The sequence below is a fragment of the Mesorhizobium sp. M0244 genome, assembly GCF_040321795.1.
Lineage (GTDB): Bacteria > Pseudomonadota > Alphaproteobacteria > Rhizobiales > Rhizobiaceae > Mesorhizobium.
The window spans coordinates 1-45,503 of record NZ_JAMYSE010000053.1 but is presented as its reverse complement, the minus strand read 5'-3'; the positions used below and the strand labels follow the sequence as shown (position 1 = coordinate 45,503).

Here is a 45,503-nt window from a genome sequence, read left to right as displayed (position 1 = left end):
CGCACAACTCGCCGGCGACCACCGCTATGCCGGACAAGGCGGCGGTAGCGGCTTGGGCAAGGACGCGCTGTAGCGCGGCGTCGCCGGCGCCGACATCGGCGGCGGCCGCGCGGTGGTGGTACGGGCGATCGACGCCGAGGCAGAGCGCTACTGGCAGAGCTGGGGCTTCATTCCCGTGCGGGACAATCCGTCGGTGCTCATGCGCTCGATCCAGGACGTGAGCCTCTGGCTGGCCGACAAAGGCCACTAGCTCCGCGCGCGTAGCGCCTCCGGAAGCGGCAGGTCTGCGCGCCGGCCTGCCGCCGACCGGGCTCTAGTTGCGGCGTCCCGCCGCTCCCCGAGCCGGCTTCGCCGTCTCGGCGTTCGGGTGACCCCTCACGCAGGGCCAGAGGGAGACGGCGGTCAGAGCGAGGGAGCCCTGGAGAGAAGGGAAAGTCATGATGTCGATGATATTCATAGGGGGTTCACGCGAGACATTTGAGCTGCCGGAACCTGCCATCGCTCGGATCCGCCCAATCGTTGTTGCCGTGCACGGCGTGCTGATTGGCGACGCGTCTGGAGCCGATGCCGAGGCGCAGGGCCTGCTCGCGGGCTACGGCTACAAACATGTCGGGGTCTTCCATGCGGCCAAGGAACCCCGCAATGATCTGGGCGACTGGGCTGCCTACCGGGTCCCGTCTCCTGAAGGCGCTAGAGGATACTGGATCTACGCCGCCAAAGACCGGGAGATGGCGCGCGCCGATTTTGGGATGATAGTCTGGGACGGCGCATCACCCGGCACGGCCGTCAACGTGCTTCGGCTCGCCATGGCAAACAAGCCGAGGTCATCTACGATCTGGCCAGGGGCAGCATGGCGACTACGCACCGTGTCGTAGACTGGTGCGCCATTGCTCCGCGATGCCGGTCCAGACATTCGGCGCGCCAAGCCGAAGCCCGCATGACGCCAGGCGAGCGCCTGGCGTTGCCGGGATGATGTACGCGCGGTCCCGGCGGGTCCAACGCGATAGGCTTGATCCGGCCCCGCGCCCCCAACTCCACTTGTATGAACGGCCGGGGCCGGCCCTTTTCGAAACCGGCTCACCGCCGCGTGGCGTTGTGCAGGATGATTGTCTTGACCCGTCTCGCATCTGAAGCGGGTGCAAGCCTGCCACACATGCCGCTGCTTGATCATCCAACCTGGCTGCGAGGCATCGCTACCGTGGGGCGTGGCGTTCGCTGCCAGTCGGCTCCGATCTCCAAACCGCTGTGCCGCCATACCGAACACGCAAGGCGGTTTAACCGCCAGGCTGCTGTTCAAGGTATTAACGACGCAGGCGGCATGACCGGAGAGGCTGGCGGGGTAAGCAGCTTCCATCGATCCGGCGGCATTGCGGATGTGGCTGGCGATGGCGGCCTGAGTTCTTGTCCATCTGCCGCATAGCGGGTGGTCAGATGCTGGTCGCGTTTCCGGCGAGCCGAAGCATTTGTCTCTCAAGGTCACCCGTTGGAAATCCAGCACCAGCGGCTTGTCGGGACAAGATAGTTGCTATTGGGATTTGGCCGCCGCAGCCGCGAGCATCGCTTCTCCCATCCCATTGACGCCTCGGGCATTCAGCATTTCACCAGCGTTCTAAATGTCGCGCACCTCTTTGTTCTGGCTGAGTTTTGATTTACCAACCAGGCTGGTGATCTCGATTTCCAGGGCGACGATCGCCTTCACCATCGTGTCAATGAAGTCCTTCGGCGCGTCGCCCATCTTCCACGGGGCAGGCTGCGAGGCTTCATGCATGTGAGTGAGCTTCGCCACGTTACGGCGCACATAGCGCTCATCATCCCGGACAGTGATGCGTCCGTGGGCTTGGACGACGAGATAGTTCCACGTCGGCACCTGGTTATGGAATTCATGCTTGCTTGGATACCAGTTCGGCGAGATGTAAGCGTCAGACCGTCGAGCTCGTCCCGGACCGCGTGGCGCTACGGCGTCACCTCCAGCCCGGCGAGAAAGTCGTCATTGTCCGTGAGGGTGACCGCCGCCTCTATGGTGAGAATATTGATCGCCGGCAACTTATGGCGCCTGCCGACCTCGAAGTCGTTGAAGTCGTGCGCCGGCGTGATCTTGACCGCGCCGCTGCCTTTCTCCGGATCAGAATACTCGTCCGCCACCACCGCGATCCTGCGGCCGACGATCGGCAGAGGATGAGGTTCTTGCCGACAAGATGCCTGAAACGCTCGTCGTCCGGATGCACCGCCGACCGCCATATCGCCCAGCATCGTCTCCGGGCGGGTCGTCGCCACGGTGATGAAGGTTTTAGGATTTTCCGGATCCAAAACCTCGCCCTCGACGGGGTAGCGGAAATGCCAGAGATTACCGTTGACCTCCTGCTGTTCGACCTCAAGGTCGGAAATCGCAGTCAAGAGCTTCCGTCCCAGTTCACAACGCGCTTGTCCTTGTAGATCAGGCCTTCCTTGTAGAGGGTGACAAACACTTCGAGCACCGCCCTGGACAGGCCCTCGTCCATGGTGAAACGCTCCCGGCTCCAGTCGGCGGAGGCGCCCAGCCGCTTCAACTGGTTGAGGATCGCGCCGCCGGTCTCGATGAGCTCATCGCGCGTCAGGTCGCGGCGGTGGATCTGCTTCTCCATCAGCTGGCGCTCGACCACCATCTGTGTGGCGATCCCGGCATGATCCATGCCCGGCTGCCAAAAGACATTCTTGCCGCGCATGCGCTCGAAGCGCACCAGAATGTCCTGCAGCGTGTTGTTGAGCGCATGGCCCATATGCAGCGAGCCGGTGACGTTCGGTGGCGGGATGACGATGGTGAAGGCTTCCGCGCCCTCCTCGGCGCCTGCGCCGGCACGAAACGCTTTTACAAGCGTATTATGTTTTTTTGCGCATAGACCAACGAGTTGAACGGCGGCCCCATGAATCGCCGATGTGTAGGTCGGGCAAAGGCGCCCACCAGCTCGTACTTGTCAAGACGATGCCACCCTTGATCTTGCACCCGCCTCCGATACCAGCGATGCACTGCGTCGTATGCTCATGCCTGTCAGGATGGGATGGGCGCTGCTAGCACCGTGGCAGTTTGACAACCCGGCCATCGGGGCGGTAGCACCGTCCAAGGCCAAGAGTCGCAGGGCAGACCGCACCCCATCGGGCTGCGCGACCCAGACCAGCTGACGCCCAACTGGCACACTCATCGCGCATCAGCACCGTGGATGCGACATCTACTTTGTTGCGAGCGCGATGTCGGAACTTGGTTGTGACGCAGCTGTGCGTAAGCGCACCGCTGTCAGCAAGTAAGTGAGTGAAAGAACTACGTGGTGGAGGTGAGAAGTCATGCGGCGTCAAGATTCCCCGCCCTTTGCGGCAAACACACTGATCCCTCTTCAGAATCCGGTCTTTCGTTCGATCTGGACAGCCACGCAGATATCCAGCCTTGGCTGGCTGGTGCAGAGCGTGGCTATAAGCTGGCTTATGGCAACGATTTCAGCCTCCGATCTGATGGTTGCGCTCGTGCAGGCTGCATCGACACTGCCCGCCTTCTTCTTGTCGATCCTTGCTGGAGCGATTGCAGACAGCTTCAGCCGCCGCGGCGTGATGCTTGCCGGACAGTGCCTGATCGCACTGGCATCCACGGCGCTGGCTCTCTCTGTTGGACTGGGCTTTGTCAGTCCATGGCTGATCTTGGGACTGTGTTTCTTGGCGGGATGCGGCTTTGCCTTGAATGATCCAGCCTGGCACGCCTCGGTCGGCGACATCCTGGAAAAGCGCGACATACCCGCTGCAGTGACGCTGATGTCGGTGGGGTACAACGTGGTTCGGAGCATAGGACCGGCGCTGGGCGGTGTAATTTTGGCTTTGCTGGGCCCCCTTACGGCTTTCGCCTTCGCTGCGCTGACCGACCTGGTCCCGTTGAGCGCTGTGCTGCGCTCCAAGTGGCAAGTTCGCTCTTCGCCTCTTCCGCGCGAGCGGATGACGACGTCCATTCATGATGGCATGCGCTTCACGGCAATCTCCTCTGAGATCAGAGTGGCGATCGTGCGCGCAACCCTGTTCGGGCTGTCAAGCATCTCGATCCTTGCTCTGCTCCCCCTCGTGGTTCGCGACCAACTGGCGGGCGGGCCAATTGTTTACGGCGTCCTGTTAGCCGGCTTCGGCACAGGCGCCTTCATCGCGGGCATTGGCAATAGCTACTTGCGACGCATCACGTCCCAAAATCGATTGATCACGCTCGCGTCCGTTGCTTGCGCAACGTGTTGCCTTTTACTGGCTCTCACATCATCGGTGGCCGTAGCAGCGATCGCGCTTGCAATCGCTGGCGCAGGCTGGGTTGTCACCTGGACCGGAACCGACGTGTGTGTGCAGTTGGCAAGCCCAAGGTGGGTCGTTGGTCGCACCCTGTCGATCTATTACGCCCTGACCTACGGCGGCATGGCAGCGGGCAGCTGGATCTGGGGTGCTGTCGCGCAGTACTATTCCCTGACGTGGGCTTTGGAAGGTGCTGCAGCGGCGCTGTTGCTGGTTGCAGCTGTGGGAAAGCTATTGCCGGTACGGCTATGGGAGGAATCGGATCAAGGGGCCTTCGACTTCAGGCCACCAGAACTGGCCCTCGATTTGAAGCCCAGGAGCGGCCCGATCGTGATCAAGGTGGAGTACTCGATACCCGAGGAGAATATCGAGGAATTTCTGAGCTGCATGCGCGAAAGGCGGCGCGTTCAGAGCCGTGCCGGTGCGCGGGACTGGACCCTCCAGCGCGATCTTCAGAACTCGACTCTTTGGACCGAGACATTCCGCACGCCGACATGGACGGACTATCTTCGTCTAAACCATCGGCTAACGGTGACTGACAGGGAGGTAGGCGAGCGCCTTGCCGCTCTGCAGGTCGGTGATTCTCCTCCTCGTCTCTCACTTTCGATCGAGCGGTCGACAAGCCCCGCCCCCGGCAGCCAAGTCCAGCCCGTGCCCTTTGTATCGCGCCCGTAAGGAAACCAGTAACTTTTCTGGGTTGGGACACGGGAATGGCCGAGACCTACTCCATCTTTCATCGGGACTGCCCGGATTGCCATACGTTGCGGCCGGTTAGGCGAGCATGAGGATTTGTGTGGCAGGTACGTCCACCACGGGCCCATGTCCAGCCCCACCTCTGACATCAGATCGGCTTGGGCACGGGTTCAGGTCGCCTGTCCCCCTGCATCGTGGCGAGCAGCGGGGAGCAAGGGGGCGGAGGGGTCGTAGGAGCACCAGCATAGCGCCGCCGTCAGGCGCGATGCGGACCGACAGCCTCGAGAAGGGCGCTGATTGATCGATCGAAACTGAATCGGCTCATTTTATCAGCTGAAATATTGCATGAATTTTTCACGATGCTTCAGCGCGCGCTTGGATTTTCTGCATTTAGCTGCAGCGAAGGTCCCGGTGATGCGGTGGAAGCACACCCGGGGTATCTTGGACTTATTTGATGCGGCCATCCAGGACTGCTGCATTGCCACAGCAGTGGTCACAACCTGCTAGGCGGGCTTCTGGAGATGAACGCGACGATCGGTCAGAAGCGCTTCTATTGGCTGCGGTCGGCGCCAGACGGTCGCGGAGCTTCAAATCTGATCGGGCTCCCGAGCAAATTGCCGTCCTACGAGCATTCGGGACCGATCCCGGCCTACAGGCACGCCTTACTTCGGGCGGCGGATCAAGTGATCCGCGAGGGGAATGCCACGCCGGCATGGCTCGCCAATGACTTCGATGCCAACTGTCGGCAGTCACATCATAAATTTAAGCATAGCTCCGCGACACATATCCAAGCTCGCGCACAATCCTGCGAATTGTCATCGCTGTGACAACAATCGCCGCACCAAGCAAAGTGGCGACCCCAATTCTGCTCGTGAGATCCCAAAGTTCTCCGAACCGTATTAGATCCATGAAGCGAAACACGGCACCCTGAAGCAGGTAAAGCAGCAGTGTGCTCTGACCAAGCTCCACCGCGACAAAGTGAGCTACGCGAGTTGAATAGCCAACTCTCCAGCATAGGAATATAAGCTGCATCGCCACTGCAGAACTTGCTACCGAGCCATCGAACATCAGCAACACTTGTTTGGCCGACTGTGCATCGTAGATCAAAACGAGATTGTTGTAGACGTACGTCTCCTTTCCCCAAACAAGAAAGCACATGAACGCAGCCATCGAAAGTAACACCACAAAAATAGCCTTATGGCGCCTGATGCTAGCTGCCTGCCATCCGATTGGCTGCGCAAACAAGAACCCCAAACAAAAGAACGGGTATGTGTATCGTACCAACGGGGTTATTGACCACGGGACGGGCGCGAATGCGATCCCAATTGCAGATGCGCCTATGAGCCACACCGACGAGCCATTGAAAGTCGTGAGCAACTTAATAAGGACGAAGGACGCGAAAGCTGCCCAGATGAACCAGTATGTGCCAATGAACTCCCTAAGGAAATCCAACATTCCGCCGCTTAAACTGGTCGTTGAAGACATCAAGGCGGCCTTCGAAAGCCAAATCAAAGCACACCAAAAAAACATGGGCAACACAAGCTGCCTTGCTCGATCAATGACACCTTGAGGGAACGATTTGCGCAGAATCGCTCCCGAAGAAAGATATCCACTTATTGCCATAAACAGAGGCATGTGAAACATGTATATCGACTTAAAATAGGGGGAAAGCCAAAAGTCGTCAGTACCTCGATAAATAACATATTGTAACAAATGCCCAATTATCACCAAGATAATTAGTACGCCTTTGGCGAAATTGAAGCCTAGATCTCTGACCTTTGTCCCGTCTTGGCGCGAGTCGCGCCCCTTCGAACCGACTGTTATGTGATGATCCATCAGACCTCCAGCCGATAGCTTGTTATTGATCCCGCTTGGTTCTGGAGTGGTTCACGCATGGCATCTTTGGATTCCCATTCTGGATTCTCGCACCTCAATGCAGCCGGTATGGAGAGGATGCAGGGCCGCAGCACGACAGAAGCGGACCAGGCCTGTTCTGGGCTAGAAGGCCGGAAAATTGTCATTGAACTTCGTCCCATCACCTCAACCGCGGCCGTGCCGCCGGCTGGAATGTAGATCAACCGGAACTCAGGACTGGCACCGGCCAACTTCGATTGGTTTCGAATGGTCATGCGGCGCCGGTCGGTCCATAAGCCTCCCTCAAGAAAAGCGAGAGGCAGCTCGCTCGGTAGGCCTGTTCCTCGGGCTGACTTTTCCTATCTGCTATTCTCGGTAATCGGTAAAATCGATTGTGTTTATGGAACGCATTCGCACGATGGATACATGGGCATCAGGCGCCTGCGGCTGCCACAAAGACATGCTTCGGCCGGTCACCGTCCCTTTCGCGACTCTTGCAGTGTATGGATGAGGCGGCAATTCCCGCGGTGCAGCACTTTTCGAGACAAAGTCGCTGGGGTTCGACCTGCGCGGCGACTGGGTGGAGATCCGCCGGACTTAAAAGTGTCATCCGTCCGAGGCGCAACATCTCACGACGTGCTGCGCAGCTTGGAGGATCCGCACTGGCCGATCTTGCGGCGTTCGATCACCTCCGGACAGCTTAAGCGGCCTGCGCAATTTCGTTGTAAACTGCCGGCTCCAGGCGCGCAGGACAGCCGGCCGAATCGCGCATCTTCGCCATTCGGGCCGTCGTTCTTCTTACTCCAAGTGACATCGTAGTCAGGCCCGGCCGGTCACGGAGTGAGTGTTCTCCCTTCGAGCAGCCACGTCGGCGCCGCCCAGAATCTTCGATGAGCGCGTCAGGACAACATCGATCTGGCCAAATTCTTCCTAGGAGATCGTCTCACATCATCATGGCCTCGGCCTCAACCGGGCCGGTGCCCTCCGCCTTTGCGGTTTTTTGTCCCGACGCTCGGGTCGCGCCGCCCGGCCCGGTCAAGGCCAAAAAATCGTCGCGGCTGAGCGCCCACTCCGGCTTCTGCCAAATATTCGTCGGCGGGTTCGCAGCACCGCGGGCGCGCGGGTGAGCTCGTGGGTGGAGTGCGGATGGAAGTAGGCGATGCACATCGTCACCAGCACCTCAGATTGTGTGAGGTCCACGGTTCGCTCGCCGACGGGGGCGTGTACGGCGTCGGTATACGCAGGGCGGGTCCGTCGCCTTGCCTCAGTCTCGGGGCAATGGCAAGCCCCGGTCCGCGCGGCGCCGAGTTGGGCGGAAAGATCGACGGCGCGCAACGCAGGGCTCCTACGCAACGAGCAGGTTTTCCCCCGGTCTGACCCGGCCTCGACTCCAGATGCCGCAATGACCGTCGCGGCCCGGCGCGATTGATCGGGTCTCATGCCCAAAGCTGCCTCGGTGCCCAGTAGCGGCACCGCATGGCCCCAACCCAGGCGCTGCGCCAGTAAAGCGTCGGCGAGCCAGCATCCGACGGTGCGTTCGAAGCGATCTCATTCGGCGGCCATGATCGCGCCGGTCACCATGCCGCAGCGGAAAGCTGCCGAAGCTCGTCTGGCCAGGTCGCTGACCGCCTCGTCGTCGCGGGCGACGACCGAAATCTTCCCCACCGCAGCGAGGTTGAGCTCGGCCGCCCGTTCACGGATTCCAGACGAGATGTTGTCTCGCGCGATGACAAGATTCTTCTGTGAGACGTGCAGTACCTTCTTCCACGCCGTGACCGCCATTACGAAACGCTCGGGCGGCTCCTTGTCGACAGATGTTCCAGGATACCCTCTTACTGCACAACGCCCGGGACTTGCTTGCACATGGTGGCGATCAAGCGCCGCCGCGAGCTGATCTACCTCCAGCGGTCCTGAAGATAACTTGCAGACGATCACAGGTTCAGCCTTGGCAAGCTGACGATCGAGGGTCCGCCACGCTGCTGAGATGATCCAATAAGTCCGACTCTCACTCTAGGCCGCCGGTCGCGCGGCTGATTACCAATGCCTGTTCCTGGCCCGTGAGGTTTGGACGCTATCACTCGCCAGGCGGAAGCTGGACCGCTCGGCGCCGGTTCCTTCGACAGCGATCCCCGAGTTGACCAATGACCGGCATGCGTCGAGAACCGACCAAGGCACTTCATCCACCGCTGCTGCAATATCAACGAAGCTCGCCAGCTCGTCAGTGAGTCGACCTTCGACAGCACGTTCGAGTGATGAATTGCGCCGCAGGATCCAGGCATCGTTGGTCCATTGGATGACGTTGTCCCAGACGATGAAGTGTGCCCCGCATCCAGTGTCTCGCCACACAGAAGGGAAAAGGGTCAACCCGCCCTCGCGTTGATAAAGGCGCCAGGCCGGCCCGGCACGACGGTCGAGGTTAACCGTCAGTATGTCTCCGCATCCATCGGGGCATCTCATGACAAGGGACCGCGGAGCTCCGCGCTCCACAAGTGAAACGTCTCCCGGGTTATCCACCTGCTCGATGGCTTCGGACTGACGTTCAACCGTGCCCTTGAACTGTACCGCGTGCGTTTTCTTGAGCACCCAACCGAACTCCCGACCTACCAGAGCGAAGGATTTGTCACGCGATCCAGAAGGTCCACCGCGCACTTGTAAGCAATGGCCGCATCCGAGCTTTTGCCTTTGGCATAATAGAGCAGCCCGACGCAGATCGCGATTGTATACTCGCGCCTCAGATCGAACGAATGGGACTGACCTTCTTCGAGGATGGTCGTACGCAACGCCACGATCGCGTTGAGCCGATACTGGGCCTTTTTGCCTTGCAGGAGATGTTTAAGCGACATGGCGAAGAGATCTCCGGAGTAAAAATCGTCGAGCACTTGTTCGGGCAGCGGTTGATCAGCCTGCAACTCCGCGTCGAACGCAAGCCCGATTTCCAAGCGGGCGACGTCGTGGGACAAAGGACGTCGAGCTGCCCGCGTGAAGTCGATCAGAACCGCTTCCGCATCGCCGCCGCAGACGAACACGTTGCGCAAATTGAGGTCGTCGTGAGCTCGACACACCGGATGCTGCTCAGCCTGCAGTCCAGCGAGACGAACAAAAAAGCTTCGTGGCGAAGCGCCAGCGTAACTGTCCTTGGTCAATTTGTCGTAGGTGCGCTCAAGGCCTTTTAGATATGCATCATGCCGTGCCGCAGGTAGAAACTCCTGCAGAAGGTCTAGTCTCTTTCTTTCGGGGTCTTTTCGCCAACGACCCAACACAGTTCGATAGATCGCCTGGATGACCTCTTTCACATCGCGGTTGATCACAACCTTGTCCAGGCGGATGGCATTCTCGACGAAGCGGGAGACCGCAAGCTGGTGCTCAGATCCCACAACGCAACGATCCAGGCACAAAGGGGCGCATCCGCGATATGGCACGCGGTCAGCGACCACGTCCCTGTACGTGTTAATGTGTTCTTCCATCACCGCCGCGGGGCCTGACTTGACGATGAAAGGTGTGTGCTGCTCCAGGCCTTCCGTCTCGACCTTCCAGACGGACGAAGAAGATTTGCCACCATTCTCCTCGGAAATAAGGATGCCCGAGTAGTCGTGAAACGCGCGACGGAACAGAAGCTCCAGTTCGGGTAGCAGAGGCGTCGGCAGCTCATTCCCATTTTTGTCGCGGATCGCCAGGCTGCTGTTCAGGGAAGGGCCGCACCGGCATCGTGCGCAGGTCTCGGCAATGTTATCCCAGTCAGAGTCTGGAAGCACTGCGAGCTGCCGCAGCACGACACCGGTATGCTCTTGCCACTGCGCCAACACGCCTGCGCCTGAACGCGCCACCGCCTGTCCAATCGCTTCCTCGCCCCGTTTCGTAACGACAATGACGAGTATGCCGCGCTGTGCGGACGAAGCAGCGAGGCGTCGAAGACGCTTGACCAAATCCAATCGGCCCTCGTCCGACGGCAGGGCACCGGCGAGCACGATCAACGCCCGGGCGCCTCCGTCATCAAGATCAGAAAGCGACACGAGCGGCTTCACGGCAAGTCGCCGGGCGGAGAAAGGCGTCGGGTTCACGGAACCTCCGTCAACCAAAACGGTCGTGCGCTCTTCAGCTTTCATGTTGGCGCCAAATCATGGGCCAACTGTCTCCTTTGGCCAAGGCATTGTCCTGAGCACATACAACGCAGGTCGGATCTGACCTTGAACTGACAGGCCGCACCGATCCTTCAATGGGCCGCCCAACAAGATGCCGCGCCTCCCCAGGGAACCCGGTCACTGCCGAAAGGAACATCGAGACGGCCATGGAAGAGGTTGCTGCGTTAAGGGAGATCACGGCCGGCTGCGGCTCGAAATGGCCGACGAAATACGGATCGGAGCGTGAATCGGCGAGAAGATCGCGTCTCACTGAGGCGGGATCGAGAAGGGAATGGCAGTTAAGGCAGGCCAGCGACTCGGCAAGCATTTGGACCCTAGTCGACATCGCGGCGACGACACCCTCCCGGGCGTCGATGCGCACTCCAACGTCGATCGTTGGCAAACGATATTGATAGGCGATCTGATTGAGGACGGCGCGGCTGCCGTGCGAATCCGTGCAACACATGACAAAATCGCCGTCGAGCAACGTCCTGGCCACGGGCTCGTCAATAACGGATTCCGGTAAGGTCATAACCTCGATGTCGCGTTTCGCGCGTTGCGACGCTTCGGAGGCCACTGCGACCTTTGGTCGGTCAACGTCCTTCTGCTCGGCCCCCATCAATCGGTTGAGGTTGGTTCGCTCGACCTGTTCAGGATCAATCAAGTGCAGCCGACCAACGCCCAGCCGGGCGAGTTCCTCAACGACCACTGAACCGGTGCCGCCTACGCCGACGACCGCCACGGTGAGATCGTTGAGAATTCGCTGCCCTGCGGCGCCGAATGCTCGCACATTGCGGTCGAACACTTCCGGCAATGGGACCGGATCTTCCGCGTCAGTCTCAGTTGGATAAGATCGAACACTGCGCCCGATTTCCTGTATCCGATCGATGGTGAATGTGGTCTCGCCTTTGATATCGAAGAGGCGGCCACGAAATCCCGTCGGCCCGGCGATCAAGAATCCATGCGGCCCTTGCGGGCACCGAAAATGCAGCACCGGAGCCAAGAGTTGCTGCGCTGCGTCGTCGACTGATGAGAACGCCAGTCTGCGTTGCACAGGATGCGAATGCGCAAGAATTACGCCCGCTCGCTTCAGACGCGCGCGTTTGAGCACGCGCGACAGGAACATGGGAGTCAATGAGACTTCTATCGGGCTGCGGGCGATATAGTCGTCCGGAGCCGGGCGAATGATCTCTCTAACGATCAACCTCATCCCGCCTTCGAAATGACCACCGCCAACGATCAACGCAGCAGCAGATTCAAGGGGGGCAGGCGCGATAAGGTCATCGCGAAGAGCCGTCCATTCTCCACCTCGGAACATCAGACGGTTCATCGCGCCTCGCCCAGCCGCCGCCGGATCACATTCAAATAGGTAAGCAGATTGTCGCTGTTGGGCTTCCAGGTAGACGGATGCCAGGAAAACCACAGCCACTCCGAGGGAACTCCCGGGGTGGCCTGTTGCCCTGTGTTTTGTGGGGTTCCACCGTGTTCGAGGGCGAGCGCCGGCTCGGCCCAGAAGCAATCGGGCGCAGCTTGCGGATAGCCCGCAGGCACCACAAACTTTATGCCAACCTCGGCGCGGTTCCAGCCCTTTGGAAGTTGCACAGCCGGCATGCTGACCACTGCCGTACCTCCGGACTGGAGCTCAAGGGTCGCGTTAGGGTGCTTTTTGCTGATATCCTGGAAGTGACGTTCGAGGATCGACATTAGCCAAACGTCGCCGGAGGAACAGTGTAGAAGTGCATTCCGTTCTTGAGCGTAACGGCCTCATTGTCCCCAATCTGCCGATCGGCATCATGGCCGTGCCCCTCGAGGAACAACTGATATTGCTGGTCCTTGCCGGCGAGCTGCTTCAGCTCCGCACCGGTCATGCTTTCGCTTGTCGCTTCGATATGGACCCCATCAATATTGATGGAAAATTTCGGATGATCTTCTTTGGCCATTGTTCCCTCTGCAAAATGAACCCGAAAAAGAGCAGCCTCGGCATTCAAAGAGAATCAGAGCCGCTGCCTCGCTTTTATCGTGAAAGGAGTGATCGCAGAAGGCGGAATCAAGTTCCCCCACCGCCGACGAGCACCCCGCATTGACACCTCCTATGTAGGAACAGCCTCACATTTTTTCACCCCCATTTCGTTGATAATGATGCTGCCACGGCATTCAAATCCGGTCCGGCATTTCGCACGCCTGCGAGGCTTCCTTGCGCCCGGTCCTCTCGAGTTCAACAAGGAACCGCGATCGTATCACACGCGATGGGCGATCGTGCGTCTGCGGGCGGTCGCCTTAGTTATGTTTGAACAGCGTATTTGGTGCCGCTGCGGCCTTCACGAAATGCTTGGTCCGCTTCTCTGCCGGCCGATGGTCCATGAAATCCCCTCCGCACGCACCACGCCGGAAACCTCCTTGCCGATATGATGCTCAAGCACCGGCCGCCATAGCACCAGCGTGAACTCGCGCGATTTCTCGATGACAGCGTATTTTCCGCCGGCGAGCTCGACGGAGCGGCGGAGCGTGCCGTCTATTCGATCTCCACTCTGGGCTTCAGAATAGGACAGACCGAGTTCGTTCGACAACTGGCCGGCCACGCGGTTCAACTCGCGTTGGCGCAGCATCGAAAGCATGTTCGCGCGATAGATGACCCGATCCTGCGCTTCATGCGCGAGACCTTGCGCGATCAGCCACTGCTGTCGACGGGCCTGGACCTGACGTACTTCGCGACCGAAGCCAGAGTCACGCAAGGGCTCAGGATGAGCTGATACGAGCTCCTGGTCGATCCAGGTGGCGCCGTCGAAGCTGACTTGGCTCTCCAGCAGCATTGACGAGAGCTTGTCGACGACAACAGGCTCGGCCCTCGCTCGCTGACGCTCGTAGCCCGCTACGCGGTCGAGATGGTCCGGCGCGATAGTCCATGTACCGTCCGGCTCGCGCTCGACACGACCGGTCGCCCGGCGGATCGCCTCCAGTCGCCGCACGTGCGTTTCGGCAAAGCGTTCGGTGGCCGACGGGTCATGCTTGAGATGGATATCGATGCTGTAGCGCCCGTCATGGGCTGTGGCGATCTCGGCAATTGTGCGGTCGACTCGCCTTGGCCCGGTGTCGCTCGGCGTGACCCGCACTATGCAGCCCTCTGGCGTCGGTTGGGTGGCCTCGCCTTTGCCGATATCAACATAGTGGCTTTTGCCGTCCACGCCGTCGACGACGAGGTAATGGCGGTCAGTGATTTCGTCGGCCAGGCCGCGCGCAATGATGCGGCCGACGACAGGCTGCATCTGCTCTGCAGATCGATCATGGACAACATAGTCGGCGGCACTGCGGGCGAGCCCCTTGCCGGTCAGTTCGCGGTGCATGGTCTTGATGATGTCGCCCCGCTCGCCGATGCGGCGCAGTGTCGCTTCAAGCTCGCCATCAAGGCGCCAGCGGCCCGAGCCGACTTCCTCAGCCAGACCCATCCGCTCGAGCTTACGCAGGCGCCCCTGGTGCAGCGTCTGGCGAAACGTGTCTCGGCTGGCCGGTGAGACATGCCCGTCATCGTCGCGCAGGCGGAGCAGCTGCCGATCGATGCTGGTGAAGCGTTCCCGCTCCATTTCCTGGCGCAGGCGTTGCTCGATCTCGCGGTCCGTTCTCGGGCCAAGGTCGAGGCTGACCAGCTCGGCCGCCCGTTCACGGATTCCAGACGAGATGTAGTCTCGCGCGATGACAAGATTTTCGCCGCGGTCGTCCCTGCCGCGGACGATAATATGGGTATGCGGATGACCAGTGTTGAAATGATCGACGGCCACCCAGTCGAGCCTGGTGCCGAGGTCTTCTTCCATCTGCGCCATGAGACGCCGCGTGAGCGGCTTCAGGTCATCATACTCGATGCCGTCTTCAGGGGCGACGATGAAGCGGAACTGATGCCGGTCGCCATCGGCACGATCGATAAAGGCCTTGCCATCGACGCGGTCGCTGTCGGCGCTATAGAGCTCGCCATGCTCCCCTTCCCGGGTGACGCCGTCGCGCTGGAGGTAGCGAAGGTGTGCACGTGCCCCGTCAACACCCTTGCCGGCCAGCTTGACGATACGCGCCTTGACGACGGCGCGCCGCTGCCGAAACGCCGCGTGGCGGTCGCGCGCTCTGAGAACGGCGGCAGCAGCCCCGCCGCGCCCCGCCCGGCTTCCGATGAAGCGGCCACGGCGACCGCTGCCGCCGCCGGCTCGGTTGATCGCGGCGCGGATCTGGCCGGCGAAACGCTTGCCTGCCTTCGAGCCGCGCCATCCGATTTTGCCCAGGCTCGGCTTGAACTCTTCATCCTGCATTGAGCCCCCTTGTAATATTGAGCAAAATCAAAGCCTTGTCAGCAGAAGCTCTCCTGACGCTGAAGGCAGCCTCCATGAAAAACGATGTGCAGACAAAGACTTCGCCGCCTCCAGGAGGCGATGCCTTTATCTTGCCTTCCCGGACCTGCCTCCCTGCCCCGCCCGACCCACGGTACCCCTGCCCTCACCTGCGATCCGGCCGGCCTGACCTTGCTCGCTCCGATCCGAGCGGCACCACAATTTGGCCATTCGGATCGGTCGCGGAAACACCGTTTCGCAGGAAAAACAGCGACTGCCCGGACGGGATTTCCGGCGCTTTTCCGGAACGGGATTTACCGGTGAACGCGTCCATGTCGGCGGCCGAGATCCCCGCCGCCTTGAGCTGTTCCAAATACGAAACCGTCTCGCTGGGCAGCGGTCGCCCACGCTGCAAATGCTGTTCGTAGCGGTCCGGCCCAGCGTTATAGGCGGCAAACAGGCCGGGAAAGCCGAAGCGGTCATACATGGCGCGCAGATAGGCAGTGCCTGCCAGAATGTTGTCGCGAGGGTCGTGCGGACTGGCTCCCAGGCCAAGCTCTGCGCGAATCTCCTCGTAGGTGCCGGGCATCACCTGCATGAGGCCAATGGCGCCGGCGTGTGAGGCGATCGGCCGTCCGTCCAGCATTGTCTGCCCCCGGCTTTCGGCATCCATGACGGCATAAATCCAGGGCTGTGGAATGCTGAAACGCCGGCTTGCTTCGGCTACCAAGGGCTGCCATCTTGCCAGCTGCGGACCACGGGAGATGGCGGCCGGCTGAGCGTCGGTCGCGGCGGAACAGGCGCATGGCGCTATCGCGACCATGCCCAGCATCAGGAGGGTTACTCGGTCCATAGCGGCACGAGCCTCCCGGCAATATTTTCGGCCGGCACCGGCCCGAAATAGCGGCTGTCGAAGGAGCGGTTTCTATCGTTGCCGAGCAGGAAAAACTCGTCGGCGGCGAGGCTGCGGCAGGCATTCCACCAAGGCAGCGGACGGTGCTGCGTGTCAGTTGCCAGCCGGCGCGCGACAATCTCGCCGCCGATGATGATGGCGTCGCCGAAGGCGCAGACATGCTCGCCAGGCAGCGCGGCAAGGCGCTTGACCAGCGGCACATTGCTGGGCAGATAGAAGCGTTCGGCGGCGAGAGCGGCGACCGGTTTTGGCGGGCGGACGAGCACCAGATCGCCACGAGCCGGCGATCCGGACGCGACGCGATAGAGGCCGACCGGCGCACTGGCCGAGGCGTTCCACACCAGCCAGGGCGATGGGTTGTCGAAAGCGGCGAAGCCGATCAGGCCGAGGCCTATTGTGGCCACGGCGATCGTCTTGCGCGCCCGAATGCGCCGCAGATGGCTGCCGATCAGACGGATGGTGGGACGCCGGCTCATGAGCGGCCTCCCTCACCGGCCGAGCCGGAATCGTGCCCGCCATCCTCGGGCCTGGTCGCCTGCGCGCGTCCCTTCGACCAGTCGTCGAGCTCGTCGATGTGATAGCGGACATAGCGGCCGTGCTTACGGAATTGCGGGCCACCGCCCTTGAGCCGCATCTTCTCCAGCGTGCGCTGGGACAGCCCGATATAGAAGGCGGCCTGCGCGGTGTTGAGAAACGGACTGCCCTTCTTCGCGCGGGCCGCGCGTTCGTTTTCGTCGTCCATGATGGTCCTCGTTTCGTTACGGACAAGCGAAGGCGAGGATCGGCGAGCGAGATCGTTTTGGGGACGGGCGAAGAGTGGGGGGCGAGTTTTCGCCGCCCCTTCTTGAGAAGAGCCCCGCGCCGGTGGCGGCGCGAGGCTCGAGGCAGGCGGTTCAGTCGACGGGGTTCCAGATGATGGCGTATGTGTCGTCGTCATCCTGGCCGGCGGCGCGGCCGAGATTGGCGTAGAGCTTGCGCGGACCGAACTCCGGGGCGGCAATCGACAGGCTCACATAGTCCTTGCCGGAGGTCTCGCCGGTGCGGATCCAGCCGGCCCCTACTTCGACCCCTTGCGTCAGCACCCGGAAGTCGGGATGGGTGTCGGCGCTCTTTGCCTGATTGGGCACGATGTCGATGTCGGCGCGGACGCTGAGCGTCTTGAGCTGGCCCTTGTAGCCGCCGTTTTCCTGTTTGGTGACGTATCCGATCGCGGTCATTTTCAGTCTCCTTTTGGTGCTCGCCGGGGACCATTCCCCTGCGATGGCGGGCCGTGATGGGCGCGTCCGGACCGCCGGAACCGGGACGGCCGCAGCGATAGCGGAGGACCCGAGCGGACAGCTTTTTTGAAGCGAAGCGGCGCGAGGAAGCCGCCGCAGGCGGCGGGGAAAAAAGCTGCTGGCGAGGGTTTCGGGCGGGCCGGATCCGCCCATAGGTCGTCAAGCCAGCCGCAGGGGAATGGTCCCTGAGACGCATGGAGACAGGTGGCGCGATCCGATGACACAAACGAGCAGGCGGCATTACAGGGCGCTGGCTGCGGGGGCTCTGTCGCCAACCGGATCGGTAATTGGCCCATGCGCGGAGCGCCTCGGCAAGCAACCCGGCGCGGTGCAGGGCTGCCGAAATGGGGGCGAGTTGGCGTCGGGATTTCTCGCGCAAGGCACTGGCTCGACAAGACGACCAATCGGCAGCCGGCGCGGCCCGGAGCGGCGCGCGCGATCTGAGCGGCGGCACTCGAGAGAACCGCCGCTTGAGGCTGATCGGTTCATTCGCGCACGAACAGCGGCTGCACTTGTGCCCACTGATCGGCGGTGCGGAAGCCGCCGCGGCTGGTGTAGCTTTCGGCGGGGAATTTCATCCAGCGCGGCAGCCAGGTCTCGACCCTGAGGCGGCCATTCTCGCCCGCCAGGAAGTCGCGGGTGATCTTCTTTTGCGTCTTGACCTTCTCGGCGACATTGCCGTCCGCGACCAGCTTGCCGCCGACCTCGGCCAGCATCGAATTGGCGATTTCCTTGTCGCGCAAGAGGTCGAAGAAGGCATCGTCCGGTTGCCACCATGTGCCCATGTCGACGTTCAGATGGTTGCCGAGCGCCTCGATGACGGTGCTGCCGGCTGCAAGCGTCTCGGCCATGACAAGGGTGAGAACGCGCATGACATCGTCGTCGCACAGCGCCAAGAGGCGCGCGAACACGCCGGCGATAGCAAAGGCGTCGCCATTGCCGCCGGCGACCACGCCATCCTCATCCGGTGATCCGAGCAGGGCCAACACTTCGCGCCGCTTTTTGCCGAATGCAGCTTCAGCCTTGCAGCCGGCAAGGCTGGCAGTCACCGTCTCGTTGACTGCGCGCTGTGGCTCACGGCGCACCTGCCACAGGCCGGAACCGGTGATGGCGTGCGCCACCACGAGGCGCAGCGCCACGGCGGGATGGTCGAGCATGGCCGCGCGCACGGCGGCATGGCGATGCAGATCGACATAGTTCTGCATCGGGCCGGTGAGTTCAGGGCGCGGCGGCTTGGCGGCTGTTTCTTCTTGCTCACCGCCCTCGCGGGCGCGGCGGGCTTCCTTGTGTGACAGCCAGCCTTCGTGACACTCGACCTCGCCGCGATACGTGACCGCGATGAAGACCTTGCCACCGTTCTTCTTCGGGGTCTTCTCGTAGTCCCATGGGTGGAAATACTGGCCCGGCTCCAGCAGCACCACCTCACTCCAGCCGTCGTTGAGATAGGTGTCGCGTCTGGCGGCAATCGCTTCGTTCTGCTTTTGCCAGAACAGGTCGGCATCGGCGAAATAGCTGTCCTCGCCGAACAGGTCCGAGGTGATCAGGCCGGGATATTCGTCGATGGCAAACAGCGCCACCTTGGTGGAAATCGACTGGCCGCCGAACAGCCATTGCTTCAATTGAAAGCCACGCGGCGCGTGTTGATCGGGATCGGCACAGAGTGCCAGCCAGTCCTTCTGCTGCGCCTTGGACGCCATGGTGAGATGGCGCACCGTCTCGGCGTCGATCTCCTCGCGGCGATAGGCTTCGCGGATTTTGGGCAAGAGGTCGCCAAGCGCCAGAATGCGCTTGACCTTGAGGTCAGTGATGCCGAAGGTCGCAGCGATGTCGAGAACGGTGCGGCCTTGCCTGACGAGCCGCGAAAACGTCTCCCATTGCGATACTTCGTCAGGATCGAGGCGGGCAAGGTTTTCGATCAGCGAGGCTTCCAGCGCATCGGCGTCATCACCGTCCTCCATGATGGCGCAGGGCAAGGGATCGCCTTCGCCGCGCTCGTCGGCAAGCGATTTGGCGGCGAAATAGCGCCGCCTGCCGGCGACGATCTCGAAGGTTTCCGGCTGGCCGTTGGGCCGCACAACGAGAGGCACCAGCACGCCGCGCGCACGTACGGATGGCAGGATGTCGGATATGTCGGGCGCGCGTCTTCCATGGCGCATGTTGAGCGCAGAAATATTGAGCTGATCCAAGGGGATGTGGGCAAGCTGCATGGCTACTCTCCTTCGCTTTGGTGAGGTTGTCCCCGCCGCAGAGGCCGACGGCCGGCGCGGCGGGACGGTTTTTGCGCCTATCGGCGCTGCTGTTCCGCCGTGTCGGGCGGAAGCTCGGAATGGGACTTTGAAAGGGCGTCTGCTGCCTGCCGCAGAAGTCGCTCGGCCTCGGTGATGTGGCCGCAAATGCGGGCGGCTTCGGCATAGACGGAGAGCGGAAAGCGCGCCTGGAAATGCAGGTCGCGCTCTATGCCGAGGCCAAGCGGACCTTTTACGGATGCAAGCTCGGCCAGACTGACGCTGCCGAGTTCGGGGAAGCCGAAGCCGAGATCGCAAAGGCCGAACAGCGTGTCGCCATCGGCGTCGAGTTCGCTCAAAAGCCACGTCGCGGCACCTGTGGGATTAAACAGTTTCACAACGGGAAAATGGTCGGTGTCGGCGTCGGCGGCGCCATTGGCGAGCAGTCGTGCGCGCATTGGATCGGTGATCAGGATCATGGAAAGACTCCTTGTCAGAACAGGTCGAGTTGATTTCTGCTGGCTTCATCGAAGAGGCCGATATCGAGCGGGTTTTCGCCGCGCGCGGACACATCGGCGCGTCCATCAGGAGGGTGAGCCGATCGCGCGTGGTGATCGGCCGGACACCGGGAATGAGCATCTGCTCGCCTTGCGGCGTCGGCTCGGTCGCGGTCAGTTGAGGATCGCGCATCGTCATGCCGCAATCCCTTCCTGCGCCTCGCCTTCGGCATCGGCCTGAAGGCCAAGCAGGAAATCGGCGGCCTTGGAGGCAAGACTGGCGGCATGGAAGATCGCGCGGTTGTCCTCGCGCAGCACCTTTAGCCATGAGCCGATGTAATCGGCATGACGCACGGTCGGCTCGATACCGAGGTTGCTGCAGACGAAGGCGGCAGTGATTTCGGCGACCAATTCTTCACGCGCGTAAGCCTTGGAGCCGAACGAGCCGGAGAGGTCGCGAGCAAGCCGCGTCGGGTGGCCGGTCCAGTGGCCAAGCTCGTGAAAGCAGGTCCGGTAATAGTCGATCTGGTGATGGAACGCCGGCTGCGGCGGCACCTGAATGTGGTCGCTGCCCAGCATGTAGAAAGCGCGATCGCCGCCGACCCTGAAATCCGCACCGCTGGCGCGAATGAGCGTCTCGGCGTGCGGCACGATCTCGCACTGAGGCAGCGGCTCGGCGGCGGCATAGAGGTCTTCCGGAAGATTATCGCACTGCGCGACATTGAAGACGGTGAAGCGCTTTAAAAAAGGCACGGCCTGTGGTTCATCGCCCTCGTGGCGTGCGCGCTCCTTCTCGTCCTTGGGGACAAAGCGGTCGGCATGCACGATGGTCGTGCCGCGCTCGCCCTTCCTGACATTGCCGCCAAGGACGAGCGCCTGCCGGAAGGTGAGCCAGTTCTGGCTGGGATAGCTGCGCTCGATGACCGCGCCCCACAGGATGAGGATATTGATTCCGGAATAGGTGCGCCCAGAGGATGCATTCCTCGGCAGGCCAAGGCCTGCCTTTGCGCTGCCCCATGGCTTGACCCATGGCACGGTGCCGCGCTCCAGCTCGGCAATGATGCGGTCCGTGATCTCCTGATAAAGGCTGACGCCGGGGCGCCCGCCCTTGCCTGCGCCAGCCTCTCCGCTGGCGGAACGCTTGCTGTTTGCATGCATCGTCTCATCCTCCGCTCGCCAATCGCCGCGCCTTTCCCCGGAAGCGGGGTGGGCGGCGAGTCGCGACCGGAAAGGCCCGCCGTGGGAGGCGGACCGCATCCGAAGGACCGGAACGAAGAGGAGGACCCTGAGCGGCACGCGAAGGGTTGCGGGCTGCCGCGGCGGGCCTAGAAGGGAGTGCCGCCCACCCCGCGCCATCGGGAAAGGCCAACAGACAAACCGCGCCGCCCGCAAGGGCGGCGGCCGTCACAGCCCGAAGCGCTGCCCACGGCAAGGGGCGAAGCCCAATGGCCGAGACCCCTTGAGCGTGCCGAAGAAAAACGGGCTCGGTTCACGAGCACCTGGTGCGCGTCGTCAGGCGCGCGGGCGCCCGCCAGGACGGCAGGCTGGACAGATTTTTCGCACGGATCATCGTCAAGCGCCGCAGTTACGTCGAGAAACTCGACGACGTCGCCGCCGTGCGCGCGGTTTCCTCCGAACAAAACCAGCGCTCGCCTTTCAACAGGTTGAGGCGCATGTCCCAGTAATAATTCCTGTCCGGGATCATGATCGATGCGCTCGCCCGTTTTGTGGCTTATATCGGCTTTGATGTTGCGCCGACAGCGGCAGGGTCGATTCGAAGGCAAGAAAGCCAGCCAGGAGTTGTCTTGATAGCGATGGTTGCCCACGCCCCTTCCCTCCGAAGAGAGAATGCGACGTTTGCGGCCTGGAGTCTACAAGTCGGGTCTAATTCACCGGTCCTGTTCCGAACCATTGAATGAACGGCGCATCCTTACCCGTGATATCCTTCACCGTCTTCAACAGCCCTTCATGGGTGCGTTGGAGAGCTCGGTAATGGTTGCTGGTAGGTGATAGAAGCGGCTGGACGATGCTCTTGTGCAGCCGTTCCGCCTCCCCCAGAAAGCGCTCGATTTCAGCCTGTGAAAGCTGCTTGGAAAGTTTGGTCCTAGCCATTGCGATCTCCGTTGAGGAATCGCCCCACCTAGGATTATCATCCTAATTATATACATGACAAAGTATGAGCCGTCTGCTACAAACATGGCAGGGACACCCAGCCATGAAACTCGACAGCCCAATCTTCCAAGACGCCGACGCCGCCCGCATCCATCTGGAGGCGCAGCGCTGGCCCTATGGCCCTAACTGCCCGCATTGCGGCAATGCCAATCCCGACCGTATCACCAAGATGGTAGGCAAGGCGCACCGTCCCGGCCTGTACAACTGCATGGAATGCCGTGAGCAATTTACCGTCACTGTCGGCACCGTATTCGAGCGCTCCAAGATCGCTTTGAACAAGTGGCTTCTGGCAACGTTCCTCATGGCTTCGTCCAAGAAAGGCATGAGCGCTCACCAGCTACACCGTATGCTGGGCGTCACCTATAAGACCGCTTGGTTCATGGCGCACCGCGTTCGCGAAGCGATGGCGGAAGACGTGAAGTCGGCTGGCCCACTTGGTGGCGAAGGCAAGACCGTCGAAGCCGACGAGACCTACATTGGACGCGTCGACCGCGATTACCTTTCGCCCCAGCGCAAAGGCCAGCCGCGCTTGAAGCGCAAGATGAAGCCGAAGCGCACCGTTATCGGTCTTGTCGAGCGTGGCGGTAAAGCCCGCATGGTTCACGTCCAGAATGCCACCAAGGCTGTTGTGCGCGATATCCTAGTGCGCAATGTCGACCGCAATTCGACGCTCTATACCGACCAGTCGAAGCTCTACACCATGACTGGCGAGGAATACGCCTCACACAAGACGACCAACCATTCCGCTGGCGAATACGTCCGCTATGAGGACGGCGTGTCGATCCATTCGAACACGATTGAGAACGTGTTTTCGGTCTTCAAGCGCGGCATGGTTGGCGTCTATCAGCATTGCGGCGAGGCTCACTTGCACCGCTACCTGTCGGAATTCGATTTCTTGGCGGTACCGACACCGAGCGCCACGACCAGTTGCTTGCCATGATCGAAGGCAAACGCCTGACCTATCGGCGGATTGGTGAAGCCGATATCGCCTAAGCAGAAGGCGCGAGTGCTTTTGCGTAGGCGAAAGCGTCACAGTCAGTAGGTAACGCTCTCCCTCATTTGTCCTTTGGTTCGGCTGCTTTGCTGATGGATTCGATGCGCGAAATTAGCGGCTCCTGAGAGAACCCTACGAACGCGCCAAATATGAAAGCTGAGAGGCCATTCGCATCAAATTGCGACAGGCGGACTTCGCCTATCGCGATCTCGAAGACGCCTGCTTTGAGGAAGGCGCCAGTCAGGAAAAGAAGTATCAATGCGAATATAGCCCTCATAGCAGGGGTAAACCGGTCGGCATCAATTGCATGAAGATCAAAAAACGTGACAGCGCGGCACCGCAGGAAAGATGAGAAAGTGAGACCGGCGAGAAGGCCGGGCAATACCATGGCCAACGCCGGCTGAATTACCAAAAGGGTCTGATCTGGCCCAATCAGCCACCGGGCAGCCAACACAGCCAGAAGACCGAGCATTCCAACGCCAATCAGGATCAAGGAAAGCCACCCAACGATCTTCCGCATATGCTCACTAATCATCCGGCCTTTCTCCGTGTCGAAGATACGCTGTTGCAGATTGTGGAGCGTGCCGATGCCAAGATCAGGCTGCGCCGTTTCGCCAACCAAACCGTATTGAGAAAGGCCCAAAAGTTCGTTGTAATATCCCCTGAAACGAATATCAGGCGGATGAAACATTCCTCGCAAGACCATGAGCGTGCGCTCGGCTTCGTGCTTCAGAAGCCCTTGCTCTGCAGGTACTTCAGTTGCGTCTTTCGTCAGGTGAAAAGCAATGTCGTAGGGATGCTCCGCATCTATAGGATACGGAGAAACAACATATCGTCCCGTCATCGTGGGGTTACTTACCGCAGCAGGGGCAAATATCAGGAGCGAACGAAATGGTGGTATCGCTTTTTATCTGGCGATTTGCGATGGAGTTGCCTAACTCGCGCTCTAACTGCTCGGCGATGCCAGCAACGGCATTCCCAGTGCTGGTGCTAGTCGCTATCTGACCGGTTCTAGCCTGCCTGGAAAACTCTCGAAGCATTTTCCGAAAACGATCGACTTGCATTAACCCCTCCCTTAAAAAATAGTACAGAAAGGTACGTTAAAGCATTTCTGGTACCAAGGCTATTCGCTTCCTTCGAGACCTTTTGCTCTCTTGGTCTTTCGCTCTGATATCCGCGCTTTCGTTTCCGGCTTGACCGATGCCCTACCGCCCTTGTGATCGGGCGGCGTCTGTAGCATCCGCTTCAGCGTCTCGTTAAAGCGCTTCTCGTCGGTTTTTCCGTCGGACTTATCGTTCATGCCGCCTTACCTAGCGCTTCGCGAGCGATACGAGCTATCGCCGCGTCTTCGTCGTCTCTGTAAACTGGTACCGTCGCTAGTCGGTTGCTTGCCCTACGGCGTAATTCATTCGAGATGGCATGGTCATCCTCCAATAGAGCGATTACCGACAAATCTTGCTTCACCTCATGCAGCGCAGCAAAGTGAAGGAAGATCGCGTCGTTCACTCGCGCAGGGCTATTCCCAAAAAATATCGCGACAGGCGGTCGGCCGCTCACCTCCAAAACCATGTCAGGAGTCACCTCGGAAAGGCGAGAACTGACCGCCTCATTTTCTCTGATTTTGGCACGGTCGCCTACCACGGACCTTATTCGCTCCGCTGCGTCTTCCTTGAATGAGGAGGCGATCTTCTCTTGCGTGAGCAGGAGAAAATCGTTCATTCGGATCATAACGCCGACGAACGCCAACGCCCTAGCCGGCAGCTCTACCTCTGGAAAAGACGCGGTCTTTATCGTGCCGTCATCGTGATCGAAGTGAGCATGAACTGAAGACAATAGTTGTTCTAGGCCGCGTCGGCGCGTATCGGTGTCAAAATCGACGCCGGCCGCTTCGAGCTGCTGGATTGTCGCGCCATCGTCCTCAAGCCTGAAAGCGCCGTCCTCTGTCTTTGTGACGTAGAAGGCAACTCGGTCTCCGTCATCGCGCAGAAACGCCGTAGACACGGCAAGGCCGGCCGGCACTTCCGTTACGGTTATGTCATTGCAAAACGCGTGGCAGAGTTCGGCTTTCATACCATTCCCTCAGCCTTATCGATCTTGAAGATCGATATTGCGCAATTAAAGGCGGTCTGCGCAGAAAGAGGCTGCTTTAGATGCCTGAATTCTGTTCGGCGATGGAACGAACCCGCCTTCGGAAGACGGACGCTGCCGAACCGGTTGTGAGCGACATTGATGTTGGCCAAATCGCTGCAACGGGCATGGCAATGCCACCCAGGTTCGCTGGCGTGATACTCATAGTCACAGATGACAAGAGTTTCGCCGCCCTTCGTTACGCCTAGGGTAGCACGGAAAATCCGCTTGGATTCGTTGAACAGCAGAAGAACGCGACAATCTTCGCCGGCCGCTTGAAAGGTGAGGATTCGCCACTGATAGAGCGGGCCATACTTATACGCCTTGGCCTTGGCTCGACGTGACGGCCACTTGGAGCGCGGTATCTCACCTCGCTTCCAATCCCCCGTATCAACGGCGGATTTTTCCGCCGCGACTATCCCCCTCAGATTCATGGTGTTCCTCGTAGCGCAAAATAGCTAAGGAATCACGCATGCTTTGTCACATATATAATTAGGATTATCATCCCTATATCGGCATGGCTTGGTAAAGACCCACCCGCAGCGGAATGGCAGCTTGCCGAAGAAAAGCGCGCTCGGTTCACGGCACCGGCGCGAGCCGTTAGGCGCGCGGGCGCCCGCTAGGACCGCAGGCTGGACAGAATCTCGCACGGATCAGCGTCAAGCGCCGCAGTTAAGTCGAGAAACTCGATGACGTCGAGACGACGCTCTCCACCCTCGTACTTGGCCACGAAGGATTGGGGACGATCAAGCTTCTCGGCCACCTGCGCCTGAGTCAGGCCTTTGGCCTTGCGCAAGGAAACCAGCTGGGCCAGAAACCGCTGGTGGCGGGGCGATCGAAGAGACTTGGGCATGTAGGCGAACCGGTCGGGTAAAGACCGGATCAGCGACTAATCCCGGTTTCGGATTATCCCATTTTGGGATATGTTGCGGGCGCTCAACAGGCGAGGTTCGCAGGCATGAATCGATCAATGGGAACAGATGAGACTCGAAACTCAACTCTGTGCGACGAAGTCCCCTGGTCGGAGAACCTGACGGCCTACGATAGGCAGCATTTCACGATCTACCTGCGGATCCTGGATGCCTGCGCCGACAATGCCAGCGAAGAGGAGATGGCCGATCTCATTCTAGGCATCGACCCGGCCCTTGAACCGGTCCGCGCCCGCAAGGCTCTTCGCAGCCATATCGACCGGGCGAACTGGATGGTGACGACCGGCTATAAGGAACTGTTCGCCGGCTGACGCACAGCACGGATGTCATGCTCTTCAAACAAGGAAGTTCAGATACCCGTCACTCATGAGCGCACGGCCGCGAGAGACGGCGCGGCGGGAGCGGTCACAACTGGTTCGCGTGCTGTTTGACTGCCATTTCCAGTGCTTGGCTCAGAGGCACAGCCTTGGAGAACAGGAAGCCTTGAGCGGTTCGGCAGCCAAGCTTGTGCAGGGTTTGCCGATCCGCCTCTGTTTCGACGCCCTCGGCCATGACCTCGATCCCGAGCATGTTACCGAGATCGATGACCGATTTGACAAGCAGTCGGTCCTCTCGGGACTTGGCCAAGCCGCGAATGAAGCCCTGGTCTATTTTCACCTTGCGTATCCGACTGTCCTTGAGCGATGCCAACGTGGAAAAGCCGGTGCCGAAGTCATCGAGCGCGATGGAAATGCCGGCATGTGAAAGCCGTCCGAGCTTTTCATCCACTCTGTCCGGGTCAACCGGGGATTCTTCGGTAATCTCGATCTCGAACATCGTTGCAGGGAGACCTCTTGCCGCCAGACCATCCAGAACCATGTCGTCGATATCGCCGGCTTCCAGTTCGCGCGGTGAAACATTCATCGCCACACGGAGATCACGACAGTCAGCTTTCACCAAGCCGTCGATAAAAGCACAACAGTCGGCGAATACGGTTTGCGTCAGCAGCTGAAGCATTCCGGTTTCGCGTGCAGCTGTGATGATTTCGGGTGGAGAGATGGCACCATGAGTCGGATGGGACCACCTCAGCAAGGCTTCAAAGCCGACCACGGCCTCGGTGTCGAGTTTCACGATCGGCTGGAACCAAGGTTGCAAGCTTCTCGTCTTTATCGCCGAATGAAGGTCCCGTTCGACGGACTGGCGGCGTTGCAGTTCCCTGTCGAGTTCGGCATCGAACAGGCAAAATTCGTTCCTGCCACGACGCTTGGCCGTATAAAGGGCGATATCCGCCCGCAACAACATTTCCGTCAGGCCCGGCGTCTGCGCCAAGTATATTCCTATCGATGCCCCGACACGGACGGACGCGACCTCGATATAGGGTCGGGCAATTTTGGCTATGATATTGGAGGCGAGATCACTGGCAGAAAGCGAAACCCTCGTTGAGGGAAAAAACAGCACGAATTCATCGCCGCCGATACGAGCGAGCGTTGAGCCTTCCGGTGCTTCCTCCTCTATGCGGCGGGCGATCCTGACAAGCAGTTCATCACCGGTCCTGTGACCGTAGGTATCGTTGACGGATTTGAACCCGTCCAGATCAACCAGCATTGCCACGAAGGGGCCATCCGCGGTCTCGAAACGTCCGATTGCGTCTTCGAGGCCACGCCTGTTGAGAAGGGCCGTCAGGTGGTCCTGCCTGGAACTGGCCTTCATCTCCGCCGCAAGCCGCTCGGCCTCATGCCTCAGGCGGCTCGCTTCGCGGAACCGTGCTTGCCCAACACACGAAGCTCGAACCAAGCCGCCCATGAAAAGCAGAACGGTAAAAGCCAGAATGTAATCTTCAAAATTGCCTTTCGCCAAAAGGCATCCCACCGTGATGAGGAGCGGAGGTGTGATGAAGTTGATCGCCGCCGCGGCATACGAACTGCCGTATGTAACCGCACCAGCTGAAATGCCCGCCAGAATGACCAGATGCAGCGGTGCTTGAGGTGTCGTGTATCCAACAGTCAGGACGGCCAGGAAGGACCAGGCAAACCCTGCCAGAAGAGCAAGGATGCCAAACCAGCGAAGCCGCGGCAAAACCCCCACGGAATTGTCATGGCGCCCTGTTTCCTTTAGCTGATAACGCGCGAGTGCAAGGCGGGCGGCATTTATCGCATTGACGACCAGGAACCACATTGCAGCGGCAAAGCCGCTGCCAGAAAGGGCGTGCACCGCCCAAATCAGGCCTGACAGGATAGCGCTTATCGGCATCGACACGAAGAGGCCGGTCCTCAGGTCAGCAAGCTGATCCTGACGGATTTTGGCCTCCAGCGTGTCTACTTTCTTCGGGGCCATGGACGGACCAGCTTGCTCCCATCGTTGTTCGCGAGGACAAGCTTACGCAGGCCCACTGAAGGACGGGTTAACTATCCAGCGGGGGTAACCAGTGCGCTCACCATGTCTTCGGGGCGCACGTCTGCTCTTGGCCTTGCCGTCTGACCATCGAGCTCTTGCCCGCACGCGTGCCTTGATCCGAATCATCCCAGGATCGGCAACGTCACCATGGAAGCAGCCCTACCAACGGCATCAACGCGCCCGGCGAGACAAAAGGAAGCCAGGCCGAGATAGCGTTCCAGAGCGGCAGCGCTGCCTGCGATTCACCGCCTGAGCATGGCCGAAATGCCATGGCGGATAAAGGGAAGATATTGGGCAAAGCGAAGCCCTGCATGTCTTGCAAGCCGTGCCGCCGGGTGCTCGCCTGAGTAGAGAGCGACAAGTGCATTCGTAGCATGATAGAGCGGTGCCGCCGACAGACGCAGCCGGCTTTCGTATCTGCCGAGCATGTCTGGATCAGCAATGTCGCGGCGCTCGCGACATGCCGCCAGGATTCTATCGGCGAGTTGCTTCTGGCCACTGAGGCCGATGTTGAAGCCATGCGCGGTCACCGGGTGCATGCCGAGGGCAGCATCGCCGATCAGTGCCGCACTCGGAGCCCAGAACTTGTGCGCCCAGGTCGTGACCAGCGGATAGGCATGGCGGGTGCTTGCCAAGGTCATCTCTCCGAGGCGTCCTCGACACCGGCTCGTCAATTCCATGAGGAACAAATCGTCGTCGAGAGCAAGCAGTCTGTCGGCCTCGCTTGAGCGCAAAGTGAGAAGCAGCGACGACACGCCTTCCATGAGCGGCAACATCGCTATCGTCTGATGGTCATCGAACCATTCGACCGCGATCTGGTGATGGGCGCGCTCGTGCCTCACCCGACAAATCAGCATGGAGTTGCCAAGCCGATTGATGTCGGCGCCAATGCCGAGCAGGTCGCGCGTCGCGGACAAACGCGAATCCGCTGCAACGAGCAGCCGAGCGGCCAATTGCCTGCCATCAGAGAGCGTTATGACTGCTTCTTTGTGGCTGGTTGTTGCATTGACGACCGAGCGGCCGCACAGCAGCTGGGCATGATCCTGGAAGTGGACAAGCTTGAACAGGGCGTCGCGGATGCGACAATTTGGGACCAGAATGCCGAGTGGTTCCCCAGATCCGCTGGGAGAATCGAAGCTCAGGGCGAAAGGGCTCGATCCGTTGAGCACGCGCGCGCCTTGTAGCGGTGATTTGTCCGAAGCGGGGATGGCATCCCAGGCGCCGAGCTCGCGAAGGATTCCAACCGATGCGTGGGTCAGCGCGATCTCGCGACCGTCGAAAGCCGGATTCGCCAGGCTTTCGAGCGACTGCCGTTCAACCACTGCCACCTTGAGTCGGCTCTGGGCAAGCGACGCGGCGAAGGAAAGTCCGACCGGCCCGGCTCCGACGACAATAACGTCGAATCTATCGACAGAGCCGGCCATCAGCGAGCCGCCATTGCGTCGGCTATCTGCGACGAAGGGCACTGGAACGCATCGCAATCGATCCACGGTTTGCGGCTCATCTCCCAAGCGTCTCCACGCGACCTAACCGTCCGTTAGACATCCGTTCTCCGTTCAAAAATGCTCAATAAACCATGCCGATGAAGAGATAACCCTGATGTGGATCAACCAGACTCGATAAACGCGGCAACGGCGGGTTCACGGTCGACTGGTCGATCGCCACGCCATGGTCTGGTCAGGTCATCATGGAATGGCCGGCTTCCCGTTCGGTGCGGCCCTTTCCTGGCCGAAAGTTCGGCAACGTATTCTGGCTGATCCGTTCGCACCCGTCGCGCGCCGAAATCGGCATGACGCGAAGCAACCGCAGAAAATATTCGAGCGAGTCCTCGCAGGGCAGGCTGGGTCAACTGCGTGGCTCGTCGCGGTCGATCAGGATCCGCTCGGCGGCGCCATCGAGATCTTCATATTGGCCGCTCCTCAAGGCCCACAGGAACCCCGCCAGCCCAAGCGCTCCGAGGAACAGGGCCACAGGTATGAGGTAGGCGAGCGTCGTCATGAGGATTGTGCTAGTGCGCCAATGTCGGAGCGCCTGTCATGTCGGGCATCTTGCACCGATGCATTTGACACGAAACCTTGCAGGCGTAGCGCATTGCCGATGACCAGGAGGGACGAGGCGGACATCGCGACCGCCGCGATCAGTGGCGTAACGTGCCCCAGAATGGCGACCGGCACGGCGATGCCATTGTAAACGATCGCGATGGCGATGTTCTGCCGGATCAGCCGTCCGGCCTTCCGCGAAATGTCTAAAGCAAGTGGGACCGCCAGAAGACTTTTACGCAGGAACACGAAATCCGCGGCGTTGCGCCCGATATCCGCCGCCGTGGCCGGAGCGATCGAAACGTGTGCGGCGCCCAATGCAGGCGTGTCGTTGAGCCCATCGCCGACCATCAGCACCTTGTGGCCAGTTCGGGTCAATGCTTCGATCTGTTCGACCTTCCCGGAGGGAAGCAACGCGGGAACGAAGCGCTCGACGCCCAGTGCTTCCGCCACCTCGCCGCAGGCAGCTTCTGTGTCGCCCGACAGCATCTCCACCGACACGCCGGCGCCGTTCAGTTGCTCGATGGCCGCCTTGGCATCGGCACGCAGCTCATCCTCGAAATCGAAAGTCGCGACAATGACCCCGTCCTTCGTCAGAACGGTTCCGCCATAGCCTTGTTTGCCTTCGCCGCCGGTCCGGGCTTTCAACTCACCCCATCCGCGGCGACCCAGCCGCCAGGTACTGCCCTCGGCGATGGCTTCGATGCCGAAGCCCGGATGCTCGCTGACGGACGCGAGTTTCGGCTGGCCGGCAAAGGCTGCATTGCCAGCGATTGCCTTCGAAAAGGGATGGCGGGAATGCGCTGCCATCTCGGCCGCCATGGCGAGCATCGTCGGATCGATCGACGGCGCATTGATCAGCCTTGGCAGTCCGAGCGTAAGCGTGCCGGTTTTGTCGAACAATGCCGTGTCGATCCCCGCCAGGCGCTCCATGGCGGAGCCGTCCTTGACCATGACGCCGTTTTCAAACAGCCGCCGCGCAGCGACCACCTGCACGATCGGCACGGCGAGACCGAGCGCGCACGGGCATGTGATGATCAAAACGGCGATGGCGATTGTTATTGCCCGGTGCCAGTCGCCGGTCGCCGCCATCCAGCCGAGGAACGTCACAAAGGCGGTGAGGTGGACCACGGGGGCATAGAGCGCGGAGACGCGATCGGCGATCCTGCGATGGCGTGCGCGGCCGCCCTCTGCCGCTTCCATCAGCCGAATCATTTCGGCCAGGAAGGAATCCTTGGCGGCGGCCGTCGCCTCGATGGTCAGCGGACCGGTGAGATTGAGTGTACCGGCCTGGACCTGCGCCCCCGGGCCCACCGTTCTGGGCGTGCTTTCCCCGGAAACCAGGGAACAGTCGAGATCCGACGCCCCGCCAATGATCCTGCCGTCGATGGGCACCCTCTCGCCAGCCGCGATCAAGAGCTCCATTCCTGGTTCGATCTCGCCAACCGGCAAGTAGTCGCGCGAACCATCCTCGCGCAGCACCATGGCGCCGCCCGCCGCCAGCCGAGCCAGTCCGTTCACGGCCGTCCGCACCCGTTCCCGCATCACGTGATCCAGCGTGCGGCCGATCAGCAGAAAGAACAGCAGCGACACCGACGCGTCGAAATAAGCATGGTCGCCATGGTTGATCGTCTCGTAGAGGCTCATGGCGTAAGCGAGCGATACCCCGACCGCGATCGGCACGTCCATGTTCATGCGGCTGTGGCGCAGCGCATTCCAGGCCGAGCGAAAATAGATGCCGCCGGCGAAAGCGAGCGCAGGAAGGGCAATCAAGGCCGAGACCCAATGGAACAGGTCGCGGGTCGCGCCTTGCGCGCCGGACCAGACGGAGATTGATAGCAGCATGATGTTGCCCGCCGCAAAGCCGGCGACCGCGACGGCGCGGATCAGTTCCGAGAGCGCCTTGTCCTTCCCGTCAGCCTCGGGATCGAACAGGTGCGCGCCATAGCCCAGCCGTCCAAGTGTGGCGACGAATGGCGGAACCTCGTCGCCGCGCCACCGGACCGAAACACGTTTCGTCGAAAGATTGACACGAGCGCCTTCGACGCGATCCAGCTTGCCGATCGCCGTCTCGATCGTCTGGATGCAGGCGGCACAATGCACAGCCGGCACCGAGAGGTCGGTCTGGCGAAGATTTTCGCCAATCGAGCGGCTCGCCAGTCTGATTTCCTGGCTAGAAGGCCGGACGAGTGCGACCTTGTCCAGGTCCAGCGCCATTTCGGCGCCTGGCGCGCAGCAGCTCATTGCAGCGCCCCGTGGGAAATCATGATCCGGCGAAGGTCGCGATAGGGTTTCGCAAGGCTCGCATCGGCCTCGATTTCGACGATCCAGACGCCATCCTTGGGAATGTGGTGCGCGGCGAATATCTGACCGGAGGCAGCGGCAAGAGTGACGGATTTGTCCTCGGCCTCGTAGGCGGGATGACGAAACAGCACCTTGACGCCACGCAAGGCAACCGGCTTGCCGACAGCATCGGTGAGACTGTAGCGGACCTCACCGCCTGCGATGGTCAGTTTGCCAGTCCAGCCGAGGGCTGCCTGAGTTCGCCCTTGCTCGGCCTTTTTGTTGAATTGCTGGCTCGCCACATAGGTGTTTTCGACGACAAGGCCGGTCCAGCTCGTGTTGGCGAGCGTCGCCATCGTGAGATTGACCGCTATGACCACGCCGAAGAAGCCAAGGATGGTGAACAGCATATGCCTGCCGGTGAATTCGCGGGATTGTCGCGAGGTGTCGCTCATCTGGCGATCTCCGGTGCGTTGAAAGTGGCCGTGTATTCGTCCGACTCGAACGTTGCCTTGTTTTCGACCCGGAACTTGAAGCTTTGCGCTGCACCCCGAACCTGATCTGCCGGCTCACGCACGAAAACCTTGAGCATCTTCAGCCGGTCGGGTTCGACCGGGATGGCAAAGGAGCGATCCGCCGGCAGGTCGATGCCGACAACGCTCATTTCGGCTCCATGCAGGCCCTGCATCGTGACAATGATCGTTCTTGATTCGGGGATCATGTTGAGCAGCTTGACGGTGTAGCCATTGCGGATCGAACGGTCGGACAGCGTCACGAACTGCGGGTTGCGATCGTGCAGGACATTCAATTCGAGCCGTGCGCGGGTCAGCAGCGAATAGAGCAGCGCGAGACCGACCGCCGACCAGGCGCCCATGTAGATGAAGGTGCGCGGGCGAAAGATCTTGCGCATATGGAAACGGGCCACATTGTCGGAGAACAGGCCGTCAGCGTTCCTGACCAGTGACGGGTTGACTGAACCGGAGCCGCCTGGGGTCGCCAGCATCATATTGGCGTTGTAGTCGGCCAGCGTCGCATAGGAAATCAGTCCGCGCTCCCTGCCGAGCTTGTCCATGATACCGTCACAGGTATCGATGCAGAGCGCGCAGGTGATGCATTCAAGCTGCTGGCCACCACGAATGTCGATCCCCATCGGGCACACCGCGACACAGGCATTGCAGTCGACGCAGTCGCCGACGGGCTGCCCGGCGGCAAGGACCCTCTTGGCGTGACGCGAGCGCGGTTCGCCGCGCCAGTCATTATAGGTGACGGTGAGGGAATTCTCGTCGAGCATGGCCGCCTGGATGCGCGGCCATGGGCACATGTAGGTGCAGACCTGCTCGCGCATCAGCCCGCCGAACGTATAGGTCATCGCCGTCAGCACGGACACGGTGATGTAGGCGACGGCGGCGGCGGTGCCGGTGAAGAGTTCCCCAAGCAGCGTCGGCGCATCGGCGAAATAGAAGATCCAGGCGCCGCCGGTCAGCACCCCTATGACCAGCCAAATGGCGTGTTTCGATGTTCGCAGCACGAGTTTGCGCGCAGTCCAGGGACCGGCATCGAGCTTGATGCGCGCGTTGCGGTCGCCCTCGATGGCTCGCTCGACGACCAGAAACAGATCGACCCACACGGTCTGCGGGCACGTATAGCCGCACCAGGCCCGGCCGACGGTGGATGTGATCAGGAAAAGGCCGATACCGGCCATGACCAGCAGGCCGGCCACATAATAGAATTCCTGCGGCCAGATCTCGATGAAGAAGAAATAGAAGCGGCGGTTGGCAAGATCGACCAGCACGGCCTGGTCCGGGGCAAATGGCCCGCGATCCCACCGCAGCCAGGGCGTCAGGTAGTAGATCCCCAGCGTGATTGCCATCACCGACCACTTGAAGCGGCGGAAACTGCCAGAGGCCCGGGCCGGGAAGATCTTCTTGCGTGCGGCATAGAGCGGCTGACGGGTCTTGGCGGAGTTGACCGCATCGGCTTCGAGCCGTTCTATTTGCGTGTTATCGAGCACGAGAAGCTCCAGTCACCAGCGACCCATCGGTTTCTGGATGATGCCGAGGCCCGGCGCGCGCCGGGCCTCGTCGCTTGGTGGTGGGGGGAGGACGAGAATAGGCTGCGTACCTATTCTCCGCCACCAAGCGAATGGACATAGACCGCGAGTTCCTTGGCCTTGATCTCGCCGAGACGCCCGATCCAGGCCGGCATGACGCCGTGCTTCGGCGCGCGGACCTGCGCGGCGATGGCTGTTTCGCCAGACCCGTATAGCCAGATCGCGTCGGTCAGGTCGGGTGCGCCGAGCTCCCTGTTGCCCTTTGCATTCTCACCATGACAGGCCGCACAATTCTCGGCGAAAACATTGGCGCCGAGTTCGATCAGGCTTGTGTCCTGAACAGGATCGGAGAGGCTTGCGACATAGGCGCCGACCTGCTTGATCTGATCCGTCGTGATGATGTCGCTAAAAGCAGGCATTTCAGACAGGCGCGTATCCGGGTCTGATGCGAAGCGGATGCCGTGCGCAATCGTCTGCTGGATCTGTTCGGCGTTGCCACCCCACAGCCAATCGTCGTCGTTTAGGTTGGGAAAACCCTTGGACCCTTGAGCGCCCGAGCCATGGCACTGCACGCAATTGACCTTGAACGCGGCGCCACCTGCGGCGACGGCGAATTCGCGTAGCGTATCGTCGGCAGTAATCTCGGAGACGGTCTTCGCCTGAATGGCAGCGACAAATTTACCCTTGGCCACTTCGGCCGCGGCCAGTTCATTCTTGACGTCTCTGCGGCTCGAATACCCCAGCACACCCCTGGTCGCGGAAGTCAGCATCGGCCATGCCGGATAGACGACGGTGTAGCCGATCGCCCAGGCAATGGTGATGTAGAAGGTGATGACCCACCAGCGGGGAAGCGGGTTGTTGAGTTCCTTGATGCCGTCCCACTCATGGCCGGTCGTCGAGATACCCGAAACCTCGTCGATATGCTCGCTGCCCATGATCAGTCGTCCTTGAGAGGAATGTGAGCGGCTCTCTCGGCTTGCCTGCGGCTGCCGGGACGAAGTGCAAAGGCAACGCATCCGAGGAAGAAAAGCGCCATGGCAAGCAGGCCCCAGCTGTCGGCAAACTCCCGCATGAAATTGTAGGTCATCGCCATTCTCCTCAGCGGTAACCGGCGGCTTCGTCATAGGTCCTGAAATCGACCAGCGTGCCGAGCATCTGCAAATAGGCGACCAGCGCATCCATTTCGGTGACCTGCTGCGGATCGCCGTCGAAGTCCCCAACCTTGGCTTTCGGATAGCGTCTCTCCAGGCCCGATGTGTCGGCATTCGCATCGGCCTGCGCCATGAGATCGGCATTGGCATGAGCGATCATGTCGTCTGAATAGGGCACACCGACACGGCTGTTGGCGATCAGATGCGTCGAGAAATCCTTCACCTCGATGGGCATGTCCTTCAGGAACGCGTAGCTCGGCATGATCGATTCCGGCACCACCGAACGCGGCTCGGTGAGATGCTGGACGTGCCATCCGTTCGAGTAGCGGTCGCCGACCCGGGCGAGATCCGGCCCGGTGCGCTTCGAGCCCCACTGGAACGGGTGGTCGTACATCGACTCGGCCGCCAGGCTATAGTGGCCGTAGCGCTCGACCTCGTCGCGGAACGGCCTTATCATCTGGCTGTGGCAGAGGTAACAGCCCTCACGCACATAGATGTTGCGCCCGGCGAGCTCGAGCGGCGAATAGGGCCGCATGCCTTCGACCTTCTCGATGGTGTTGTCGAGATAGAAGAGCGGCGCGATCTCGACGATACCGCCGATTGTTACGACCAGCAGGGACCCGAGGAGAAGAACTGTGGCGTTCTTCTCGATGACCGCGTGTCTGTCCATCAAGCCCATTTTCTGGCTCCTGATCGCACAGGCTGGAGGGCGGGGATGGAGCGCGGCATCGGATCCTCCTCGCGCCGGTAGCCGAGGATGGTCATGGCGATGTTCCAGGCCATGATGAGGGCGCCCGACAGATACATCGCGCCGCCGATGGCACGCATGATGTAGTAGGGATGCATGGCTGCGACGGTTTCGGCGAAGGAGTAGACCAGGAAGCCCTGCTCGTTGTATTCGCGCCACATAAGGCCCTGCATGACGCCGGAGACCCACATCACCGCGGCGTAAACGACGATCCCAAGCGTCGCCAGCCAGAAGTGCCAGTTGACGAGCCGCAGCGAATAAAGCCGGTCGCGGTTCCATAACTTCGGGACCATGAAATAGATCGCGCCGAACGAGATCATGCCGACCCATCCGAGCGCGCCCGAATGGACGTGACCTATGGTCCAGTCGGTGTAGTGCGAGAGCGAGTTGACGGCCTTGATTGACATCATCGGGCCTTCGAAGGTCGACATTCCGTAGAAGGCAATGGCCATGACCATCATGCGGATGATCGGGTCGGTGCGCAGCTTGTCCCAGGCGCCCGAGAGCGTCATCAGGCCGTTTATCATGCCACCCCATGACGGCATCCAGAGCATGATGGAGAACACCATGCCGAGCGTCTGGGCCCAGTCCGGCAGGGCGGTGTAGTGGAGGTGGTGCGGACCGGCCCAGATGTAGAGAAAGATCAAAGCCCAGAAGTGGATGATCGACAGCCGGTAGGAATAGACGGGTCGGTTGGCCTGCTTGGGAACGAAATAATACATCATGCCGAGGAAGCCGGCGGTGAGGAAGAAGCCGACGGCATTGTGGCCGTACCACCATTGCGTCAGGGCGTCCTGTACGCCGGAGAAGGCTGAATAGCTCTTGGAGCCCAGGAAGGAGACCGGCATCGACAGGTTGTTGATCACATGCAGCATTGCGATGGTCACGATGAAGGCAAGGTAGAACCAGTTGGCGACGTAGATGTGCGGTTCCTTGCGCTTCAGGATCGTGCCGAGGAACAGGACGAGGTAGGCGACCCAGACAATGGTCAGCCACAGGTCCACATACCATTCGGGCTCGGCGTATTCGCGGCTCTCGGTGATGCCGAGCAGGTAGCCGGTTGCCGCCATGACGATGAACAGCTGATAGCCCCAGAACACGAACCAGGCGAGATCGCCGCCGAACAGCCGGGCACGACAGGTCCGCTGGACGACATACAGGGACGTGCAGAGCAGCGCGTTGCCGCCGAAAGCGAACACAACACCGGATGTGTGCAGCGGCCGCAGTCGGCCGAAATTGAACCAGGGCTCGATGTTAAGATCCGGGTAGGCAAGCTGCAGCGCGATGACCACGCCGACCAGCATTCCCACCACGCCCCAGAACATAGTGGCGATGGCACCGTAGCGGATCGGTCCATCCATATAGGCGGACGGATCGATTGCGGCGGGCGCTGCGAAGCTCGTGTTGCGAAGAAGGATGGTGATAAAGCCAAGCAGCACGATGAGCAGCACCCACATGTGCTGCCGAAAAGGTTCATCTACGCCGAAGCCGGCAGCCACCAGGGCCGCAAATGCAAACAGGCTTAGAAGGACGATCTCTGTGCCGAATTTCATCGCAAGCCCCGATTTCCAATTCCGGCGGGCGCCAAACCGCAGTGCCTTATTGCGCAGCCGTGGCCTGCTCGCCCTGATCCATGTCAGAGCCGCACGATTTTGCTTCGAGCAGCATCGAGTTCGGTGCGATCAGACTGCGGCGATCGAATGTGGAAGCGCAGCATCGGCCGCCACGCTTATGGACAGGCCACGCGTCCCGGTCGGGTCGGGTATGGAGGCGATCGCGGGCGTGTGGGGAAGCGCGCCTTCTGTGACGCTGGAAAGTAGGCCGATGCCTTGCCGAACGTCGATCGTTTCAATGCCTTGGGACAGCCCGCGCCAGCGTTACGCTGCCTTCGTGACATTCATGGTTCGGGGAGACGGCGATTTTCCCCTGCGTATGAGGCGTATTGACTTCGGCCGAGTGCGATCCTGCCTGGAACAGCCGGTTGCACGTCGAGCACGTCGAGGATGGATGCTTCTCCGACGAGTTGGCCGAAACGCACCTGGCTCATGCGATCGGATGGAGAGCGGGCTGTCGCTATGCGACTTCTTCTAACGCCCAACGCGAGCATGCCCTGCCCCGAACGAAGTAAGTGACGTAGGCCATGCAGCTTCGGTGTCATTCAAACGGCGGTTGCGCCTCGGCCGCCGCAGCGCCGTTCCAGCCGGCTCATGCTGTCCACGGTGATACGGCGGTTGTTCTCGATCCGAATCACGCCGTCCATTCTCAGGCTGGTCAGCTGACGGCTCACGGTCTCGTTTGTAATTCCAAGGAAATCAGAGATGTCGGCACGCGTCATCGGCAGCTCGAAGCACGCCGACCTGGCCGCCGGGTCAACACTGGAACCGATGTTCCGGGCGATCATGAGGAGAAAGCTCGCCACCTTCTCCGGTGCGGTCTTGCGCCCCAGAGTCACCATCCATTCGCGTGCCTCGTCGAGTTCGTTCAGCGCCTGCTTGAACAGCCGATGCACAAATTCCGGTGATTCCTTCATCAACCGTTCGATGGCCGCTCTCGGAAACGAGCATAGCGAGACAGCTGTTGCCGCTTCCGCATTGATCGCGCTTTTCATCTTGAAGGGCCGTCCCAGAAAATCCGGCGCGAACTGGAGACCGACGATCTGCTGGCGGCCGTCCGAAAGGCTCTTCGTGAGCTTCACCACGCCTGAAAGCACGTTTGAATAACAGTCGACCGCCTCGGCGTCGCCGATCAGTTCGACCCCCGGCTCGATATTGTGCCGCGACGACGTCTTGGCGAGCTGAGCCAAATGGTCTGGTTCGAGCGCACCACAGACACCGCGGTGCCGTGCCTCGCAAGACAGGCAAAGAACGGGAATGCCGGAACTGTGAATGTCCTGCCGTAATGTCATTCGATCGCTCTACCGGTCCAGTGCGGGCAGGATAGCAATCGACAGTAGAAAAATCCTTGCGGCAGTTTGTCCGTGTTGAAGGTTGATCGAAATCAGGGCTTAGGCTCATCCAAGCATCCACAGTTCCGGCGACGCAAACACGGTGGACCACGACATGCGACTGGAGCTAGCTGCCAGACTCGGTGAGAACGTGCCGCGCTATACGAGCTACCCGACAGCGCCGCATTTCAATGCAAGCGTCGATGCTGCCGTTTGTCGAGGCTGGCTGCAGGCGCTCGACGAGGGCCACGAGATATCGCTCTATCTGCACATCCCGTACTGCGACAAGCTTTGCTGGTTCTGTGCCTGCCATACCAAGCAGACACGCCACTACGAACCGGTGAGCACGTATCTTCGCTCGCTGCATGCCGAGATCGCCACCGTCGCCAGTCTTGTCGCAGGCAAGGGCCGCGTGCGTGCCGTCCATTTCGGCGGCGGTTCGCCAACGATGCTCAAACCGGAGGATCTGGTGGCGGTGGGAACCGTCCTGCGCAACAGCTTCACCTTTCTTCCCGGCGCCAAGATCAGCGTCGAAATCGAACCCAATGATATGGACGATGCCCGCCTCGACGCACTCGCCGAAATCGGCATGGCCCGTGCGAGCCTCGGCGTCCAGGATTTTGACCCGAAGGTGCAAAAGGCAATTAACCGCGAGCAGAGCTTTTTGCAGACCAAAGCGGTAGTCGACGGCGTTCGTTCGCGCGGCGTCGAATCGGTCAATCTGGACCTGCTCTACGGCTTGCCACACCAGACCAGGGAGAGCGTCTCCTCCACCGTCGCGCAGGCACTGACCCTGGAACCGGATCGGATAGCGCTTTTTGGCTACGCCCATGTGCCGTGGTTTAAGAAACATCAGACGATGATCGACGAGGCATGGCTGCCGGGTCCGGCAGAGCGGTTTGCTCAATCGCGACTTGCGGCGCGGGCGATCGTGGACCAGGGATACGAAGCAATCGGGCTCGACCATTTCGCCAAACCGGGCGATGCCCTCGCGCTTGCCGCCCGCGCCGGAACACTGCACCGGAACTTCCAGGGCTATACCGAGGATCGCTGCGAGACCTTGATCGGCCTTGGCCCGTCATCCATCAGCCAGTTTCGCCAGGGCTATGCACAGAACATGCCTTCGACCGCCGAATATGGACGCATGGTTGCAGAAGGAGGGCTGGCAGCGGTCCGAGGCATTGCGCTTTCCGAAGACGACCGCGTTCGCGGCTGGATCATCGAGCGATTGATGTGTGACTTCGCCTTCTCGGCGATTGAGCTGGTGGAGCGCTTTGGCGAAGCCGGCCAAAGACTTCTCGTCAAGGCGAGTTCCACGGCCCTCCAAGATCCTGCGCGGTTGCTTGAACTTGATGGTGACCGCTTCGTCGTGCCTGCGGAAAGCCGGCCCTTTGTCAGGAGCATCGCGGCAAAGTTCGACAAATATTTTGAAAGTGGAACGGCCAGGCACTCAGCGGCAGTCTGAGCACCGCAGAGGAACGGTCATGGTTCTCAGTCGATCGTGAACCGATTGCGCTATGTTTTTCACTGTTGATCGGCGACCGTCGTGTCGAGACAGGATTCGGAGCGGACCAGACGCGTCTTGGCATAGCGACGATATCGTCCGGTCGTGCCTTCCGGCGCCCTATTCCATTTCGCAGTCCCTGAAGCGCCACGTCGAGTCCGGCCTCTTTTCTGTATCGGAAGCAGCCGACAATCGTCCTGGCCAGATCATGGTTGTCGGCCGACAGCTCCCTTCGGCCTTGCAACAAGAATCCGCAAGGACCGTGCCAGCTGCAGCAGGCGCCGCCGAATCGCACCACCACACTATCCACCCGTGGCTCGCGCTAACCTTTGATTGGTTCGCGCCAGGCCGACGCCCGTCGAAACCGAGCCTCGGCAACAATCCGAGTCGTAAGCGGCTGGCCACGCTCTTGGTGCCGGTGGCAGAAGTCCGCAAGCACCCCGGCAGCGCCGTCAAGCTTGGAACAACCCGTCCACCCGAATATCCGCCGGCGCAGTTTCAGTGAAAAGCGGGCCTAGGCTAGACGGCTCTCTTGTTACCCCAGAGCATAACGTGCAGCTGCGGCAGCACACGGGCTTCGAACCACCTGTCGCGGGTCACGGCATCAACCAGCCACTCCATGCGCTTCAATATTCCGTCAAGGTCGACAGGAGCGTCTTCATTTGCGGGGCGTGGCGGCGTGTGATTGCCGGGTTGTAGATAGATCGGAAGTCGCGGAAATCTCGCAGCGGCGTCTTTCGCGTAGGCGTAGTCCCTTTCGTCGAAAACAATGAGCTTGAGCACGACTTGCGGCCTGCCTTGTGCCGCCTGGAGGCACGCCTCGAAAGCGGCCCAATCGGTCGTCATTTGGCTTGACGGCGGCTTTGGGCTGAGGACTAGCACGTCAAGGTCGGCAAACCAGTCCCTGGCCACCGAACCTTGGGTTTCCAGCGCAAAACGGTAACCTTCACCATGGCCTCGCTCGATGAGCGCGCCGAGCGGCTGGATGGCCGGATTGCCGCCTGACAGCGATACCATCAGCGGGCGGCCACCGGAAAGCGCAAGCACGTTTTGCCACACCGCGCCAATGGACATCATCTCCCATTCATGGCGGAATTGATTGTCCACCGCATGCAGGCTATCGCACCAGGAACAGCGATAGTCACACCCGCCGGTTCTGACGAAGACCGTGGGCAAACCGATGAGCACGCCCTCGCCCTGGATCGTCGGCCCGAAAATCTCACTCACGCGGATTGCGGGATGCGTATCGGTCATGGCCGGTATTCCGCCCAGGTTTTCGGCGTTTCGCTCACCCGCACGGCCGAGGTTTCGGGCAGGCGTGCCTTGCACCATTCATAAAGATGTCTGGCCAGATATTCCGCCGTGACTTGCTCATGTCCCAGCACGTCGTTGAGATGTCGGTGGTCGAAGCTCTCGTCGATGTAGCGTTTGAATGGCGCCAAATCGTGATAGTCGCGCACGAAGCCGTTCTCGTTCAGTCCATTCGCTGAAAGCTCCACTTCAACGATGTAGTTATGCCCGTGCAGGCGCGCGCATTGGTGATCGGGTGGCAACGAGGTGAGCTGATGCGAGGCTGAGAAGTGGAATTCCTTGGTGATGCGGAACATTACGCGGTCCTCCTTCGCAGCGCATCGAGCCAGAAGTCGGAGTCCTCGTAGTCGGTGGGGTCCGGCTGCCCAGAGAGATGAAACGCCTCGCGCCGCTCGACACAGGTCCCGCACCTCCCGCAGTGACGCTCGGCGCCCTTGTAGCAGGACCAGGTCTGCGCAAATGGCGTGCCGTATGCTGCTCCATTCCTAACAATGTCCGCCTTCGTGAGATTCACATAGGGTGCATAAATGCGAATCTTCGCGTAGCCGTCGAGCGCGTGGTCCTGCATCATCTGGAAAGCGTCGATGAAGGCCGGACGGCAGTCGGGATAAATGAAATGATCCCCACCATGCACGGCCGTCGCCACCGCGTCAGCGTCGTGCGCTGCGGCGAAGCCGAAGGCAATGGCCAACATGATGGCGTTCCGGTTCGGCACCACCGTGACCTTCATCGTGTCTTCGGCGTAGTGCCCGTCGGGCACGTCCACATTATCGGTCAGCGCGGAGCCGGAAAGGCCGCCGCCGATCTCGTGGATGTCGATGATGCGGTGCGGGACGCTCAGTCGCTCCGCGCAAAGGGCGGCGAAGCCCAATTCCTTCCTATGCCGTTGGCCGTAATCGAAAGATAGGAGGCCGGCGAGTTCGTGCTCCGCTGCCACCTTGTGAGCAAGGGTGACGGAGTCCAATCCGCCGGAGCAGACGACGAGAGTCTTCATTGTTGGGTCCTTGTTTTAACCGGGTAGGCTGCGACCGGAGATTTCTCTGCGCTCCCAGTACTTCAGGAAATCCATTTTGTGAAGTGAACGGGGGACGAGTTTCATGCGCTGACGTGCCGCTGTGTGCAAGGCGCCCTCGCGGTGAGCCTGCAAGGAACACGGACTAGCGAAACGTCACGCTTCAGCGGAATGCTCAAAGGCGAGCGCACCAGAATATCATCTGCAGGAGGTCCGGACCTTCGTAAACAAAGTTCTCGACGATCAAGCGCCCGGCGGTCCCGAGTTTCGAGGGACGCCACCGCGAGGGTTTCAGGTACAAGACGGCCCAAGGATGGGCTTGCCGCAAAGACCGGAATTGCCAGTGGGATGTTCAGCGACGCCGATGCAGATGTCTGGAATGATCACGGCATCAATTGTCGCGGCAACTTTGGCTGGCCTGCTCCTCGGGTTCCGTACATCCAGCGCATTCCGCTTCAGGATCGGTTCGAACCGGAGCACGCCCTCGGTCAATGGACGTCCGGCAAACCCTGAATGATCGGTCGTGAGCCGACATCTGTGAACAAGCGGTGTGGTCGATTGCTATCACCCATGTGTTGCGCGCAGGTACCTTATGGCAGTGGATGAACTGGATTTGATGGTTTTACAGCTGGCGGTCGAAAGCGTCCGCTCGCTCTCCTTAAGCTTCGCTGAAAAGGCCGCCGAGGTAGCCACCAGGAGCCGCGGCATCCTGCTTTTCGACGTGCGGGTCGACGGTGACGCGGAGGTCCAGCGGGTCGCAGCCATCCGATATCAGGGCGACCAGATCGGGGTGCTGGCGTTGGACAGACAGGGCCTTGTTACCCACCATTGCATCGTCAACGGTACGTTCTCACATTTCACTGCGCCCTTGGAGAACTGGCACAGCATGCCCCTGTCGATGCAGGCCAAGATCGATGCCAACGGCCATGCCAGTCTCTTCCTAGGGGCCTTGCGAAATGCCGGACATTTGCTGGGCAGCTAGCATTTGGCTAGAATGCATCTGTGAATTTTTGCATGCGCATCGCTGCCGACAGCGCCGGCATGATTGTCGTGCTCGAAAACGGCTGCGGCGAACGCGGCAAAGCGATCGCCGCGATGATGGCGATCTACGCGTGGGCGTTGCATCGATGCGCGATCGTTTAGACAGAGGTCTCCGCCTGGCATCGAGCAACATGCACGGAGGTACGCAAAGCGCAAATGCATCAAGTATTTGAAGGGACGAGCCCCTCGCGCAAATGGAGCTTGCGCTGCCGTTGTCGTCCCATCGTGCCGCCGAACTCGGGGGCGTGCCGATCGACCACGATGGCCTGTTTTTTTGCAAAGCCGAATGTCCCGATTCCGAAGCCAAGGAAAAAACTCCGACCACAGCGAAGAATAGTAACAACACGGGCGACGCAAGCCGCCTTGCCCTCTAGCAGGGGAGGTGCTTGCGGTGCTCTCACCGACACAAGATCGCAAATGGCACGTGGGTGAGCACCAGAACTGGCGACACGCATGGTGATCGGCTTGACTCGCTGGAGGAAGCACAAGGCCTCAGCGGGCAGAGGCGCAAGCGACCGTCGAATACTGGCTGGCTGCTCGGGATCTGATCGTTGAAATGACGTAGAATTTGGTTGCTTAAGCCGATCCGAACCATTTCCCGGAGACCACACCCACCATGAACGATCTTGCGCTGCCGCTGAGCGGTTTGTCATC

General features: G+C 60.6%; 47 protein-coding genes and 3 pseudogenes. 13 read left to right on the top strand and 37 right to left on the bottom strand.

The window, feature by feature from the left end; genetic code table 11:
- Positions 1–112: 112 nt before the first annotated feature.
- On the top strand, positions 113–250 hold the full coding sequence (locus NKJ08_RS25650; RefSeq protein ID WP_352783978.1) for a hypothetical protein: 138 nt from the start codon (positions 113–115) through the stop codon (positions 248–250).
- 190 nt (positions 251–440) lie between these two features.
- Positions 441–875, top strand: a complete 435-nt coding sequence (locus NKJ08_RS25645; protein WP_352783976.1) for a hypothetical protein — start codon at positions 441–443, stop codon at positions 873–875.
- Positions 876–1,609: 734 nt separating this feature from the next.
- Here the strand turns inward: NKJ08_RS25645 and NKJ08_RS25640 are convergent.
- The gene (locus tag NKJ08_RS25640) at positions 1,610–1,867 is read right to left on the bottom strand and encodes an FMN-binding negative transcriptional regulator (RefSeq protein ID WP_502906354.1); all 258 of its coding nucleotides are present in this window, start codon (positions 1,865–1,867) and stop codon (positions 1,610–1,612) included.
- 89 nt (positions 1,868–1,956) lie between these two features.
- Positions 1,957–2,843, bottom strand: a pseudogene (locus tag NKJ08_RS25635) (class I tRNA ligase family protein); the annotation flags it as partial.
- Between the two features lie 472 nt (positions 2,844–3,315).
- On the opposite strand from NKJ08_RS25635, the gene NKJ08_RS25630 reads away from it, so the two are divergent.
- Positions 3,316–4,962 (top strand): MFS transporter, encoded by a 1,647-nt coding sequence (locus NKJ08_RS25630; protein WP_352783974.1) that lies wholly within the window; start codon positions 3,316–3,318, stop codon positions 4,960–4,962.
- Positions 4,963–5,483: 521 nt separating this feature from the next.
- Positions 5,484–5,732 (top strand): annotated as a pseudogene (locus NKJ08_RS25625) (hypothetical protein); the annotation flags it as partial.
- Between the two features lie 10 nt (positions 5,733–5,742).
- Here NKJ08_RS25625 and nolL read toward each other — a convergent pair.
- The 14 genes from nolL to NKJ08_RS25555 form a co-directional block, all read right to left on the bottom strand.
- Complete coding sequence (gene nolL / locus NKJ08_RS25620; protein ID WP_352783972.1) at positions 5,743–6,816, bottom strand: nodulation factor fucose acetyltransferase NolL; 1,074 nt, start codon at positions 6,814–6,816, stop codon at positions 5,743–5,745.
- Between the two features lie 1,566 nt (positions 6,817–8,382).
- A complete protein-coding gene (locus NKJ08_RS25615) occupies positions 8,383–8,769 on the bottom strand; it encodes a hypothetical protein (protein WP_352748061.1) in 387 nt (128 codons plus the stop codon).
- A 99-nt stretch (positions 8,770–8,868) separates the two neighbouring features.
- Positions 8,869–9,417, bottom strand: coding sequence for a ubiquitination-like system serine protease family protein (locus NKJ08_RS25610; RefSeq protein ID WP_352783970.1), 549 nt, complete (start codon positions 9,415–9,417; stop codon positions 8,869–8,871).
- A 17-nt stretch (positions 9,418–9,434) separates the two neighbouring features.
- Positions 9,435–10,937 carry a phosphotransferase gene (locus NKJ08_RS25605; protein ID WP_352783968.1) on the bottom strand — a complete coding sequence of 501 codons (1,503 nt, stop codon included), beginning with the start codon at positions 10,935–10,937 and terminating at the stop codon, positions 9,435–9,437.
- Entirely contained in the window at positions 10,927–12,282 is a 1,356-nt protein-coding gene (locus NKJ08_RS25600) for a ThiF family adenylyltransferase (protein WP_352783966.1), read from the bottom strand. Before NKJ08_RS25600 ends, NKJ08_RS25605 begins: the two co-directional genes overlap by 11 nt.
- Positions 12,279–12,656, bottom strand: a complete 378-nt coding sequence (locus NKJ08_RS25595; RefSeq protein ID WP_023800976.1) for an E2/UBC family protein — start codon at positions 12,654–12,656, stop codon at positions 12,279–12,281. The genes NKJ08_RS25600 and NKJ08_RS25595 overlap by 4 nt, the downstream gene beginning before the upstream one ends.
- Entirely contained in the window at positions 12,656–12,892 is a 237-nt protein-coding gene (locus NKJ08_RS25590) for a multiubiquitin domain-containing protein (protein ID WP_023724123.1), read from the bottom strand. Before NKJ08_RS25590 ends, NKJ08_RS25595 begins: the two co-directional genes overlap by 1 nt.
- 378 nt (positions 12,893–13,270) lie before the next feature.
- Entirely contained in the window at positions 13,271–15,241 is a 1,971-nt protein-coding gene (gene rlxS, locus NKJ08_RS25585; RefSeq protein ID WP_352783964.1) for a relaxase/mobilization nuclease RlxS, read from the bottom strand.
- A 184-nt stretch (positions 15,242–15,425) separates the two neighbouring features.
- A complete protein-coding gene (locus NKJ08_RS25580) occupies positions 15,426–16,112 on the bottom strand; it encodes a lytic transglycosylase domain-containing protein (protein WP_352783962.1) in 687 nt (228 codons plus the stop codon).
- A complete protein-coding gene (lepB, locus tag NKJ08_RS25575; RefSeq protein WP_352783960.1) occupies positions 16,100–16,648 on the bottom strand; it encodes a signal peptidase I in 549 nt (182 codons plus the stop codon). The genes NKJ08_RS25580 and lepB overlap by 13 nt, the downstream gene beginning before the upstream one ends.
- Entirely contained in the window at positions 16,645–16,914 is a 270-nt protein-coding gene (locus tag NKJ08_RS25570) for a helix-turn-helix transcriptional regulator (RefSeq protein ID WP_352593330.1), read from the bottom strand. The genes lepB and NKJ08_RS25570 overlap by 4 nt, the downstream gene beginning before the upstream one ends.
- Before the next feature lie 151 nt (positions 16,915–17,065).
- The gene (locus NKJ08_RS25565) at positions 17,066–17,389 is read right to left on the bottom strand and encodes a DUF736 domain-containing protein (RefSeq protein WP_023672372.1); all 324 of its coding nucleotides are present in this window, start codon (positions 17,387–17,389) and stop codon (positions 17,066–17,068) included.
- 545 nt (positions 17,390–17,934) lie between these two features.
- Entirely contained in the window at positions 17,935–19,656 is a 1,722-nt protein-coding gene (locus NKJ08_RS25560; RefSeq protein WP_352783958.1) for a ParB/RepB/Spo0J family partition protein, read from the bottom strand.
- Positions 19,657–19,733: 77 nt separating this feature from the next.
- The gene (locus tag NKJ08_RS25555; RefSeq protein ID WP_352783956.1) at positions 19,734–20,153 is read right to left on the bottom strand and encodes a DUF2958 domain-containing protein; all 420 of its coding nucleotides are present in this window, start codon (positions 20,151–20,153) and stop codon (positions 19,734–19,736) included.
- Between the two features lie 11 nt (positions 20,154–20,164).
- Between NKJ08_RS25555 and NKJ08_RS25550 the strand changes: the two genes are divergently transcribed.
- Positions 20,165–20,353 carry a hypothetical protein gene (locus NKJ08_RS25550; RefSeq protein ID WP_352783954.1) on the top strand — a complete coding sequence of 63 codons (189 nt, stop codon included), beginning with the start codon at positions 20,165–20,167 and terminating at the stop codon, positions 20,351–20,353.
- Positions 20,354–20,366: 13 nt separating this feature from the next.
- Here NKJ08_RS25550 and NKJ08_RS25545 read toward each other — a convergent pair whose 3' ends face one another.
- Positions 20,367–21,329, bottom strand: a complete 963-nt coding sequence (locus NKJ08_RS25545) for an ArdC family protein (RefSeq protein ID WP_352783952.1) — start codon at positions 21,327–21,329, stop codon at positions 20,367–20,369.
- Positions 21,330–21,673: 344 nt separating this feature from the next.
- Here NKJ08_RS25545 and NKJ08_RS25540 point away from each other — a divergent pair, with 344 nt between their 5' ends.
- Positions 21,674–21,856 carry a hypothetical protein gene (locus NKJ08_RS25540; protein WP_352783950.1) on the top strand — a complete coding sequence of 61 codons (183 nt, stop codon included), beginning with the start codon at positions 21,674–21,676 and terminating at the stop codon, positions 21,854–21,856.
- Between the two features lie 199 nt (positions 21,857–22,055).
- Here NKJ08_RS25540 and NKJ08_RS25535 read toward each other — a convergent pair whose 3' ends face one another.
- Complete coding sequence (locus NKJ08_RS25535) at positions 22,056–22,283, bottom strand: hypothetical protein (protein ID WP_352783949.1); 228 nt, start codon at positions 22,281–22,283, stop codon at positions 22,056–22,058.
- Positions 22,284–22,386: 103 nt separating this feature from the next.
- Here NKJ08_RS25535 and NKJ08_RS25530 point away from each other — a divergent pair.
- Positions 22,387–23,336: pseudogene (locus NKJ08_RS25530) on the top strand (IS1595 family transposase).
- Positions 23,337–23,398: 62 nt separating this feature from the next.
- On the opposite strand, the gene NKJ08_RS25525 reads toward NKJ08_RS25530, so the two are convergent.
- The 5 genes from NKJ08_RS25525 to NKJ08_RS25505 all read right to left on the bottom strand — a co-directional run bounded on the left by NKJ08_RS25525 (position 23,399) and on the right by NKJ08_RS25505 (position 26,317).
- Entirely contained in the window at positions 23,399–24,181 is a 783-nt protein-coding gene (locus NKJ08_RS25525; protein WP_352783947.1) for a hypothetical protein, read from the bottom strand.
- Positions 24,182–24,460: 279 nt separating this feature from the next.
- Entirely contained in the window at positions 24,461–24,637 is a 177-nt protein-coding gene (locus tag NKJ08_RS25520; RefSeq protein WP_352783945.1) for a hypothetical protein, read from the bottom strand.
- Entirely contained in the window at positions 24,634–25,407 is a 774-nt protein-coding gene (locus tag NKJ08_RS25515) for a DUF1828 domain-containing protein (RefSeq protein WP_352783943.1), read from the bottom strand. The genes NKJ08_RS25520 and NKJ08_RS25515 overlap by 4 nt, the downstream gene beginning before the upstream one ends.
- Positions 25,404–25,898 (bottom strand): hypothetical protein, encoded by a 495-nt coding sequence (locus tag NKJ08_RS25510; RefSeq protein ID WP_352783941.1) that lies wholly within the window; start codon positions 25,896–25,898, stop codon positions 25,404–25,406. The genes NKJ08_RS25515 and NKJ08_RS25510 overlap by 4 nt, the downstream gene beginning before the upstream one ends.
- 185 nt (positions 25,899–26,083) lie before the next feature.
- On the bottom strand, positions 26,084–26,317 hold the full coding sequence (locus tag NKJ08_RS25505) for a helix-turn-helix domain-containing protein (RefSeq protein WP_023679646.1): 234 nt from the start codon (positions 26,315–26,317) through the stop codon (positions 26,084–26,086).
- Between the two features lie 117 nt (positions 26,318–26,434).
- Between NKJ08_RS25505 and NKJ08_RS25500 the strand changes: the two genes are divergently transcribed.
- Complete coding sequence (locus tag NKJ08_RS25500; protein ID WP_352453619.1) at positions 26,435–26,704, top strand: DNA -binding domain-containing protein; 270 nt, start codon at positions 26,435–26,437, stop codon at positions 26,702–26,704.
- Positions 26,705–26,798: 94 nt separating this feature from the next.
- Here NKJ08_RS25500 and NKJ08_RS25495 read toward each other — a convergent pair whose 3' ends face one another.
- The 11 genes from NKJ08_RS25495 to NKJ08_RS25445 all read right to left on the bottom strand — a co-directional run bounded on the left by NKJ08_RS25495 (position 26,799) and on the right by NKJ08_RS25445 (position 39,942).
- Positions 26,799–28,706 carry a putative bifunctional diguanylate cyclase/phosphodiesterase gene (locus NKJ08_RS25495; RefSeq protein ID WP_352783939.1) on the bottom strand — a complete coding sequence of 636 codons (1,908 nt, stop codon included), beginning with the start codon at positions 28,704–28,706 and terminating at the stop codon, positions 26,799–26,801.
- A gap of 302 nt (positions 28,707–29,008) precedes the next feature.
- Positions 29,009–30,190 carry a 5-demethoxyubiquinol-8 5-hydroxylase UbiM gene (gene ubiM, locus NKJ08_RS25490; RefSeq protein ID WP_352783980.1) on the bottom strand — a complete coding sequence of 394 codons (1,182 nt, stop codon included), beginning with the start codon at positions 30,188–30,190 and terminating at the stop codon, positions 29,009–29,011.
- A gap of 421 nt (positions 30,191–30,611) precedes the next feature.
- Positions 30,612–30,764 (bottom strand): cbb3-type cytochrome oxidase assembly protein CcoS, encoded by a 153-nt coding sequence (gene ccoS, locus NKJ08_RS25485; RefSeq protein WP_023679633.1) that lies wholly within the window; start codon positions 30,762–30,764, stop codon positions 30,612–30,614.
- The gene (locus NKJ08_RS25480) at positions 30,761–33,049 is read right to left on the bottom strand and encodes a cation-translocating P-type ATPase (protein ID WP_352783937.1); all 2,289 of its coding nucleotides are present in this window, start codon (positions 33,047–33,049) and stop codon (positions 30,761–30,763) included. Before NKJ08_RS25480 ends, ccoS begins: the two co-directional genes overlap by 4 nt.
- Positions 33,046–33,543: a FixH family protein gene (locus NKJ08_RS25475; protein ID WP_352783935.1), complete on the bottom strand. Its 498-nt coding sequence runs from the start codon at positions 33,541–33,543 to the stop codon at positions 33,046–33,048. Before NKJ08_RS25475 ends, NKJ08_RS25480 begins: the two co-directional genes overlap by 4 nt.
- A complete protein-coding gene (ccoG, locus tag NKJ08_RS25470) occupies positions 33,540–35,099 on the bottom strand; it encodes a cytochrome c oxidase accessory protein CcoG (RefSeq protein WP_352783933.1) in 1,560 nt (519 codons plus the stop codon). Before ccoG ends, NKJ08_RS25475 begins: the two co-directional genes overlap by 4 nt.
- A 110-nt stretch (positions 35,100–35,209) precedes the next feature.
- A complete protein-coding gene (gene ccoP, locus NKJ08_RS25465; protein WP_352783932.1) occupies positions 35,210–36,073 on the bottom strand; it encodes a cytochrome-c oxidase, cbb3-type subunit III in 864 nt (287 codons plus the stop codon).
- A 2-nt stretch (positions 36,074–36,075) separates the two neighbouring features.
- A complete protein-coding gene (locus tag NKJ08_RS25460) occupies positions 36,076–36,225 on the bottom strand; it encodes a cbb3-type cytochrome c oxidase subunit 3 (RefSeq protein WP_023679629.1) in 150 nt (49 codons plus the stop codon).
- A gap of 11 nt (positions 36,226–36,236) precedes the next feature.
- Entirely contained in the window at positions 36,237–36,968 is a 732-nt protein-coding gene (gene ccoO / locus NKJ08_RS25455) for a cytochrome-c oxidase, cbb3-type subunit II (RefSeq protein ID WP_352783930.1), read from the bottom strand.
- Positions 36,959–38,590, bottom strand: a complete 1,632-nt coding sequence (gene ccoN, locus NKJ08_RS25450) for a cytochrome-c oxidase, cbb3-type subunit I (protein ID WP_352783928.1) — start codon at positions 38,588–38,590, stop codon at positions 36,959–36,961. The genes ccoO and ccoN overlap by 10 nt, the downstream gene beginning before the upstream one ends.
- A gap of 605 nt (positions 38,591–39,195) precedes the next feature.
- Positions 39,196–39,942 carry a Crp/Fnr family transcriptional regulator gene (locus tag NKJ08_RS25445; protein WP_352690206.1) on the bottom strand — a complete coding sequence of 249 codons (747 nt, stop codon included), beginning with the start codon at positions 39,940–39,942 and terminating at the stop codon, positions 39,196–39,198.
- 154 nt (positions 39,943–40,096) lie between these two features.
- Here NKJ08_RS25445 and hemN point away from each other — a divergent pair, with 154 nt between their 5' ends.
- On the top strand, positions 40,097–41,446 hold the full coding sequence (gene hemN, locus NKJ08_RS25440; protein ID WP_352783925.1) for an oxygen-independent coproporphyrinogen III oxidase: 1,350 nt from the start codon (positions 40,097–40,099) through the stop codon (positions 41,444–41,446).
- 558 nt (positions 41,447–42,004) lie between these two features.
- Here the strand turns inward: hemN and queE are convergent.
- From queE to queC, 3 genes are read right to left on the bottom strand one after another with little or no spacing between them, the layout of a single operon-like run.
- Positions 42,005–42,739, bottom strand: coding sequence for a 7-carboxy-7-deazaguanine synthase QueE (queE, locus tag NKJ08_RS25435; RefSeq protein ID WP_023722052.1), 735 nt, complete (start codon positions 42,737–42,739; stop codon positions 42,005–42,007).
- Positions 42,736–43,092 carry a 6-carboxytetrahydropterin synthase QueD gene (gene queD, locus NKJ08_RS25430; protein ID WP_352783923.1) on the bottom strand — a complete coding sequence of 119 codons (357 nt, stop codon included), beginning with the start codon at positions 43,090–43,092 and terminating at the stop codon, positions 42,736–42,738. Before queD ends, queE begins: the two co-directional genes overlap by 4 nt.
- Entirely contained in the window at positions 43,092–43,790 is a 699-nt protein-coding gene (queC, locus tag NKJ08_RS25425; RefSeq protein WP_023679622.1) for a 7-cyano-7-deazaguanine synthase QueC, read from the bottom strand. Before queC ends, queD begins: the two co-directional genes overlap by 1 nt.
- Before the next feature lie 366 nt (positions 43,791–44,156).
- On the opposite strand from queC, the gene NKJ08_RS25420 reads away from it, so the two are divergent.
- From NKJ08_RS25420 to NKJ08_RS25405, 4 genes are all read left to right on the top strand, one after another.
- Positions 44,157–44,321, top strand: a complete 165-nt coding sequence (locus NKJ08_RS25420; protein WP_352783921.1) for a hypothetical protein — start codon at positions 44,157–44,159, stop codon at positions 44,319–44,321.
- Between the two features lie 79 nt (positions 44,322–44,400).
- Positions 44,401–44,790 (top strand): hypothetical protein, encoded by a 390-nt coding sequence (locus tag NKJ08_RS25415; RefSeq protein ID WP_352717907.1) that lies wholly within the window; start codon positions 44,401–44,403, stop codon positions 44,788–44,790.
- Positions 44,791–44,822: 32 nt separating this feature from the next.
- Entirely contained in the window at positions 44,823–44,951 is a 129-nt protein-coding gene (locus NKJ08_RS25410) for a hypothetical protein (protein WP_352783919.1), read from the top strand.
- 92 nt (positions 44,952–45,043) lie between these two features.
- Positions 45,044–45,223 carry a hypothetical protein gene (locus tag NKJ08_RS25405; RefSeq protein ID WP_352783916.1) on the top strand — a complete coding sequence of 60 codons (180 nt, stop codon included), beginning with the start codon at positions 45,044–45,046 and terminating at the stop codon, positions 45,221–45,223.
- The last annotated feature ends 280 nt before the right edge of the window (positions 45,224–45,503 follow it).

Coding starts and splice junctions, on each gene's coding strand:
- NKJ08_RS25510 (WP_352783941.1), bottom strand. CDS start 25,898: ATGAATCTGAGGGGGATAGTCGCGGCGGAAAAATCCGCCGTTGATACG.
- NKJ08_RS25410 (WP_352783919.1), top strand. CDS start 44,823: ATGCGCATCGCTGCCGACAGCGCCGGCATGATTGTCGTGCTCGAAAAC.
- NKJ08_RS25475 (WP_352783935.1), bottom strand. CDS start 33,543: ATGAGCGACACCTCGCGACAATCCCGCGAATTCACCGGCAGGCATATG.
- NKJ08_RS25500 (WP_352453619.1), top strand. CDS start 26,435: ATGGGAACAGATGAGACTCGAAACTCAACTCTGTGCGACGAAGTCCCC.
- NKJ08_RS25535 (WP_352783949.1), bottom strand. CDS start 22,283: ATGGCTAGGACCAAACTTTCCAAGCAGCTTTCACAGGCTGAAATCGAG.
- NKJ08_RS25645 (WP_352783976.1), top strand. CDS start 441: ATGTCGATGATATTCATAGGGGGTTCACGCGAGACATTTGAGCTGCCG.
- ccoO (WP_352783930.1), bottom strand. CDS start 36,968: ATGGGCTTGATGGACAGACACGCGGTCATCGAGAAGAACGCCACAGTT.
- NKJ08_RS25415 (WP_352717907.1), top strand. CDS start 44,401: ATGGCAGTGGATGAACTGGATTTGATGGTTTTACAGCTGGCGGTCGAA.
- NKJ08_RS25600 (WP_352783966.1), bottom strand. CDS start 12,282: ATGAACCGTCTGATGTTCCGAGGTGGAGAATGGACGGCTCTTCGCGAT.
- NKJ08_RS25555 (WP_352783956.1), bottom strand. CDS start 20,153: ATGATCCTGATCACCGATCCAATGCGCGCACGACTGCTCGCCAATGGC.
- ubiM (WP_352783980.1), bottom strand. CDS start 30,190: ATGGCCGGCTCTGTCGATAGATTCGACGTTATTGTCGTCGGAGCCGGG.
- hemN (WP_352783925.1), top strand. CDS start 40,097: ATGCGACTGGAGCTAGCTGCCAGACTCGGTGAGAACGTGCCGCGCTAT.
- ccoN (WP_352783928.1), bottom strand. CDS start 38,590: ATGAAATTCGGCACAGAGATCGTCCTTCTAAGCCTGTTTGCATTTGCG.
- NKJ08_RS25525 (WP_352783947.1), bottom strand. CDS start 24,181: ATGACGGGACGATATGTTGTTTCTCCGTATCCTATAGATGCGGAGCAT.
- NKJ08_RS25545 (WP_352783952.1), bottom strand. CDS start 21,329: ATGCATGCAAACAGCAAGCGTTCCGCCAGCGGAGAGGCTGGCGCAGGC.
- queC (WP_023679622.1), bottom strand. CDS start 43,790: ATGAAGACTCTCGTCGTCTGCTCCGGCGGATTGGACTCCGTCACCCTT.
- rlxS (WP_352783964.1), bottom strand. CDS start 15,241: ATGCAGGATGAAGAGTTCAAGCCGAGCCTGGGCAAAATCGGATGGCGC.
- queE (WP_023722052.1), bottom strand. CDS start 42,739: ATGACCGATACGCATCCCGCAATCCGCGTGAGTGAGATTTTCGGGCCG.
- NKJ08_RS25590 (WP_023724123.1), bottom strand. CDS start 12,892: ATGGCCAAAGAAGATCATCCGAAATTTTCCATCAATATTGATGGGGTC.
- NKJ08_RS25520 (WP_352783945.1), bottom strand. CDS start 24,637: ATGAACGATAAGTCCGACGGAAAAACCGACGAGAAGCGCTTTAACGAG.
- NKJ08_RS25605 (WP_352783968.1), bottom strand. CDS start 10,937: ATGAAAGCTGAAGAGCGCACGACCGTTTTGGTTGACGGAGGTTCCGTG.
- ccoS (WP_023679633.1), bottom strand. CDS start 30,764: ATGACGACGCTCGCCTACCTCATACCTGTGGCCCTGTTCCTCGGAGCG.
- NKJ08_RS25405 (WP_352783916.1), top strand. CDS start 45,044: ATGGAGCTTGCGCTGCCGTTGTCGTCCCATCGTGCCGCCGAACTCGGG.
- NKJ08_RS25595 (WP_023800976.1), bottom strand. CDS start 12,656: ATGTCGATCCTCGAACGTCACTTCCAGGATATCAGCAAAAAGCACCCT.
- NKJ08_RS25480 (WP_352783937.1), bottom strand. CDS start 33,049: ATGAGCTGCTGCGCGCCAGGCGCCGAAATGGCGCTGGACCTGGACAAG.
- NKJ08_RS25580 (WP_352783962.1), bottom strand. CDS start 16,112: ATGGACCGAGTAACCCTCCTGATGCTGGGCATGGTCGCGATAGCGCCA.
- lepB (WP_352783960.1), bottom strand. CDS start 16,648: ATGAGCCGGCGTCCCACCATCCGTCTGATCGGCAGCCATCTGCGGCGC.
- nolL (WP_352783972.1), bottom strand. CDS start 6,816: ATGGATCATCACATAACAGTCGGTTCGAAGGGGCGCGACTCGCGCCAA.
- NKJ08_RS25560 (WP_352783958.1), bottom strand. CDS start 19,656: ATGCAGCTTGCCCACATCCCCTTGGATCAGCTCAATATTTCTGCGCTC.
- ccoP (WP_352783932.1), bottom strand. CDS start 36,073: ATGGGCAGCGAGCATATCGACGAGGTTTCGGGTATCTCGACGACCGGC.
- NKJ08_RS25630 (WP_352783974.1), top strand. CDS start 3,316: ATGCGGCGTCAAGATTCCCCGCCCTTTGCGGCAAACACACTGATCCCT.
- queD (WP_352783923.1), bottom strand. CDS start 43,092: ATGTTCCGCATCACCAAGGAATTCCACTTCTCAGCCTCGCATCAGCTC.
- NKJ08_RS25495 (WP_352783939.1), bottom strand. CDS start 28,706: ATGGCCCCGAAGAAAGTAGACACGCTGGAGGCCAAAATCCGTCAGGAT.
- NKJ08_RS25445 (WP_352690206.1), bottom strand. CDS start 39,942: ATGACATTACGGCAGGACATTCACAGTTCCGGCATTCCCGTTCTTTGC.
- NKJ08_RS25420 (WP_352783921.1), top strand. CDS start 44,157: ATGTTCAGCGACGCCGATGCAGATGTCTGGAATGATCACGGCATCAAT.
- NKJ08_RS25460 (WP_023679629.1), bottom strand. CDS start 36,225: ATGACCTACAATTTCATGCGGGAGTTTGCCGACAGCTGGGGCCTGCTT.
- NKJ08_RS25570 (WP_352593330.1), bottom strand. CDS start 16,914: ATGGACGACGAAAACGAACGCGCGGCCCGCGCGAAGAAGGGCAGTCCG.
- NKJ08_RS25505 (WP_023679646.1), bottom strand. CDS start 26,317: ATGCCCAAGTCTCTTCGATCGCCCCGCCACCAGCGGTTTCTGGCCCAG.
- NKJ08_RS25565 (WP_023672372.1), bottom strand. CDS start 17,389: ATGACCGCGATCGGATACGTCACCAAACAGGAAAACGGCGGCTACAAG.
- NKJ08_RS25515 (WP_352783943.1), bottom strand. CDS start 25,407: ATGAAAGCCGAACTCTGCCACGCGTTTTGCAATGACATAACCGTAACG.